54 protein-coding genes (2 of these 54 only partly in view) are annotated in these 56337 nt (G+C 60.7%); 18 read left to right on the forward strand and 36 right to left on the reverse strand.

The features are described from left to right. Positions 1-831, reverse strand: the 5' portion of a protein-coding gene (locus tag CAG46_RS02810; RefSeq protein ID WP_085615990.1) for a PLP-dependent aminotransferase family protein. 714 nt of this gene lie to the left of the window's left edge; the window shows 831 of its 1545 coding nt (coding positions 1-831); the start codon lies at positions 829-831; its stop codon lies off the left edge, out of view. A gap of 90 nt (positions 832-921) precedes the next feature. Between CAG46_RS02810 and CAG46_RS02815 the strand changes: the two genes are divergently transcribed. Genes CAG46_RS02815 through CAG46_RS02825 form a run of 3 tightly spaced genes read left to right on the forward strand, consistent with a single transcriptional unit; the run spans position 922 to position 2688 of the window. Further along, positions 922-1551 (forward strand): FMN-binding negative transcriptional regulator, encoded by a 630-nt coding sequence (locus CAG46_RS02815; RefSeq protein WP_085615992.1) that lies wholly within the window; start codon positions 922-924, stop codon positions 1549-1551. A gap of 11 nt (positions 1552-1562) precedes the next feature. Further along, positions 1563-2009 carry a GNAT family N-acetyltransferase gene (locus CAG46_RS02820; RefSeq protein ID WP_025341140.1) on the forward strand — a complete coding sequence of 149 codons (447 nt, stop codon included), beginning with the start codon at positions 1563-1565 and terminating at the stop codon, positions 2007-2009. A 7-nt stretch (positions 2010-2016) separates the two neighbouring features. Next, entirely contained in the window at positions 2017-2688 is a 672-nt protein-coding gene (locus tag CAG46_RS02825; protein ID WP_085615994.1) for a GNAT family N-acetyltransferase, read from the forward strand. Positions 2689-2872: 184 nt separating this feature from the next. Here the strand turns inward: CAG46_RS02825 and oadA are convergent, their stop codons facing one another. Both oadA and CAG46_RS02835 read right to left on the reverse strand, forming a co-directional pair. Then, on the reverse strand, positions 2873-4681 hold the full coding sequence (gene oadA, locus CAG46_RS02830) for a sodium-extruding oxaloacetate decarboxylase subunit alpha (protein ID WP_025341144.1): 1809 nt from the start codon (positions 4679-4681) through the stop codon (positions 2873-2875). 11 nt (positions 4682-4692) lie between these two features. Beyond that, positions 4693-6108: an acetyl-CoA carboxylase biotin carboxylase subunit gene (locus CAG46_RS02835; protein WP_013974837.1), complete on the reverse strand. Its 1416-nt coding sequence runs from the start codon at positions 6106-6108 to the stop codon at positions 4693-4695. Positions 6109-6297: 189 nt separating this feature from the next. On the opposite strand from CAG46_RS02835, the gene CAG46_RS02840 reads away from it, so the two are divergent. Further along, the gene (locus CAG46_RS02840; RefSeq protein WP_046615347.1) at positions 6298-7260 is read left to right on the forward strand and encodes a LysR family transcriptional regulator; all 963 of its coding nucleotides are present in this window, start codon (positions 6298-6300) and stop codon (positions 7258-7260) included. Here CAG46_RS02840 and CAG46_RS29015 read toward each other — a convergent pair. Beyond that, the gene (locus CAG46_RS29015) at positions 7202-7420 is read right to left on the reverse strand and encodes a PA3496 family putative envelope integrity protein (RefSeq protein ID WP_075046785.1); all 219 of its coding nucleotides are present in this window, start codon (positions 7418-7420) and stop codon (positions 7202-7204) included. The two genes, CAG46_RS02840 and CAG46_RS29015, sit on opposite strands and share 59 nt — an antisense overlap. A gap of 215 nt (positions 7421-7635) precedes the next feature. Beyond that, positions 7636-8502 (reverse strand): transcriptional regulator HexR, encoded by an 867-nt coding sequence (gene hexR / locus CAG46_RS02850; protein WP_011536461.1) that lies wholly within the window; start codon positions 8500-8502, stop codon positions 7636-7638. Between the two features lie 103 nt (positions 8503-8605). On the opposite strand from hexR, the gene zwf reads away from it, so the two are divergent. The 5 genes from zwf to CAG46_RS02875 all read left to right on the forward strand — a co-directional run bounded on the left by zwf (position 8606) and on the right by CAG46_RS02875 (position 14436). Continuing rightward, positions 8606-10048 (forward strand): glucose-6-phosphate dehydrogenase, encoded by a 1443-nt coding sequence (gene zwf / locus CAG46_RS02855; RefSeq protein WP_025341145.1) that lies wholly within the window; start codon positions 8606-8608, stop codon positions 10046-10048. 88 nt (positions 10049-10136) lie between these two features. Beyond that, positions 10137-10451, forward strand: a complete 315-nt coding sequence (locus CAG46_RS02860) for a hypothetical protein (RefSeq protein ID WP_085615996.1) — start codon at positions 10137-10139, stop codon at positions 10449-10451. A 130-nt stretch (positions 10452-10581) separates the two neighbouring features. Continuing rightward, entirely contained in the window at positions 10582-12768 is a 2187-nt protein-coding gene (gene uvrD, locus CAG46_RS02865) for a DNA helicase II (RefSeq protein ID WP_025341147.1), read from the forward strand. A 291-nt stretch (positions 12769-13059) separates the two neighbouring features. Then, entirely contained in the window at positions 13060-13914 is an 855-nt protein-coding gene (locus tag CAG46_RS02870) for a Tim44 domain-containing protein (RefSeq protein WP_013974842.1), read from the forward strand. Between the two features lie 114 nt (positions 13915-14028). Then, entirely contained in the window at positions 14029-14436 is a 408-nt protein-coding gene (locus tag CAG46_RS02875) for an SMI1/KNR4 family protein (RefSeq protein WP_025341149.1), read from the forward strand. A gap of 261 nt (positions 14437-14697) precedes the next feature. Here CAG46_RS02875 and CAG46_RS02880 read toward each other — a convergent pair whose 3' ends face one another. Further along, positions 14698-16458: a cation:proton antiporter gene (locus CAG46_RS02880; RefSeq protein ID WP_085615998.1), complete on the reverse strand. Its 1761-nt coding sequence runs from the start codon at positions 16456-16458 to the stop codon at positions 14698-14700. 343 nt (positions 16459-16801) lie between these two features. Between CAG46_RS02880 and CAG46_RS02885 the strand changes: the two genes are divergently transcribed. Then, positions 16802-17287, forward strand: a complete 486-nt coding sequence (locus CAG46_RS02885) for an acyl-CoA thioesterase (protein WP_003260046.1) — start codon at positions 16802-16804, stop codon at positions 17285-17287. Here CAG46_RS02885 and pdxY read toward each other — a convergent pair. Further along, positions 17284-18156, reverse strand: coding sequence for a pyridoxal kinase PdxY (gene pdxY, locus CAG46_RS02890; protein ID WP_085616000.1), 873 nt, complete (start codon positions 18154-18156; stop codon positions 17284-17286). The two genes, CAG46_RS02885 and pdxY, sit on opposite strands and share 4 nt — an antisense overlap. A 120-nt stretch (positions 18157-18276) precedes the next feature. Between pdxY and CAG46_RS02895 the strand changes: the two genes are divergently transcribed. After that, complete coding sequence (locus tag CAG46_RS02895; RefSeq protein ID WP_015272369.1) at positions 18277-18669, forward strand: DUF3301 domain-containing protein; 393 nt, start codon at positions 18277-18279, stop codon at positions 18667-18669. On the opposite strand, the gene CAG46_RS02900 is transcribed toward CAG46_RS02895, so the two are convergent. From CAG46_RS02900 to zigA, 3 genes are read right to left on the reverse strand one after another with little or no spacing between them, the layout of a single operon-like run. After that, positions 18670-19641 carry a GTP-binding protein gene (locus CAG46_RS02900; protein ID WP_085616002.1) on the reverse strand — a complete coding sequence of 324 codons (972 nt, stop codon included), beginning with the start codon at positions 19639-19641 and terminating at the stop codon, positions 18670-18672. A 40-nt stretch (positions 19642-19681) separates the two neighbouring features. Then, complete coding sequence (locus tag CAG46_RS02905) at positions 19682-20308, reverse strand: DUF1826 domain-containing protein (RefSeq protein ID WP_075046795.1); 627 nt, start codon at positions 20306-20308, stop codon at positions 19682-19684. Beyond that, a complete protein-coding gene (gene zigA / locus CAG46_RS02910) occupies positions 20305-21513 on the reverse strand; it encodes a zinc metallochaperone GTPase ZigA (RefSeq protein WP_085616004.1) in 1209 nt (402 codons plus the stop codon). Before zigA ends, CAG46_RS02905 begins: the two co-directional genes overlap by 4 nt. A 202-nt stretch (positions 21514-21715) precedes the next feature. Between zigA and folE2 the strand changes: the two genes are divergently transcribed. Further along, positions 21716-22621: a GTP cyclohydrolase FolE2 gene (gene folE2 / locus CAG46_RS02915; protein WP_085616006.1), complete on the forward strand. Its 906-nt coding sequence runs from the start codon at positions 21716-21718 to the stop codon at positions 22619-22621. Here folE2 and CAG46_RS02920 read toward each other — a convergent pair. Next, on the reverse strand, positions 22605-23132 hold the full coding sequence (locus CAG46_RS02920; RefSeq protein WP_015272374.1) for a DUF3617 domain-containing protein: 528 nt from the start codon (positions 23130-23132) through the stop codon (positions 22605-22607). The two genes, folE2 and CAG46_RS02920, sit on opposite strands and share 17 nt — an antisense overlap. A gap of 132 nt (positions 23133-23264) precedes the next feature. On the opposite strand from CAG46_RS02920, the gene cls reads away from it, so the two are divergent. After that, positions 23265-24704, forward strand: coding sequence for a cardiolipin synthase (gene cls / locus CAG46_RS02925; RefSeq protein WP_085616008.1), 1440 nt, complete (start codon positions 23265-23267; stop codon positions 24702-24704). A gap of 141 nt (positions 24705-24845) precedes the next feature. On the opposite strand, the gene cfaB is transcribed toward cls, so the two are convergent. Next, a complete protein-coding gene (gene cfaB / locus CAG46_RS02930) occupies positions 24846-26030 on the reverse strand; it encodes a C17 cyclopropane fatty acid synthase CfaB (protein WP_085616010.1) in 1185 nt (394 codons plus the stop codon). A 207-nt stretch (positions 26031-26237) separates the two neighbouring features. Here cfaB and lpdA point away from each other — a divergent pair, with 207 nt between their 5' ends. Next, entirely contained in the window at positions 26238-27638 is a 1401-nt protein-coding gene (lpdA, locus tag CAG46_RS02935; RefSeq protein WP_085616012.1) for a dihydrolipoyl dehydrogenase, read from the forward strand. Between the two features lie 126 nt (positions 27639-27764). On the opposite strand, the gene glmS is transcribed toward lpdA, so the two are convergent. From glmS to CAG46_RS27650, 22 genes are all read right to left on the reverse strand, one after another. After that, the gene (gene glmS / locus CAG46_RS02940; protein WP_039612377.1) at positions 27765-29600 is read right to left on the reverse strand and encodes a glutamine--fructose-6-phosphate transaminase (isomerizing); all 1836 of its coding nucleotides are present in this window, start codon (positions 29598-29600) and stop codon (positions 27765-27767) included. A gap of 3 nt (positions 29601-29603) precedes the next feature. Next, a complete protein-coding gene (locus tag CAG46_RS02945; protein WP_015268400.1) occupies positions 29604-30380 on the reverse strand; it encodes a DeoR/GlpR family DNA-binding transcription regulator in 777 nt (258 codons plus the stop codon). Between the two features lie 305 nt (positions 30381-30685). Next, positions 30686-32053 (reverse strand): bifunctional UDP-N-acetylglucosamine diphosphorylase/glucosamine-1-phosphate N-acetyltransferase GlmU, encoded by a 1368-nt coding sequence (gene glmU, locus CAG46_RS02950; protein WP_085616014.1) that lies wholly within the window; start codon positions 32051-32053, stop codon positions 30686-30688. 121 nt (positions 32054-32174) lie between these two features. Further along, entirely contained in the window at positions 32175-32594 is a 420-nt protein-coding gene (locus CAG46_RS02955) for a F0F1 ATP synthase subunit epsilon (RefSeq protein ID WP_003260039.1), read from the reverse strand. A 43-nt stretch (positions 32595-32637) separates the two neighbouring features. Then, a complete protein-coding gene (gene atpD / locus CAG46_RS02960) occupies positions 32638-34014 on the reverse strand; it encodes a F0F1 ATP synthase subunit beta (protein ID WP_013974904.1) in 1377 nt (458 codons plus the stop codon). Between the two features lie 27 nt (positions 34015-34041). Further along, positions 34042-34902, reverse strand: coding sequence for a F0F1 ATP synthase subunit gamma (atpG, locus tag CAG46_RS02965; RefSeq protein ID WP_013974905.1), 861 nt, complete (start codon positions 34900-34902; stop codon positions 34042-34044). A gap of 48 nt (positions 34903-34950) precedes the next feature. Then, entirely contained in the window at positions 34951-36495 is a 1545-nt protein-coding gene (gene atpA / locus CAG46_RS02970; protein WP_013974906.1) for a F0F1 ATP synthase subunit alpha, read from the reverse strand. Positions 36496-36516: 21 nt separating this feature from the next. Beyond that, positions 36517-37053, reverse strand: a complete 537-nt coding sequence (locus tag CAG46_RS02975; RefSeq protein WP_003253191.1) for a F0F1 ATP synthase subunit delta — start codon at positions 37051-37053, stop codon at positions 36517-36519. Between the two features lie 12 nt (positions 37054-37065). Continuing rightward, the gene (locus CAG46_RS02980; RefSeq protein WP_003260032.1) at positions 37066-37536 is read right to left on the reverse strand and encodes a F0F1 ATP synthase subunit B; all 471 of its coding nucleotides are present in this window, start codon (positions 37534-37536) and stop codon (positions 37066-37068) included. Between the two features lie 56 nt (positions 37537-37592). Further along, the gene (gene atpE / locus CAG46_RS02985; RefSeq protein ID WP_003097235.1) at positions 37593-37850 is read right to left on the reverse strand and encodes a F0F1 ATP synthase subunit C; all 258 of its coding nucleotides are present in this window, start codon (positions 37848-37850) and stop codon (positions 37593-37595) included. Positions 37851-37994: 144 nt separating this feature from the next. Then, the gene (gene atpB, locus CAG46_RS02990; RefSeq protein WP_003260030.1) at positions 37995-38864 is read right to left on the reverse strand and encodes a F0F1 ATP synthase subunit A; all 870 of its coding nucleotides are present in this window, start codon (positions 38862-38864) and stop codon (positions 37995-37997) included. Positions 38865-38880: 16 nt separating this feature from the next. Next, positions 38881-39288, reverse strand: coding sequence for a F0F1 ATP synthase subunit I (locus CAG46_RS02995; RefSeq protein WP_008092225.1), 408 nt, complete (start codon positions 39286-39288; stop codon positions 38881-38883). Positions 39289-39437: 149 nt separating this feature from the next. Beyond that, entirely contained in the window at positions 39438-40310 is an 873-nt protein-coding gene (locus CAG46_RS03000; RefSeq protein WP_075046821.1) for a ParB/RepB/Spo0J family partition protein, read from the reverse strand. A 9-nt stretch (positions 40311-40319) separates the two neighbouring features. Next, a complete protein-coding gene (locus CAG46_RS03005) occupies positions 40320-41111 on the reverse strand; it encodes a ParA family protein (RefSeq protein WP_012274913.1) in 792 nt (263 codons plus the stop codon). A gap of 18 nt (positions 41112-41129) precedes the next feature. Next, a complete protein-coding gene (rsmG, locus tag CAG46_RS03010) occupies positions 41130-41780 on the reverse strand; it encodes a 16S rRNA (guanine(527)-N(7))-methyltransferase RsmG (RefSeq protein WP_013970242.1) in 651 nt (216 codons plus the stop codon). Next, entirely contained in the window at positions 41777-43669 is a 1893-nt protein-coding gene (mnmG, locus tag CAG46_RS03015) for a tRNA uridine-5-carboxymethylaminomethyl(34) synthesis enzyme MnmG (protein ID WP_085616078.1), read from the reverse strand. Before mnmG ends, rsmG begins: the two co-directional genes overlap by 4 nt. 570 nt (positions 43670-44239) lie before the next feature. Beyond that, positions 44240-45610 (reverse strand): tRNA uridine-5-carboxymethylaminomethyl(34) synthesis GTPase MnmE, encoded by a 1371-nt coding sequence (gene mnmE, locus CAG46_RS03020; protein WP_013970244.1) that lies wholly within the window; start codon positions 45608-45610, stop codon positions 44240-44242. 88 nt (positions 45611-45698) lie between these two features. Beyond that, complete coding sequence (gene yidC / locus CAG46_RS03025) at positions 45699-47381, reverse strand: membrane protein insertase YidC (protein WP_025341164.1); 1683 nt, start codon at positions 47379-47381, stop codon at positions 45699-45701. Positions 47382-47383: 2 nt separating this feature from the next. Further along, positions 47384-47629 (reverse strand): membrane protein insertion efficiency factor YidD, encoded by a 246-nt coding sequence (yidD, locus tag CAG46_RS03030; protein ID WP_015268406.1) that lies wholly within the window; start codon positions 47627-47629, stop codon positions 47384-47386. Continuing rightward, on the reverse strand, positions 47622-48026 hold the full coding sequence (gene rnpA, locus CAG46_RS03035; protein ID WP_003253166.1) for a ribonuclease P protein component: 405 nt from the start codon (positions 48024-48026) through the stop codon (positions 47622-47624). Before rnpA ends, yidD begins: the two co-directional genes overlap by 8 nt. Positions 48027-48039: 13 nt before the next feature. After that, positions 48040-48174 carry a 50S ribosomal protein L34 gene (rpmH, locus tag CAG46_RS03040; RefSeq protein WP_003253163.1) on the reverse strand — a complete coding sequence of 45 codons (135 nt, stop codon included), beginning with the start codon at positions 48172-48174 and terminating at the stop codon, positions 48040-48042. Positions 48175-48259: 85 nt separating this feature from the next. Further along, a complete protein-coding gene (locus CAG46_RS27650) occupies positions 48260-48601 on the reverse strand; it encodes a hypothetical protein (protein WP_143493437.1) in 342 nt (113 codons plus the stop codon). Between the two features lie 168 nt (positions 48602-48769). On the opposite strand from CAG46_RS27650, the gene dnaA reads away from it, so the two are divergent. From dnaA to gyrB, 4 genes are read left to right on the forward strand one after another with little or no spacing between them, the layout of a single operon-like run. Then, complete coding sequence (gene dnaA, locus CAG46_RS03045; RefSeq protein ID WP_025337171.1) at positions 48770-50308, forward strand: chromosomal replication initiator protein DnaA; 1539 nt, start codon at positions 48770-48772, stop codon at positions 50306-50308. A gap of 40 nt (positions 50309-50348) precedes the next feature. Next, the gene (gene dnaN, locus CAG46_RS03050; RefSeq protein ID WP_003260019.1) at positions 50349-51452 is read left to right on the forward strand and encodes a DNA polymerase III subunit beta; all 1104 of its coding nucleotides are present in this window, start codon (positions 50349-50351) and stop codon (positions 51450-51452) included. 13 nt (positions 51453-51465) lie between these two features. After that, positions 51466-52569, forward strand: coding sequence for a DNA replication/repair protein RecF (gene recF, locus CAG46_RS03055; RefSeq protein ID WP_003260018.1), 1104 nt, complete (start codon positions 51466-51468; stop codon positions 52567-52569). Positions 52570-52573: 4 nt separating this feature from the next. Next, positions 52574-54994, forward strand: a complete 2421-nt coding sequence (gene gyrB / locus CAG46_RS03060; RefSeq protein ID WP_013970249.1) for a DNA topoisomerase (ATP-hydrolyzing) subunit B — start codon at positions 52574-52576, stop codon at positions 54992-54994. A gap of 63 nt (positions 54995-55057) precedes the next feature. Here gyrB and CAG46_RS03065 read toward each other — a convergent pair whose 3' ends face one another. Together CAG46_RS03065 and CAG46_RS03075 are read right to left on the reverse strand one after the other, a co-directional pair. Next, the gene (locus CAG46_RS03065) at positions 55058-55465 is read right to left on the reverse strand and encodes an RcnB family protein (protein WP_085616016.1); all 408 of its coding nucleotides are present in this window, start codon (positions 55463-55465) and stop codon (positions 55058-55060) included. Between the two features lie 278 nt (positions 55466-55743). Further along, positions 55744-56337: the 3' portion of a sigma-54-dependent Fis family transcriptional regulator gene (locus tag CAG46_RS03075; RefSeq protein ID WP_085616020.1), read on the reverse strand. 699 nt of this gene lie beyond the right edge of the window; only the last 594 of its 1293 coding nucleotides appear in the window; its start codon lies off the right edge, out of view; the stop codon is at positions 55744-55746.

Here is a 56337-nt window from a genome sequence, read left to right on the forward strand (position 1 = left end):
CCCGAGCCGGCGACAGTCCATGCCATCCTCGTCCACCGGCACGCCACACAACCTGCCACCGGCCAGCGCAAAGGCATGCCCGGCTGCGCGGTAACCCGGGTTTTCCACAGCCACACCGTCGCCGGGCTGCAACAGCAACTGTGCACAAAGGCTGATGGCCTGTTGCGCACCACTGGTGATCACAATTTGTTCAGCAGTGCAACTCAGCCCACGCGAGCGACGCAGGTAGGCTGCGATCAGTTCACGCAGCAGTGGCTCGCCTGCCGGGTCACCATAACCCAACTGCGCCGGAGCCGGGTTGCGCCAGAAACCCGCCTGCAGCTTGGCCCAGACGTCGAACGGGAACAGGTCGAACGCCGGAATACCGACGCGAAAAGCACGCGGTGCACCGCTTCTTGGGGGCGGCAGATGGTTACTTTTCAGGCGCTGCAAAGGCTCGCTGGAACAGCGCTTGCTGGATAAATCCTCAGTATTTTCTGAGGAAAATGTGGATAAGTCTGTTGATAACCCCCGGGATAACCCTGTGGATACTTGTGTGGATAGTTTTGCAGCGGAGAGTTTCGGTAACTGGCTGACATAGGTGCCGTCGCCTACCCGGCTTTCGATGTAGCCCTCGGCATATAGCTGGTCATAGGCCCGCACCACGCTGTTGCGTGACAGCGCCAGCATGGCGGCCAGATCACGAGTGGCCGGTAGCCGCGTGCCACTGCTCAGGCGCCCGTCCAGCACCCGCGCACGTAGCGCCTGATACAGCTGCTGGCTGAGCCCGCGGCGGCGATCGAGGGCGATTCCGGCAGGGTCGAAAGGCAATACTAGGGTGCGCTCGCTCACGGTATTGGACCTATAAAAACAGCTGTTAATGGCTCTTACTATGAACCAATAGCCTGCCTAGGATGGAGCCATCGCACAAGGAAACCGAGCATGTACAACAGCAAACCCCATCAGGAACACGACCTCGGGCGCCTGCACCAGCACATGCTCGACACCCGCCTGGCCATCCTGGTCAGCAAGGGCGAACAAGGCCTGCTGGCCACGCACCTGCCCGTGCTGGTCGATATCGCCGAAGGCGAATTCGGCACCGTCTATGCCCACCTGGCGCGGGCCAACCCCCAGTGGCACGACCTGAAGCAAGGTGGCGAAGCCCTGCTGGTGTTCCCCGGCGCCGATGCCTATGTCAGCCCCGGTTACTACCCGAGCAAGGCCGACAACCCCAAGGTGGTGCCAACCTGGAACTACCTGGCCGTGCACGCCTATGGCCCGGCCGAAGTGATTCACGAAGCCGAGCCATTGCTGGCCATTGTCAGTCGCCTGACCGAGCGCCACGAACAAGGCCGCGGCGAACCGTGGAACGTCACCGATGCCCCGCGTGACTACCTCGATGGCATGCTCCGCGCCATCGTCGGCATCCGCCTGCCCATCGCCCGCCTGCAAGGCGCGCGCAAGCTCAGCCAGAACCGCTCTGAGCAAGACATTGCCGGCGTGCGTGAAGGCCTGAGCGCCAGCCCCGATTACCTGGATAACCAACTCGCGGCGCACATGCGCCAACTCTGAAGGAATAGCCCATGTCCAGCGTTACCCTGCGTCCTGTTACCACCCAAGACCATGCTGCCTGGCTCGCCCTGTGGCAGGCCTACTTGCACTTCTATGAGTCCGAATTGACCGAAGAGGTCAGCCTCAGCACCTGGCAACGCCTGCTCGACCCGAACGAACCGACCCATTCGGCCCTTGCCTGGGTCGATGGCAAGGCAGTGGGCATGGTCAACTTCATCTACCATCGTTCCAACTGGAGCATCGGAAACGCCTGCTACCTGCAGGACCTGTACGTGGACAGCACACAGCGCGGCCTGGGCATCGGCCGCCAGCTGATCGAGCACGTCTACGCCAAAGCCAAGGCCGACAACTGCGCCAAGGTGCACTGGCTGACCCACGAGACCAACGCCACCGCCATCAGCCTGTACCAACAGGTTGCCGAGCGCTCGGGCTTCATCCAATTCCGCAAAGAGTTCTAAGCCGAACATGACCGACGCATTGAACTGGAAACCCGCCACAGCTCCCCAGGCCGAGCCCATCGACGGCCGCTTCATCCGCCTGGAAAAGCTCGACCCGGCGCGCCATGGCGACGACCTCTGGGAGGTGCTGCAAGGCCCGGCGGCCGACCCGGCGCTGTGGGACTACCTGCCCTATGGCCCGTTCACCGAACGTGCCGCCTTCGACCGTTGGCTGGAAGGCAACGCCGCTGGCCGCGACCCGCTGTTCTACATCGTCATCGACCGCGCCAGCGGCCAGGCCCAGGGCATCCTGAGCCTGATGTCGATCGTGCCCGACCACGGCCGCATCGAAATCGGCCACATCGCCTTCGGCGCTGCCATGCAGCGTACGCCCAAGGGCACCGAAGCGGTGTACCTGCTGGGCAAGCTGGGCTTCGAACTGGGCAACCGCCGGCTGGAGTGGAAGTGCAACAACGCCAACGCACGCTCCAAGCGTGCGGCGGAGCGGTTTGGCTTTGTCTATGAAGGCGTGTTCCGCAAGCACTTGGTGGTGAAGGACCACAATCGGGATACGGCGTGGTATTCGATTACCGATGATGAGTGGCCGGCGGTGGCTGCCGGGTTCGAACGTTGGTTGAGCGAGGAAAACCAGAAGCCCGAGGGGCAGGTGCAGACCTTGGAGGCATGCCGCCAAGGTTGAGAATTACACTGGGCCAACCGGCCTCTTCGCGGGCTTGCCCGCTCCCACAGGTTTTCCACAAGTCTCGAGACTGGTGGTGTACCTGTGGGAGCGGGCAAGCCCGCGAAGTGGCCGGCAGATTCAACGCAAAAAAAGGGGAGCATCCGCTCCCCAGAGGTAAACCGCTTGTAGATGAGGGCTTATCTCAGCCTTCGATCTCGATCAGGATCTCGCCCGGTGTCACGCGGTCGCCCTTGGCCACGTGGATGGCCACGACCTTGCCAGCGATACCCGCCTGCACTTCGGTCTCCATCTTCATGGCTTCGGTGATCAGCACGGCCTGGCCGGTCTTGACCATGTCGCCTTCCTTGACCAGCACATCGACGATGTTGCCTGGCATGGTGGTGCTGACATGGCCCGGGGCACTGGCCTGCTTGCGCTTGCTGCTGCCGCCGCCGACGAATTCGTTGAGTGGCTCGAACACCACTTCTTCCGGCATGCCGTCGATCGACAGGTAGAAGTGGCGCTTGCCTTCGGCCTTCACGCCCACACCGGTGATGTCGACGCGGTAGGTTTCGCCGTGCACGTCGATGACGAACTCGGTCGGTACGCCTTCACCGCTATGGGACGCCACTGCGCCCGCTTCAGGAATTGGCAGCAGGACTTCAGGGGTCAGGGTGCCGGCTTCGCGTTCTTCGAGGAACTTACGGCCAATGTCCGGGAACATGGCGAAGGTCAGCACGTCTTCTTCGCAACGGGCCAGGGCGCCGATATCGGCACGCAGCTTGGCCATTTCCGGCTTCAGCAGGTCGGCCGGGCGCACGTCGATCACTTCTTCACTGCCGATCGCCTGACGGCGCAGCTGCTCGTTGACCACGCCCGGAGCCTTGCCGTAACCACCTTGCAGGTACAGCTTCACCTCGTTGGTGATGGTCTTGTAGCGCTCGCCGGCCAGCACGTTGAAGAACGCCTGGGTACCGACGATCTGCGAGGTCGGGGTTACCAGCGGTGGGAAGCCGAGGTCTTCACGCACGCGCGGGATCTCAGCCAGCACTTCGTTCATGCGGTTGAGGGCGCCCTGCTCCTTGAGCTGGTTGGCCAGGTTGGAAATCATGCCGCCCGGTACCTGGTTGACCTGCACGCGAGTGTCCACGGCGGTGAACTCGCTTTCGAACTGGTGGTACTTCTTGCGCACGGCATAGAAGTACAGGCCGATTTCCTGCAGCAGCTCCAGGTCCAGGCCGGTATCGAATTCGCTGCCCTTGAGCGCGGCAACCATCGACTCGGTACCCGGGTGGCTGGTGCCCCAGGCGAAGCTGGAGATGGCGGTGTCGATGTGATCGGCGCCGTTTTCCACAGCCTTCAGCTGGCACATTGCGGCCAGGCCGGCAGTGTCGTGGGAGTGGATGAACACCGGCAGCGACTGCTCGGCCTTCAACGCCTTGACCAGTTCGCCGGTGGCGAACGGGGTCAGCAGGCCGGCCATGTCCTTGATCGCCACCGAGTCGCAACCCATGGCTTCCATCTGCTTGGCCTGCTTCACGAAGGCTTCGATGGTGTGTACCGGGCTGGTGGTGTAAGCGATGGTGCCCTGGGCGTGCTTGCCGGCAGCCTTGACCGCTTCAATGGCCACGCGCAGGTTACGCACGTCGTTCATGGCATCGAAGATGCGGAACACGTCGATACCGTTGACCGCTGCCTTGGCGACGAACGCCTTGACCACATCGTCGCTGTAGTGGCGGTAGCCCAGCAGGTTCTGGCCGCGCAGCAGCATTTGCAGGCGGGTGTTGGGCAGCGCCGCGCGCAGCTTGCGCAGGCGCTCCCACGGGTCTTCCTTGAGGAAGCGCACGCAGGCGTCGAAGGTGGCGCCACCCCAGACTTCCAGCGACCAGTAGCCGACCTTGTCGAGCTTGTCGCAGATCGGCAGCATGTCTTCGGTACGCATGCGGGTGGCCAGCAGGGACTGGTGGGCGTCGCGCAGGATCGTGTCGGTTACGTGAATTTTCTTGGACATTATGGGGTTCCTCACAGGCCTGCGTGGGCGGCGATGGCAGCGGCGATGGCCAGGGCCAGCTCTTCGGGTTTGCGCTTGATCGAGTAGTTGGTCAGTTCCGGGTGGCTTTCGACGAAGCTGGTGTTGAACTGGCCGCTACGGAATTCGGGATTGCGCAGGATTTCCTGGTAGTACGCGGCGGTGGTCTTCACCCCTTGCACGCGCATGTCGTCCAGGGCCCGCAGGCCGCGGTCCATGGCTTCTTCCCAGGTCAACGCCCACACCACCAGTTTCAGGCACATGGAGTCGTAGAACGGCGGAATGGTGTAGCCGGTGTAGATCGCCGTGTCGGTACGCACGCCCGGGCCGCCGGGGGCGTAGTAACGGGTGATCTTGCCGAAGCTGGGCAGGAAGTTGTTCTTCGGGTCTTCGGCGTTGATGCGGAACTGCAGCGCGTAACCGCGATGCTGGATGTCTTCCTGCTTGACCGACAGCGGCAGGCCCGAGGCAATGCGGATCTGCTCACGGACGATGTCGATACCGGTGATTTCCTCGGTGATGGTGTGTTCCACCTGCACCCGGGTGTTCATTTCCATGAAGTACACCTCGCCATCGGCGAGCAGGAACTCCACGGTACCGGCGTTCTCGTAGTTCACTGCCTTGGCCGCACGCACCGCCAGGTCGCCGATGTAGGCGCGCTGTTCGGGGGTGAGCTGTGGGCTCGGGGCGATTTCGATGAGCTTCTGGTTGCGGCGCTGGATCGAGCAGTCGCGCTCGAACAGGTGCACGACGTTGCCAAAGCTGTCACCGAGGATCTGCGCCTCGATGTGCTTGGGGTTGACGATGCACTTTTCCAGGAACACTTCCGCAGAACCAAAGGCCTTGGTAGCCTCGGAAATGACGCGGGGGAAGTTCTGTTCCAGTTCTTCACGGCTGTTGCAACGGCGAATACCACGGCCGCCACCACCAGAGGTGGCCTTGAGCATGACTGGGTAACCGATGCGGTCACCTTCACTCAGGGCTTCGTGAATATCGGCAACGTTGCCTTCGGTACCCGGGGTTACCGGTACACCGGCGGCGATCATGGTGCGGCGTGCTTCGGTCTTGTCGCCCATGCGGCGAATGACCTCGGCGGCCGGGCCGATGAACTTGATCCCGCGCTCGGCGCAAATCTCTGCCAGTTCAGCGTTTTCCGACAGGAAACCATAGCCGGGGTGCAAGGCATCACAGCCGGTTTCCACAGCCAGGTTCACCAGCTTGCGCGGGTTCAGGTAACCGGCCAGCGGCTCGGCACCAATGCTGTGGGCTTCGTCGGCGCGCTTGACGTGCAACGCGTGGCGGTCGGCGTCGGAATAGATTGCCACCGAGCGAATGCCCATCTCGGCGCAGGCACGCACGATCCGAACTGCAATTTCACCTCGGTTGGCGATCAGGATTTTTTTTATCACTGGAGTCTTCCCAAAGCCGTAGGAACAGTCGAGCCGGTTCTCCCGGTCGGCGCGTGACCAGACGTTGCTGGCCAGTCGCACATTCACCCTAGCGCTGTAGATTGATAAACAAAAATCAATATTTGTTAGGGGCTGTATTAGCAAAAGCTTATAGTGCGGTAACAGGGTGTTGCCGAAGGGCGGATAAAAATGCGTAAGTCCTTGATGCGTATGACTTTGCGTCAATTGCAGATCTTCAACGAGGTATGCGATTTGCGTTCGTACAGCCGTGCGGCGGAAGAGATGGCGCTGACGCAACCCGCCGTTAGTCTACAGATCCGCCAGCTGGAAGAACTGATCGGCCAGCCGCTGTTCGAGTACGTGGGCAAGAAGCTCTACCTGACCGAAGCTGCCGAGGCCCTGCAACGCGCCAGCCGCGATATCTTCGGGCGCCTGGAGAGCCTGGACATGCAGCTTTCGGACATGCAGGGCTCATTGCAGGGGCAGTTGAAACTGGCGATCGAGTCCAGTGCCAAGTACTTCGTGCCACACCTGTTCGCGGCCTTCAAGCAGCGTCACCCGGAGGTCAACCTGACCCTGACGGTGGTCAATCGCGCCCAGGCCATCCGCCGCCTGTCGGACAACCGCGACGACCTGATCATCATGTCCATGGTGCCGCAGGACATGGGCCTGGAGTTTCTGCCGTTCCTCAACAACCCGATCGTCGCGGTGGCGCCGCCCGAGCACCCGCTGTGCAAACTGGAGCAACTGCGCCTGCAGGACCTGGAGCCTCATACCCTGCTGGTCCGCGAACAGGGTTCGGGCACGCGCAAGGCTTGCGAGGAATACTTCAAGGACAAGCGCGTGCATTTCACCCAGACCCTGGAGGTGGCCTCGGCCGACGCCCAGCGCGAATGCGTGATCGCCGGCCTGGGCATTGCCATGCTTACCCGCCATGCGGTCAACCTGGAGCTGGCCACCGGTGTGCTGAGGGAGCTGCCCGTGGAGGAACTACCCCTGTACCGCAGCTGGTGCGTGGTGCAGTCCAAGGCCAAACGGCAGTCGCCGGTGGCCTTGGCCTTCCTGGCGTTCATCCGCAGCGAACGTGCGCTGATCAGCGCACTGGTTGAGCGTTTTTCGGGGAAGCTGCTGCCGACGCCTGCCAGACCGTGAGCTCTTGCAGCTCGGGGTAATCCACTAGTTCGCGGAGCAGTTGACGTTGGTCGCAATAGCTCTCGATCGCGCGGCGGTATTCCATGCGGCGCTGATCCTTTTCCTGCTGCTTGCGAGCCTTGGCGCTGGGTTGGTACGTACCGTCGAAGTCACGAGCCATTGCCTGTCTCCCAGATAGGATGCGGGAGTTTCAGACTGGCTTGAGTGGTTTACGGTTTGGCTGTGGAATGGTGACAAAACAGTGAATTTTTGCTGCCTGTGCTGGCCCTATCGCCGGCAAGCCAGCCCCCACAGGTACTCCACAGGACTCGAGGCCTGTGGTGACTGTGTGGGAGCCCGGCTTGCCGGCGATAGGGCCAGCACAGGCAATGCAGATCAGTCGTCGGTAGCCTTGATCGACTTGGGCGACAAGCGCAGGCTGCGCAAGCTGCGCTTCACACTCTTCAGGTGGTTGACCAGGCTCGGCCCGCGCGCCATGGCCACGCCCATGGCCAGCACGTCGATCACCACCAGGTGGGCGATACGCGAGGTCAGCGGGGTGTAGATTTCGGTGTCTTCATGCACGTCGATCGCCAGGTTTACCGTCGACAGCTCCGCCAGCGGTGTCTGGCTTGGGCACAGGGTAATCAGGTTGGCGCCGCTCTCACGGACCAGGTTGGCGGTGATCAGCAGGTCCTTGGAGCGGCCCGACTGGGAAATGCATACCGCCACATCACCCGGCTTCAGGGTCACCGCCGACATCGCCTGCATATGCGGGTCGGAATAGGCTGCCGCGCTGAGCAGCAGGCGGAAGAACTTGTGCTGGGCATCGGCCGCTACCGCACCGGAGGCGCCAAAGCCATAGAACTCCACACGCTGCGCCTGGGCCATGGCGGTCACCGCCTGCTGCAGCGCCTGCGGGTCGAGGTGCTCGCGCACTTCCATCAGGGTGTGCAGCGTGGTGTCGAAGATCTTCAGGCTGTAGTCGGCGACCGAGTCGTCTTCATGGATGGCGAACTGGCCGAAACTGGCCCCCGCAGCCAGGCTCTGCGCCAGCTTCAGCTTCAGGTCCTGGAAGCCCGAGCAACCGATCGCGCGGCAGAAACGCACGATGGTCGGTTCGCTGATACCCACGCTGTGCGCCAGGTCGGCCATGGAGCTGTGCATGACGGCAGCCGGGTCGAGTAGCACGTGGTCGGCTACTTTGAGTTCCGATTTGCGCAGCAGGTGGCGCGATTGGGCGATATGTTGCAACAGATTCACAGGCTGGACTCGGTTATGATCGGCTGGCCGGGTTGTAGCTATCTTGTAGTTATACTACATGGACGCCAACCCGCCCAGTTAAACGAACGTGGAGAGTGGTGGTTTGACTATTCCTTGCGACATTCTGGTCTTCGGCGGCACCGGCGATCTGGCCCTGCACAAACTGCTTCCGGCGCTCTACCACCTGTTTCGCGAGGCCCGTCTGAACAACGCCGTGCGCATCATCGCGCTGGCACGACGCAACTTGCCACGTAACGATTATCTCAAGCTCGCCGAGCGCCATTGCCGGGCACAAATTGCCCGCAACGACTTCGACGAAGAGGTCTGGCAGCGGTTTTCCGCGCGGGTCGACTATTTCGCCATGGATGCTTCGCAAAGCGCCGACTTCGGCCGCCTGGCGCGCTACCTGGGCGAACCCGGCGGCTTGACGCGCATCTTCTACCTGGCCACCGCCCCCAACCTGTTCGTGCCGATTGCCAAGCACCTGCGTAACGCCGGCCTGGCCGACGCCGAAGCGCGCATCGTGCTGGAAAAGCCGATCGGCCACTCGCTGGAATCGGCTACCGCCATCAACGAAGCGATTGGCGCAGTGCTGGAGGAAAACCAGGTATTTCGCATCGACCACTACCTGGGCAAGGAAACCGTGCAGAACCTGATGGCCCTGCGTTTTGCCAACGCCCTGCTGGAGCCGGTGTGGCGCAACAATCAGGTCGACCACGTGCAGATCAGTGTTTGCGAGACCCTGGGTGTAGAGAACCGCGGCGCCTACTACGACCGCGCCGGGGCGACCCGCGACATGTTGCAGAACCACCTGCTACAGCTGCTATGCCTGGTGGCCATGGAGCCGCCCGCGCAGTTCGAGGCCGAAGCGGTGCGTGACGAGAAGGTGAAGATCTTGCGGGCCCTCAAACCCATCACTGGCCAGGACGTGCAGGACAAGACCGTACGCGGCCAGTATGGCGCCGGGCGCATCGGCGGCCAGGAAGTGCCGGCCTATTACTTCGAAAAGGACGTCGACAACGACAGCGACACCGAAACCTTCATCGCCATCGAGGCGCACATCGACAATTGGCGCTGGGCGGGCGTGCCCTTCTACCTGCGGACCGGCAAGCGCATGGCACGGCGCTCATCGCAGATCGTCATCCAGTTCAAGCCGGTGCCCCACGAGCTTTTCAATGGCGGCCAGGTCAACCAGCTGCTGATCCAGCTGCAACCGGACGAACGCATCAGCCTGCGCATGATGACCAAGAGCCCGGGCAAGGGCATGCGCCTGGAACCTGTGGACCTGGACCTGAATCTGGCCCAGGTGTTCAGCCAGACCCGCCGCTGGGACGCCTACGAGCGCCTGCTGCTGGATGTGCTGGAGGGCGACTCGACGCTGTTCATGCGCCGCGATGAAGTGGAAGCGGCCTGGGCCTGGATCGACCCGATCATCAAGGGCTGTGAAGAGCACTTCCAGGCACCGCGACCGTACCCGGCAGGCAGTAACGGGCCGGAGCAAGCCAACAGCCTGCTGGCCAGGCACGGCAGGCACTGGCATAGCTGAAGCACTGCCCTGCTCCCGCGGCAGGCGAAAGGGCAGAAAGTAGCCCCAGCGCGCTGGCGCTACTTTCAACCCGAGACAGGAGCAGACAATGGCTACTATCACCAACCTCGTTGCAATCAACGACATCGCCCACGGCAAGCAGGTTTTCAGGGTTCATGGCACCGTTACGGTCGCCTCTCCGGCCATCGAACCGGTGCTGGTCGAGCCCAAGCTGCGCCACCGGGGTGGCTGGGAAGTGCTGGAGCTTCAGCTGCTGGATAGCGGCGCAATCACCCCGCAGGTGCTGACCGAAAAAGCCGTGGTTTTCGAACGTGCAGGCGGCACTGGCTGGAAAACCGTGGAGATCATCCATGCCGACGGTTCGCAGCGCTGCGAAATTCGCACCATCGAGGCGATTGACTGAGCCGCTGCCTGTCAGGCCGCCCGAGCGGTGGCCTGGCACCTGCCATCGGCTCGATGAACGGGCATGCGGCAGGTGAATATTTATACAGTAGAGGTTTGCCCCATTTCCTGCCGCGCCCTAGAATGGCCCGATGCGCACAGACGACCTCTCCCTCCTGCTGAATTCCCTCAACGATGCCCAACGCCAGGCCGTAGCGGCCACGCTCGGGCGTCAACTGGTGCTTGCTGGCGCCGGTTCCGGTAAAACCCGCGTGCTGGTGCACCGCATTGCCTGGCTGATCCAGGTGGAGCAGGCATCGCCGCACTCGATCCTGTCGGTGACCTTCACCAACAAGGCCGCGGCAGAAATGCGCCAGCGGATCGAGCAACTGCTGGGCATCAACCCAGCGGGCATGTGGGTCGGCACCTTCCACGGCCTGGCCCATCGCCTGCTGCGGGCCCACTGGCAGGAAGCACGGCTGGTGCAGAACTTCCAGATCCTCGACAGCGACGACCAGCAGCGCCTGATCAAGCGGGTGATGCGCGAGCTGGGCCTGGACGAGCAGAAATGGCCGGCACGCCAGGCCCAGTGGTTCATCAACGGGCAGAAGGACGAAGGCCTGCGACCACAGCATATCCAGGCCGGGGGCGACCTGTTCCTGTCGACCATGCGCGACGTCTATACCGCCTATGAGCAGGCCTGCGAGCGCGCCGGGGTCATCGACTTCTCCGAGCTGCTGCTGCGCGCCCTGGACCTGTGGCGCGACCACCCGGGCCTGCTGGAGCACTACCAGCGGCGCTTCCGCCACGTGCTGGTGGACGAGTTTCAGGATACCAACGCCGTGCAGTACGCCTGGCTGCGCCTGCTGGCGCGCGGCGGTGACAGCCTGATGGCGGTGGGCGATGACGACCAGTCGATCTACGGCTGGCGCGGTGCCAAGATCGAGAACATTCACCAGTACACTGCCGACTTCCCCGACGCCGAGATGATCCGCCTGGAGCAGAACTACCGCTCCACTGGCGGCATCCTCAAGGCAGCGAACGCGCTGATCGCCAACAACAGCGGGCGCCTGGGCAAGGAGCTGTGGACCGACATGGGCGAAGGCGAACCGCTGACCCTGTATGCGGCCTACAACGAGCACGACGAAGCCCGCTACGTGGTGGAAACCATCGAGAGCCTGGTCAAGCAGGGCAATGCGCGCAACGAGATCGCCATTCTGTACCGCTCCAACGCCCAGTCGCGGGTGCTGGAAGAAGCCCTGCTGCGCGAACGCATCCCCTACCGCATCTACGGTGGCCAGCGCTTCTTCGAGCGCGCCGAAATCAAGAACGCCATGGCTTACCTGCGGCTGATCGAAGGCCGTGGCAACGATGCAGCCCTGGAGCGGGTGATCAATGTGCCGCCACGTGGCATTGGCGAAAAAACCGTCGAAGCCATCCGCGAGCACGCCCGCCACAGCCAGGTGTCGATGTGGGAGGCCATGTGCCAGCTGCTCGCCGCCAAAGCCCTGAAAGGCCGCGCGGCCAGTGCCCTGGGTGCGTTCATCGAGCTGATCGAGGGGTTGGCGGCCAAGGTCGTGGACATGCCACTGCATACCATGACCCAGACCACCATCGAGCAGTCCGGGCTGATCATCTATCACCAGGAAGAAAAGGGTGAGAAGGGCCAGGCACGGGTAGAAAACCTTGAGGAACTGGTCAGCGCAGCGCGCAACTTCGAGTCCACCGAAGAAGACGCCGACCTCTCGCCACTCTCGGCGTTCCTCGGCCACGCTTCGCTCGAGGCAGGCGATGCCCAGGCCGACGAGCATGAAGACAGCGTCCAGCTGATGACCTTACACAGCGCCAAGGGCCTGGAGTTCCCGTATGTGTTCCTGGTGGGCATGGAAGAAGGCCTGTTCCCGCACAAGATGAGCCTGGAAGAGCCCGGCCGCCTGGAAGAGGAACGCCGCCTGGCTTATGTGGGCATCACCCGCGCCATGCGCCAGCTGGTCATGACCTACGCCGAAACGCGTCGCCTGTATGGCAGCGAGACCTACAACAAGGTGTCACGTTTCGTACGCGAAATTCCGGCAGGCCTGGTTCAGGAAGTGCGCCTGTCCAACAGCGTCAGCCGCCCGTTCGGCGGGGCCAAGACGGCCACGAACAGCAACCTGTTCGCCAATGCCAGCATTCCGCAGACCGCGTTCAACCTGGGCCAGCGTGTTCAGCATGCGGTGTTTGGCGAGGGTGTGATCCTCAACTTCGAAGGCTCCGGCGCCCAGGCGCGGGTGCAGGTGAATTTTGCCGAAGGCAGCAAGTGGCTGATGCTGGGGTATGCCAAGCTCGAGGCCATCTAAAAGCCTGCGCGGTCCCTTGTGGATCGGCCTTTGTGGGAGCGGCCTTGTGTCGCGAAAGGGCCGCAAAGCGGCCCCACGATTGTGGCTTTGACGCTGATATCTTGGGGCTGCTTCGCAGCCCTATCGCGACACAAGGCCGCTCCCACAGGTAATGCGCCAGCATTCCGAGGGCAGGTCGTGCCGGGTTTGTAACATTCAGGCAAAAGCTCGAAACATTATGTCGCTGGTCATGTGCCCGGGAACCTGTGCACCATGACGCGCGTGCAATCCACAACAGGGGATATCCCACTTATGCAACGTTTTCTTAGCATCGCTCTGGCGCTCTGCGTCGGCCTGACGCTGAGCCTGGACGCCAACGCCAAGCGTTTTGGCGGCGGCAAGAGCTCGGGCTCCGCGCCTATTCACCAGACCCGCCAGGCCACGCCAACCACGCCTGCCGCCGCGCCGACCGCACCTGGCCGTGCCGCTCCGGCCGCCAGCGGTGCTTCGCGCTGGTTGGGCCCTCTGGCCGGCCTCGCCGCTGGTGGCCTGCTGGCTTCCATGTTCATGGGCGACGGTTTCGAAGGCTTCCAGATCATGGACTTCCTGATCGTGGCGCTCATCGCCTTCCTGGTGTTCCGCTTCATCGCCGCGCGCCGTCGCCAGCAGCAGCCGCAAATGGCCATGCCGGGCCATGCGCCGATGCAGCGTGAAGCTCACGCGCAGCCTGCCCAGCCGTCGATCTTCGGTGGTTCGGCCGCACCTGCTGCCGCAGCCGCCCCGGTGATCAACGCCCCTGCCTGGTTCAACGAGCAGAACTTCCTGGCTGCTGCCCGTAACCACTTCCAGGCGCTGCAGCAGCACTGGGACGCCAACGAGATGGACAAGATCGCCGAGTTCGTCACCCCGCAGATGCTCGAGTTCCTCAAGCGCGAGCGCGCCGAACTGGGTGATGGCTTCCAGTCGACCTACATCGACAACCTCGAGGTACAGCTGGACGGTGTCGACGACCGCGCCGACCGTACCGACGCCACCCTGACCTTCCGTGGCGTCTCGAAGAACTCGCGCTTCGACCAGGGCGAAGTGTTCAGCGAAAGCTGGCACATGGTCCGCGCCCAGGGCGAAAACCAGCCTTGGCTGGTGGCCGGTATCCGTCAAAACGGCTAACCGCTGCGTGCTGCACAAAAACCCCCGGGCCTGTCCCGGGGTTTTTGCTTTTGCCAGAGTGGCCTACTAGGGTATAACGCGCAGCGTTGTCATCTAGGTCAGAGGAAGTGAACCGTGGAAGAAGTGATCGAACAACTCCGTGAAGCCAACGAGCCAGTGCCGGTGCCCCTTGAGCTTCCCGACGAGGACCAGCTGGTCGAGATCGAAGAAGAGCTGTTCATCAACATTCCGTTCGTGTTCAAAGAGTTCCTGCTGACCGTCAGTGATGTGGTGTATGGCTCACTGGAGCCAGTGACCGTTACCGACCCACAGTCGCATACCTACCTGCCAGAAGTCGCCGCCAACGCCTGGGATGCCGGCGTGCCACGTGACCTGATTCCGCTGTGCCAGGACGGCGACAACTACTACTGCGTCGAAGAGGATGGGACCGTGGTGCTGTGGGATGCCGAAGAGGAAATCGTCGGTGAAGACAGCTGGGAATCGGTGTGGCACTGGGCGCGGGATGTCTGGCTGGAGAGCTGATTTTAATCTCTGATCTGGTCCTGCTTGTGCCGAACTCTTCGCGGGTAAACCCGCTCCCACAGGTACTGCACAGGTGTTGAGCATTGTGCAGTACCTGTGGGAGCGGGTTTACCCGCGAAGAGGCCGGCACAGGAATAGGAAAAAATATGGCCTAGTGCCATCAATGTAGTCAAAATCGCCAGGCTTTCTGCGCCTGGCGACATCGCTACCGCTCCATCCCCTCGGACGACGGTGAAATCTTGCGCAGGGAGTATTGCCCCCTCAGTGCGTATTCTCGCGGCTGTTCTCCAGCGTCTCCAGCAAGGCAATCTGCATGCGCGTATGCACGCGGATAAACCAGCGCCACAGCAAGGCCACCACCACCGCAGCCACCACGGCAATCACCAGCAGCAGCTCGCTGGTGGGCAGAATGCTCGCCGACAGCGCCGAGAGCAGCAGGAAAATCACCAGCAGCGACAACAGCGGGATCACCTCGGCAATCACACGGCGCACGCGCTGGGTATGCCGCCCGGCCGTTTCCGGCTTGACGCCCATCTCTGCCAATAGCATCGACAGCGCCTTGAGCTTTCGATAGGCGGCAATCAGGAATGGCAGCGACAGCAATAGCGCTGCGCCCCAGATCAGCGCTTTCTGTTGGCTGGCATCGCTGACCCACTCGCTGAGCCAGTTGCCGATCCGCCCGGCGAAATAGCCACCACTGAAGAAGATGGCGATCACCAGCGCCAGGTTCACCCCAACCTGCAACAGGATGCGCCGGATCATCGCCGCGAGCATGGCGCCCTCGCCCTGCGGCTGGATGCTGCGCAACCATTCGCCATACAACGACAGCACCCGCGCCAGGCGGCTGGGCACCACCTTGCCCAGCTTGAGTGACAGCGGGTCGGCGGCACGGATCAGGTAGGGTGTCAGCAGCGTGGTGATTGCCGATACCGCCACAGCCACCGGGTAAAGGAAGTCGCTGGTCACCTGCAGGGTCATGCCCAGCGCGGCGATGATGAAGGAAAACTCGCCAATCTGCGAAAGCCCCATGCCCACCCGCAGCGATGTGCGCCCGTCATTTCCGGCAATGAACGCGCCCATGCCACACGACAACATCTTGCCCAACACCACCGCCAAGGTAATGACCACGATCGGCCAGGCGTAGTCGATCAGCACCTGGGGGTCGATCATCAGGCCGATGGCGACGAAGAAGATGGCGCTGAACAGGTCGCGTACCGGTTCGATCAGGCTCTCGATTTTCAGCAACTGGCGCGACTCGGCCATGATCGCACCAATCAGGAAGGCGCCAAGCACCATGCTGTACTCGAGCTTCACCACCAGCAGGCAGAAGCCGAAGCACAGGCCCAATACGGTTATCAGCAGCATCTCGTTGCTTTCGAACTTGGCCACGTAGGCCAGCAGGCGCGGCACCAGCAGGATGCCGATGACCAGCGCAACGATCATGAACAGCGACAGCTTGCCGACAGTGGAGAACACCTCGCCCGAGCTGACCGTGCCGCTGACGGCAATGCCCGACAGCAGGGCGATGATGCCGATACCGAGGATGTCCTCGACGATCAGCACGCCGAATATCAGCTGGGCGAAACGCTCGTTCTTCATCTTCAGGTCGTTGAGCGCCTTGACGATGATGGTGGTCGAGGAAATCGCCAGGATGGCGCCGAGGAACAGCGAATCCATGGTGTTCCAGCCGAACCAGCGGCCGATCTCGAAGCCGATCCAGATCATCAGCACGATTTCCAGGAACGCCGCGATGAACGCCGTGGCGCCTACCTTGAACAGCTTGCGCAGGCTGAATTCGAGCCCCAGGCAGAACATCAGGAAGATCACCCCCAGCTCGGCGAGGGTCTTGATGGTGTCTTCGTCGTGGATCAGGCCGAACGGTGGGGTGTGCGGGCCGATGATGAAGCCGGCGACGATGTAGCCCAGCACCACAGGCTGCTTGAGGCGGTGAAAGAGAATGGTGACCACGCCAGCAACCAGCATGATGACTGCCAGGTCCTGGATGAAGCTGATGGCATGCATGGCGTGATACTCCTTTTCTCGTCCGTTGCTGGATGCCTGGGCAGACCGCTCCTCTGCCAAGGCAAACCTGAGCGAGCAGCAAGTACATACTGTTTTGAATGCAGGAAAAGCCCATGTTGCATGGGTGTAGTCAGGTTAACATCGCACCCCGCCGCAAAAAGGCGGTGCAATATGCAGAAACAGATCGGCTGGAAAAGCGCCGCTGATGGCATGATCGGCGTGACGATGGAGCGTCAGCCAACGTCCCGTACCAGGAAGGCAAATTCAAAAGAGGGGAACACAAGTGTCTGCAGATAATGCCCCCCATTCGCCCGATTCAGCGCAACCTCACCGTGAGCACACTATGGAACCTGGAAACGCCCAGCTGAGCATGACCGTCCTGATGACCCCGGACATGGCCAACTTTTCTGGCAACGTACATGGCGGCACCCTGCTCAAGTACCTCGACGAAGTGGCCTATGCGTGCGCCAGCCGCTATGCCGGCAGCTATGTAGTCACCCTGTCGGTCGACCAGGTGATCTTCCGTGAGCCGGTGCACGTGGGTGAACTTGTGACCTTCCTGGCGTCGGTCAATTACACCGGCAACACCTCGATGGAGGTGGGCATCAAGGTGGTGACCGAGAACATCCGCGAGCGCTCGGTGCGCCATTCCAACAGCTGCTTCTTCACCATGGTCGCGGTCGACGACAACCGTCGCCCGGTGCAGGTGCCGCCGCGCCAGCCGCAAAGCAGTGAAGAAAAGCGCCGCTTCCTGCAGGGCCAGCAGCGCCGACAGATCCGTCAGGAGCTGGAGAAGCGCTACCAGGACCTGAAAACCGACGCGATTTAAAGCGCCAGCAGCTGTGCCTCGAAGCGTACCCTTGGGTGCGCAATGCGGTCCTGGGCCCGCACCAGCTGCAGTTCATAGCTGGAGCAGGCCTGGGTTTCGAGCAGCACTTCGTGTACGGCCGCAGCGGTGAATTCGAACGCCTGCACCCAGCTGTCGCCGAGCAGAACGCGGGCCAGGAACAGGCCTGAAGTCAGGTCACCCACCCCTACCGGCTGCCGCGGGAACGCCAGCAGCGGGCGGCGCAGGTGCCAGCTTTGCTCGGTGGTCACCAGCAGCATCTCGAACTGGTCTTCGGCGCGCCCGGGGTACGCCAGGTGCTTGACCAGCACCACCTGCGGCCCGCGCTGCAACAGGCTGCGCGCCATGTTCACGCAGTCCTCCAGCGACTGCGCTCGGCGGCCACAGAAGCTGTCCAGTTCCAGCTGGTTGGGGCACAGGATGTCAGCCCTGGCAGCCGCCTCGTCGAGCAGGAACTCGCTGACCTCCGCTGGCACGATGCAGCCCTTCTCAGGGTGCCCCATGACCGGGTCGCAAAGGTACAAAGCCTTTGGGTTGACTGCCTTGATGCGCTCGACGCCGGCCAGAATCGCCCGACCTTGTTCGGCGCTGCCCAGGTAACCGGACAGCACCGCGTCGCAATGGCCCAGCTCGCCGATGTTGGAAATGCCTTCCACCAACGCAGGAATTTGCGCGGGGGCAAGCACTTCACCCGCCCACTGGCCATACTGTGTGTGATTGGAGAACTGCACGGTATTGAGCGGCCACACATTGACCCCGATACGCTGCATGGGAAACACCGCGGCGCTGTTGCCGGCGTGGCCGAACACCACGTGGGACTGGATGGCGAGCAGGTGCGGGGTACGTTTCATGCGGGAGGTTTCCAAAGCTGTTTCAGGGATTGTGCGCAACGCAGTATGAACTCGATTGCCACCTGTACGACAGGCCAGGGACGCAGTTAAGCTGGATCGACCTGTTTGGAGCATACGCAAATGTTGACCCTGGAAAACCTCTTCGTCCTGATGCTGGTCGCCACGGCAGGCGCCTGGTTGTGGCACAACCACGGGTTGCGCGAGAAAGCCCTGGAACGGGTCAAACAGCATTGCGCCAAGCTCGACCTCGAACTGCTCGACGACGCGGTCGCACTCAAGCGTATCGCCTTTGTCCGTGACGCCAACGGCCGCAAGCGCCTGGCGCGCGTCTACGCCTTTGAGTTCACCGTCACGGGCGAGCAGCGCCACCCCGGTACCGTGACCCAGTTCGGCGCCCACAGCGTACAGATCGAACTGGCGCCCTACCCGTTCGAGATCAAGACCCCACCACGCACCGACAATGTCATCGAGATGCAGCAGTGGCGCCAGGAGCACAACCGCTGGCGCAACTGATCAGCTGACACGACATTCGCTCAACCCGGCCTGCAGCGCGGATTGCGATTGCGGCTGGTCGAAAATCAGCTCGATACGCGTATCCCTGCGCCAGTCGCTTGGCTGCCAGGCGGGCATGTCCCCATTCAGGCCATTGAATGATTGCCAGCCCTCCACGCTGTGGATAACCCCCTTCGCGCGCCGCCACGGCCAAGCCCGCAAGAACGCCTGCAGCCGCTGTGGATAAAACTGCTGGCCAGGGTGCCAGCGCCAGCCGATGCTCCAACCTCCCTCCCCCTGCTGGGCAAGACAGATAGGCTGTCTGGGGTCTGCCCATAGCGCTGCCGGTGGATTTACAAGATTGTCGACAATCCTGTTATCCACAACCGAGCTGTCGACAATGCCATTGGTTATAGCCGGAAGGTCCGACAAGGGCAACCTACCCTGGACGGTCCAGAAGATTTTCTTTCCATGAAATTTATTAGTTATCAACAACTTAGTGCTTCCATCCACAGCCTCTGATTTGTTCAAGACAACGCTTTCAGCAGCATCGAACGCCTGCTGTTGATCCTCCGGAAGCTGCTCGTTCCGGACCATCGACTGCGCGTCCACGACCATCAGCAATGGCTGTATTGTCAGCACTCCAGCCCAAGGGGCTTTTTGCAACTGAGCGAGCAACTGCAAGGGATGACCCAGCCCGGACGGCTCGATGAACAGCCGGTCAGGGCGGGATTTGCGCAGCAGTCGGCCCAGGCCCACCTGGAACGGCATGCCATTGACGCAGCACAGGCAGCCACCTGCGACCTCGCCGATGGCGATGCCGTCTTCGTCACGGCTGAGCAAGGCCGCATCCAGGCCTACCAGGCCGAATTCGTTGATCAACACCGCCCAGCGCTCGTTGGCCGGGCGCTGGGCCAGCAGGTGACGGATCAGGGTGGTCTTGCCGGCCCCCAGCGGGCCGGCAATCACGTGGGTGGGAATGTTCTGCAGCATGGGGCGGCTTCGGGCGATGGTGATGCCTCACTATGCGCTGTCAGGCCAGCCAGTCAAGGCTGAGCAGCAGGCGCCCCAGCTGCCCCGAGGGCGAGCGGTGCACCAGACCCGCGCCTTCGTTGCCCTGCCACTTCTCACCTTTGAGCACAGCCACATCGCCAGCTTGCAGGTGCTGAACGTTATCCACAGGCAGTATTGCTGTGTGTAAGTTGCCACGAGGGCTCGCGTCCTCTTTCAACCACTCGCTACCTGGGCCTGCGTAGGTAGTGAGCAGACGCAGCGGAACGTTATCCACATGGAAGCGCGGGCACATCGGGCCTGTCAGTACCCGCAGGCGCAAACCTACCCGCTGCGCACCCACCAGGCAGGTATAGGCCGCCACCAGCCAGGCCACATCCGCCACGAATGCCTCATAGCCGTGCAAGTCGGCCGCTTCGCGCAAGAGTTCGGTGAATACCGGCATGTGCTGCTCGTCCACATCGATGACGCGCTGGTCTGCCAAGGGCTGGCCGAGGCTGACCACCAGCGCGGCAAAGTCCTCCAGTTGTGGCGGCAAGCGTCGGCGCCATACCGCCAGGTTCACGCCATCCTGCAGCACATCGGTCAGCACCTGCGGTGTCTCGCCAAATACCTGGAAAATATCCACAGGCTTGCGTGCAGGGTTCATGCTGCCGCCTCCTCATGCCATGGACCGAACGGATCGGGCAGGCGCAACCAGCCCATGTGCCCCAATTCCATTTCCTGATCGGTCAAAAGGCATGCATCGAGTGCTGTGGATAATTTTTCGAAGTCGATATTCTGCCCGATGAACACCAGTTCCTGGCGGCAGTCACCGCTCTCGGCAACCCAGTTCCTCAAGATCGCGGCGGTGTTATCCACATCCTGTGGCCACTGCTCGCGCGGCACGAAACGCCACCAGCGGCCCGCCAGGCCATGGCGCATCATGCCGCCTGCCTGCGACCAGCTGCCGGCCTCCTGGTATTTGCTCGCCAGCCAGAAAAAACCTTTGGAACGCAGCAATCGGCCATTGCTCCAGGGCGTGTGGATAAAGTCGAAAAAGCGCTGTGGATGAAGGGGGCGCCGGGCCTGCCAGGTGGTGGCGGCAATGCCGTACTCTTCGGTTTCCGGCACATGCTCGCCGCGCAACTCTTGCAGCCAGCCCGGTGCCTGGGCGGCCTGGTCGAAGTCGAACAGGCCGGTGTCAAGGATGCGTTCCAGCGGTACCTGGCCCATGACCATGGGCACGATCTGCGCCCGGGCATTGAGGCTGCGCAGAATGGCCATGAGCTCTTCGCGCTCGTGCTGGCTGATCAGGTCGATCTTGCTCAGCAACAGTACATCGGCGAACTCGACCTGCTCGATCAGCAAGTCACTGATCGAGCGCTCGTCCTCCTCACCAAGGGTTTCGCCACGGCTGGCCAGGCTGTCTGCTGCCTGGTAATCACGCAGGAAGTTCAAGCCATCGACCACAGTGACCATGGTGTCCAGACGCGCCATGTCGGACAGGCTGCGGCCCTGTTCGTCGCGGAAGGTGAAGGTCTCGGCCACCGGCAGTGGCTCCGAGATCCCCGTGGACTCGATCAGCAAATAATCGAAACGCCCTTCTTCGGCCAGCCGCGCCACCTCCTCGAGCAGGTCTTCACGCAACGTGCAGCAGATGCAGCCATTGCTCATCTCCACCAGCTTCTCCTCGGCACGGTTGAGGCTTACATTGCGCTGCACCTCGCTGGCATCAATGTTGATTTCGCTCATGTCATTGACGATGACCGCAACCCGCAGGTTGTTGCGGTTACGCAGCACATGGTTGAGCAAGGTGCTTTTGCCGGCGCCAAGGAAGCCGGACAGCACGGTGACAGGGAGACGGTTGGACATGGCGAAACCTCTTCAGGCGAGCGCATTCGAAACGATGCATTGCACAATGTTATAAAGTAACAATACAATTTCGCCAAGCCGTTCGTGACGAACGAATGCCCACCGGGAGGACAAATGAACCCGCCACGTGCAAGGGTGCCCCTCCCGGCATTGCAGCTTGATCGGTGGTGGCCGCTGATCTCCCTTTTGTTTGGAATAGCAGATGACTCAGCTCAAGCTCCCCGACATAGCCGCACAAACCCATGAATACGCCTTGCCTTTGAACTGGGTGGGTATGTGCGGGATCGCCCAACCTGTGCAGTTCGAGGGGCGCACAGCAGCTGCCACTGTCGATGCCGGCGTTAGCCTGGTAGACGGCAGCTCACGCGGTATCCATATGTCACGGCTTTATCTCGCCCTGGAGTCGTTGGAGCACCAGCCCCTGACGCCGCTCACCATCCACCAGCTGCTGGCTGACTTCCTCAGCAGCCACGAAGGCCTTTCCGCCGCAGCCTATCTGCGTTTGCGCTTCGAGCATCTGCTAAAAAGGCCTGCATTGATCAGCCCGCTGGAGGGTTGGAAAAGCTATGCCGTCACAGTCGATGCAAGGATCGAAAATGAAATGTTCCACGTGGAACTATCCGTTTCCGTCCCTTACTCCTCGACCTGCCCATGCTCGGCTGCACTTGCACGGCAGCTGATTCAGCAGCAGTTCCAGGCGCATTTCAGCGCCGAGCAGGTCGACAAATCTGCAGTCCTACAGTGGCTTGGCAGCGCCGAAGGCATCGTAGCGACGCCCCATAGCCAACGTAGTAGCGCGCAAATCCAGGTAAGACTGCGCAGCAATCAGCAGGTTCTGCCAATCACCGAGTTGATCGACCGCATAGAAGCAAGCCTGGGGACAGCGGTGCAGACCGCAGTGAAGCGCGCAGACGAACAAGCCTTTGCCTTGGCCAACGGCCAGAACCTGATGTTCTGCGAAGACGCCGCACGACGCCTGCACAAGGCGCTACGGCAAATGGAATGGAGCACGGCCTTCAAGCTGCGCGTGGAACATGCAGAGAGCCTGCATGCCCACGATGCTGTCGCGACCAGCCAGTGGCAATGGGATGTCAGCTGCGCGGTTTGACCGAGCCGCAGTCATTACCCAACCACACGGCACGGGTGTTCATGCTGCCTTGCTGCTGTACACCCGAGGCGTTGAAGGTTCCATTGACCTGGGTGGTGAATTCCCGGTCACTGAGGAAAGTGGCCTGGCCGCTGCCCTGCGCTTTGGGGCAGCTGAACTGGAACTTCCACACATTGCCGGTGCGGTCGGTGATCTTCTGGGTACACCCTGACTTCGGGTCCTGCAGAGGGATATCGTTGGTTGCCACCTGTTCTGGCGTCAGGCAAGAGCGCACCCCCTTACCCCCAACAGTCACTCCCTGCTTGGCCAGCACCCCTTCCATCATCGCGCGCTGCTCTGGCGGCAGGTTCTTCAACTGGCCGAGCATGAACTCCATGTCGGGTAACGGCTTGCCATCGACCTGCATGTTGCTGGTGGTCAGCTCCCACAAACCTGGCTGTAGCATCTGAGCATGCACCAGCGGGCTGCTCACACCTAGGGCCAACGCCAACAGTGGCAGACGAATCTTCATGGACGAACGCTCCTGGAAAAAAGCCGGCCAAGCGGGCCGGGCTGAGCCTTAGACGCCAAATCCACCTGCAGGTTGCAAGGCGGACCGGGAACGTGTTCTGTTACTCAAGTGTACTCGGCAAGCAGGATGCATATGGACTACCACAGCCCCTACTTCTTCGGTTACCTACTCGGCCTGGTTCACCTGCTGGGTATCGTCGCCGCACTGCACGCACTGTTCACCGTGCGCACTGCCCAAGGCGCAATCGCCTGGGCCATGCCGTTGTTCTTCATCCCCTACCTCACCCTGATCCCTTACCTGATCTTCGGTGCGCGCTCGTTCTATGCCTACATCAAGGCCCGGCGCCAGGCCAACCAGGAAATGCATGTGGCCATGGCTAACCTCAATTGGCGGCCTTGGGTAGAAGAAGCCCTTACCGCCCGCGAGTCGGAAAGCTATGCGGCCTTGCGCGCCATGCCCAAGCTCGGGCGCATGCCCTGCCTTGCCAATAACGAGGTGAAGCTGCTGATCGATGGCAAGGCAACATTCGATGCAATATTCGCCGCCATCGAAAAAGCCCGCGACGTGGTGTTGGTGCAGTTCTTCATCATCCATGACGACAACCTTGGCAAAGCGCTGCAGCAACTGCTGCTGCGCAAAGCCGCCGAGGGTGTGCGGGTGTTCGTGCTGTATGACCGCGTCGGCAGCCATGCCTTGCCGGCAAGCTACAGCCAGTTGCTGCGCGACGGTGGTGTACAGATTCATGCCTTCGCAACCCGTCGTGGCTGGTTCAACCGCTTCCAGGTGAACTTCCGTAACCACCGCAAGATCGTGGTGGTGGATGGCTTGCTCGGTTTCATCGGCGGGCACAACGTGGGCGATGAGTACCTCGGTGGCCACCCGCAGCTCTCACCCTGGCGCGACACCCATGTGCAGATCAGCGGGCCGGTGCTGGCCTGCCTGCAGGAATCGTTCGCCGAAGACTGGTACTGGGCCACTCGCCAGCTACCACCGCTGATTCTGCCGGATGCCTACCCGGACAACGGCGTACTGTGCCAAGCCTTGGCCAGCGGCCCGGCCGACCCACAGGAAACCTGCTCGCTGTTCTTCCTTGAGGCGATCCATTCAGCCTCCCGGCGCGTGTGGATCACCAGCCCGTACTTCATCCCCGACGAGGCGGTGTTCGCCGCGTTGCGTTTGGCGGTACTGCGTGGGGTCGATGTGCGAGTGCTGATTCCGTCACGCCCAGACCATCGCATCGTCTATGCCGCCTCCAGCCTTTTCGCCTTCGAAGCGGTACGTGCGGGTGTGCGCATGTTCCGCTACCAACCGGGCTTCCTGCATCAGAAGGTGGTGCTGGTGGATGACGATGTCAGCGCGATCGGCAGTGCCAACCTGGACAACCGCTCGTTCCGCCTGAACTTCGAAATCACCCTGCTCACGGTCGACCGCGGCTTCGCTGACCAGGTCGAGAACATGCTGAACAATGACTTTGAACAGGCACGGGAAATTACTGCGGAGGACAGCCGCGATACTCATCGGCTGCAGCAACTGGGGATGCGGATTGCGCGGCTGATTTCGCCGATTCTCTGATGCGCTTGCGCCCGTTGCAGGGTATCGCGGACCTTGTGGGAGCGGGTTTACCCGCGAAGACGTCAGTGGCTGTACCGACGCATTCGCGGGTAAACCCGCTCCCACAGGGTATGGTGTCGCGCTTGCGTGCTTTGTAGCAATTCAGCGATACAGGTCTTCACGCGTCCAAGGCAGGTCATGGTGCCCATCGGCGTACGGCTTCACGGCCAGGATCTGATGCAGGTTGATCCAGCCTTTCTGGAAGGCATAGGCACACCCGGCCAGGTACAGGCGCCAGATGCGCAAAGTCTTCTCGGGCACCAGCGCCGCCGCCTTGTGCAGCTGGTTCTCCAGGTTCTCGCTCCAGTGGTGCAAGGTCTTGGCGTAGTGCAAACGCAGGCTTTCCACGTCTACCACCTCCAGCCCCGCTTCACAGATGCTGGCACTGATCATCGACAGGTGCGGCAGCTCGCCATGGGGGAAGACGTAGCGATCGATGAACTCGCCAGCGCCACGCCCGACCGGGCGGCCATCGACATGCTTGGCGGTGATACCGTGATTCATCACCAGCCCCCCTTCCCTCACGGCACCGAACAGCTTCTGGCTATACAGCGCCAGGTTGGCATGCCCGACATGCTCGAACATGCCAACGCTGACAACCTTGTCGAAGCGGCCATCCTGAGGCAGGTCGCGGTAGTCGAGAATCTGCAGGTCGACCTTGTCGGCCAACCCCTCTGCCTTCACCCGCTCGCGACCGAGCTTGAGTTGCTCCTTGCTCAAGGTGATACCAAACACCTTGGCGCCATATTCGCGAGCAGCGAAACGCGCCAGCCCGCCCCAGCCGCAGCCGACGTCGAGCAGGTACTCTCCTGCATCCAGGCGCAGCTTGCGGCACAGATGATCGAATTTGTCCTGCTGTGCCTGATCCAGCGTGTTGTCCGGCTCGCGGAAGTAGGCGCACGAGTAGGCCATGTCCTGATCCAGCCATAGCTGGTAGAACTCGTTGGAAACATCGTAATGGTAGGAAATGGCTTCGGCGTCGGTGCTCTTGTCATGGGCCCGGCGCTCCGGTGGAGCGTCATCCTCATCGGTCAGTAGCGCTTCGCTCAGCTCATCGCATACGCGGATGGCTTCACCAATATCGCCCTCCAGCTCCAGCTTGCCTTCGACGAATGCCGTGCCCAGCTGGTCCATGCTCGGGTGGCTCAACTGGCTGATCAGCTGTGGCTCCTTGACCAGGATGGTGACCTGCGGGCTAGGCCCCAGATCGAACTGGTTACCGTCCCACAGTTTCAGCCGCAGCGGCAGATGCAGGCTCTGCAGTGCCGGTGGAAGTTGCGCAAGCATGAACGACCCTCCTGTCCGTATTTGGCCACGACGCCTGATATTTCGAACGTCGCCGGATCAGAGTAGTTCATTCGTGGGATGTTTCCTCTAAACGAGACCATGGTCTAGAACCAACTGATCTTATCCACGCAGCAGATTGTATACAATTTTTGCGTCTCAGCTTAACCTTGTGCCCCTCTTGCGCTTCTTCATCCTGGAGTTGAACCCATGAAATCCTATGACGTGGTGATCATCGGCGGTGGCCCTGGCGGCTACAACGCAGCCATCCGCGCCGGCCAACTGGGCCTGAGCGTAGCCTGCGTGGAAGGCCGCTCGACCTTGGGCGGCACCTGCCTGAACGTGGGCTGCATGCCCTCCAAGGCGCTGCTGCATGCTTCCGAGCTGTATGAAGCCGCCAGTGGTGACGAGTTCGCCCACCTCGGTATCGAAGTCAAACCTACCCTCAACCTCGCCCAGATGATGAAACAGAAGGACGAGAGCGTGACCGGCCTGACCAAGGGCATCGAGTACCTTTTCCGCAAGAACAAGGTCGACTGGATCAAGGGCTGGGGCCGCCTGGACGGCGTCGGCAAGGTCGTGGTCAAGGCTGAGGACGGTAGCGAAACCGCACTGCAGGCCAAGGACATTGTCATTGCCACCGGCTCCGAACCTACGCCCCTGCCGGGCGTGACCATCGACAACCAGCGCATCATCGACTCGACCGGCGCGCTGTCGCTGCCACAGGTGCCCAAGCACCTGGTCGTCATCGGCGCCGGCGTGATCGGCCTTGAGCTGGGTTCGGTATGGCGCCGCCTGGGCAGCCAGGTCACGGTCATCGAATACCTCGACCGCATCTGCCCGGGCACCGACGAAGAAACCGCCAAGACCCTGCAGAAGGCCCTGGCCAAGCAAGGCATGGTGTTCAAGCTGGGCAGCAAGGTGACACAGGCCAGCGCCAGCGCCGATGCCGTGAGCCTGACCCTGGAGCCGGCCGTCGGTGGCACCGCAGAAACGCTGCAGGCCGACTACGTACTGGTCGCCATTGGCCGCCGCCCCTATACCAAAGGGCTGAACCTGGAAAGCGTGGGCCTGGAAACCGACAAGCGCGGCATGCTCGGCAACGACCACCACCGCACTTCCGTGCCGGGTATCTGGGTGATTGGCGACGTCACCTCCGGCCCGATGCTGGCGCACAAAGCCGAAGACGAAGCGGTGGCCTGCATCGAACGCATCGCCGGCAAGCCCCACGAGGTCAACTACAACCTTATCCCTGGCGTTATCTACACCCGCCCGGAGCTGGCCACCGTGGGCAAGACCGAAGAGCAGCTCAAGGCCGAAGGGCGTGCCTATAAAGTGGGCAAGTTCCCGTTCACGGCCAACAGCCGGGCCAAGATCAACCACGAGACCGAAGGCTTCGCCAAGGTCATCGCCGATGCCGAGACCGACGAAGTACTGGGTGTGCACCTGGTAGGCCCAAGTGTCAGCGAGATGATCGGTGAGTTCTGCGTGGCCATGGAGTTCTCGGCCTCGGCGGAAGACATCGCCCTCACCTGCCACCCCCACCCGACCCGCTCCGAGGCCTTGCGCCAGGCAGCGATGAATGTGGACGGGATGGCGATGCAGATTTGATGTGAGATAGCCGGGGGGCTGCTTTGCAGCCCATCGCGACACAAGGCCGCTCCTACAGGAAATTGCGTTCTCCTGTAGGAGCGGCCTTGTGTCGCGATGGGGCGCAAAGCGCCCCTGGCTTCTGGCTTACTCGACCGTAACCGACTTGGCCAGGTTACGCGGCTGGTCCACGTCGGTGCCCTTGAGCACGGCGACGTAGTACGACAGCAACTGCAGCGGGATGGTGTACAGGATCGGCGCCAGGGCGTCGGCGATGTGCGGCACCTTGATCACGTGGGTACCTTCGCCATTGGTCATGCCGGCCTGCTCGTCGGCAAACACTACCAGCTCGCCACCACGGGCGCGTACTTCCTGCAGGTTGGACTTCAGCTTCTCCAGCAGTTCGTTGTTCGGCGCAACGGTTACCACTGGCATGTCGCTGTCCACCAGAGCCAGCGGGCCGTGCTTCAACTCGCCTGCCGGGTAGGCTTCGGCGTGGATGTAGGAGATTTCCTTGAGCTTGAGCGCACCTTCCATCGCCACCGGGTACTGCGCACCACGGCCGAGGAACAGGGTGTGGTGCTTGTCGGCGAACAGTTCGGCGATCTTCTCGACGGTGGCGTCCATGGCCAGGGCTTCGCCCAGGCGGGCCGGCAGGCGGCGCAGTTCTTCAACCAGCTCGGCTTCGACGCCGGCTTCCAGGGTACCGCGCACCTGGCCCAGAGCCAGGGTCAGCAGCATCAGCGAAACCAGTTGGGTGGTGAAGGCTTTGGTCGAGGCCACGCCGATTTCCGGGCCAGCCAGAGTCAGCAGGGTCAGGTCCGACTCACGCACCAGCGAGCTGATACCGACGTTGCAGATCGCCAGGCTGCCGAGGAAGCCCAGCTCTTTGGCGTTGCGCAGTGCGGCCAGGGTGTCGGCGGTTTCGCCAGACTGCGAGATGGAGACGAACAGGGTGTCCGGCTGCACTACCACCTTGCGGTAACGGAACTCGCTGGCCACTTCGACCTGGCACGGGATCCCGGCCAGGCTTTCCAGCCAGTAACGGGCGACCATGCCGGCGTGGTAGCTGGTACCGCAGGCAACGATCTGCACGTTGCGCACCTTGGCGAACAGTTCGGCAGCCTGCGGGCCGAAGGCCTGGACCATCACGTTGTCCTTGCCCAGGCGACCTTCCAGGGTGCGCTGCACCACGCTTGGCTGCTCGTGGATTTCTTTGAGCATGAAGTGGCGGTAGGTGCCTTTGTCGGCAGCTTCGGCACCTTCGTGGTACTGCACGGTTTCGCGCTGGACCTTGTGGCCATCCTGGTCCCAGATGGAGACCTGGTCACGGCGGATTTCAGCAATGTCGCCTTCTTCCAGGTACATGAAGCGGTCGGTGACCTGGCGCAGGGCCAGTTGGTCGGACGCCAGGAAGTTCTCGCCCAGGCCCAGGCCGATGACCAGCGGGCTGCCACTGCGTGCGGCTACCAGGCGGTCAGGCTGCTTGGCACTGATCAGCGCCAGGCCGTAAGCACCATGCAAGCGCTTCACCGCAGCCTTCAGGGCATCGGTCAAGTCCGGAATGCTCTTCAGGGTGTGGTGGATCAGGTGGACGATGACTTCGGTATCGGTCTGCGAAGTGAAGACATAGCCAAGGCCCTTCAGCTCTTCGCGCAGTTCTTCGTGGTTCTCGATGATGCCGTTGTGCACCACGGCTACTTCATTGCCCGAGAAGTGCGGGTGGGCGTTGCCCTCGGTCGGCGCACCGTGGGTGGCCCAGCGAGTGTGGGCGATGCCCAGCTGGCCGGCCAGTGGCTCGGCGGCAACAGCGGCTTCCAGTTCACTGACCTTGCCGATACGGCGACGGCGCTGCAGTTCACCGTTCTGGGTGAGGACGGCCAGGCCGGCGCTGTCGTACCCGCGGTACTCAAGACGCTTGAGGCCTTCGATCAGGATGGCTGTGATGTTGCGTTCGGCGACGGCACCAACGATTCCACACATGGTTTATTGCTCCTGGCTGATCGCGGCGCAGATCAGGTTGATGCCGCGGGCTTGAATTTGTTCGCGTGCCGCTGCGGGCAGGCGTTCGTCAGTAATAAGGGTGTGCACGCTGCCCCAGGGCAGCTCGAGGTTGGGGATCTTGCGCCCTACCTTGTCCGATTCGACCATCACGATCACTTCACGGGCGACTTCGGCCATGACCCGGCTCAGCCCGAGAAGTTCGTTGAAGGTGGTGGTACCGCGGCCGAGGTCGATGCCGTCGGCGCCGATGAACAGTTGGTCGAAATCGTAGGAGCGCAACACCTGCTCGGCCACCTGGCCCTGGAATGACTCCGAATGCGGGTCCCAGGTGCCACCGGTCATCAGCAGCACCGGCTCGTGTTCGAGGTCGCAGATGGCGCGGGCCACGTTCATCGAATTGGTCATCACCACCAGGCCAGGATGGCGCCCCAGTTCGGGAATCATGGCTGCCGTGGTGCTGCCGCTGTCGATGATGATGCGCGCATGTTCGCGGATACGTGCCACGGCGGCGCGGGCGATGGCCTTTTTATAGGAAGACACCGGCTGGGCAGGTTCACCGAGCAGCTCTTGTGGCACCGGGACCGCGCCACCGTAGCGCCGTAGCAACAGGCCGTTGGTTTCGAGGGCAGCGAGGTCCTTGCGGATGGTGACTTCCGAGGTAGCGAAACGCTTGGCCAACGCGTCCACACTCACCTCGCCCTGCTCGCTGAGCAAAGCCAGGATGTTGTGCCGCCGCTGCGGGGTGTTTCGTTTCGACATGAGCGCTTAAGTTTCGATTCGAAAGATAATGGTGGCAATCAAAACCTAAGATGAGCGATTCGTCAAGTTATCGCTGCCCTGTGGATAGATTCTCTCTGCACTGGCGCGGCTTTTGTAGGAGCGGCCTTGTGTCGCGATGGGCCGCAGCGCGGCCCCAGGTTTTCGAGGCAAAACAGAAATTGCCGGGGCTGCTTTGCAGCCCATCGCGACACAAGGCCGCTCCTACAGAGGGTGCGATATGCCGCAAAATAAAAAGCCGACTTATTCACATAAGTCGGCTTTCGATCGAAACAGCTGTGTATAACTCAGCTCTTCTTGATCTTCTCCGGCCGCTTCCAACCCGAGATGTTGCGCTGACGCGCACGAGCCACCGCCAGGTCGCCTTCCTCCACGGTCTGGGTGATGGTCGAACCGGCAGCAGTGGTCGCACCAGCCTTGATTTCCACAGGCGCTACCAACGAGTTGTTCGAGCCGATGAACACGTCCTCGCCCATCACGGTCTTGAACTTGTTGGCGCCATCGTAGTTGCAGGTAATGGTGCCGGCGCCGATGTTACTGCGTGCACCGATTTCGGCATCGCCCAGGTAGGTGAGGTGACCCGCCTTGGCGCCTTCCCCGAGGTGGGCGTTTTTCAGTTCGACGAAGTTACCCACATGGGCCTTGGCATCCAGCACACTGCCCGGGCGCAGGCGGGCGAACGGGCCGGCATCGCTGCCCTCGCCCATCACGGCGCCTTCGAGGTGGCTGTTGGCCTTGACCACTGCGCCTTTGCGCAGGGTGGTGTTCTTGATCACGCAGTTAGGGCCTATCTGCACATCGTCCTCGATGACCACCTTGCCTTCGAGAATCACGTTGATGTCGATCAGCACATCACGGCCAACGGTCACTTCACCGCGGACATCGAAGCGCGCCGGGTCGCGCAGGGTCACACCCTGGGCCATCAGGCGACGGCCTTCGCGCAACTGGTAGTGGCGCTCCAGCTCGGACAGCTGGCGACGGTCGTTGGCGCCCTGCACTTCCATCGGGTCGTGCGGCTGTTCGGTAGCCACCACCAGGCCATCGGCCACAGCCATGGCGATGACGTCGGTCAGGTAATACTCGCCCTGAGCGTTGTTGTTCGACAGGCGGCCCATCCAGTCGGCCAGGCGCGCGGCTGGCAGGGCCAGAATACCGGTGTTGCCTTCCTTGATCGCTTTCTGCGCATCGTTGGCGTCCTTGTGCTCAACGATGGCGGTCACCTTGCCCTGCTCGTCACGCACGATGCGGCCATAGCCGGTCGGGTCGTCGAGGGTCACCGTGAGCAGGCCCAGTTGCTGCTCGTTGGCCTTGGCCAGCAGACGCTGCAGGGTTTCCACTTCGATCAACGGCACATCACCGTACAGCACCAGCACGGTTTCGGCGGTCAAGGCCGGTAGTGCCTGAGCAACCGCATGGCCGGTACCCAGCTGCTTGTCCTGCATGACGAAGTTCAGGTCGTCGGCGGCCAGGCGCTCGCGAACCAGCTCGGCACCATGGCCAATGACCACATGAATACCTTGCGGCTGCAGCTGGCGCGCGCTGTGGATAACATGGCCGAGCATGGAGTTGCCGGCTACCGGGTGCAGCACCTTTGGCAGCGCCGAGCGCATGCGGGTGCCTTGGCCGGCGGCGAGAATAACGATATCGAGTGACATTACTGGCTACCAATCCTGGGTGGTCAGTGAAATGACCGGGGGGAGAAATCAGAAAAAGAAAAAGGGTAGCCGAGGCTACCCTTTTACTCAATCGCTACAGAAGTTATCAGCCGAGGGCCGATTACTTGCCTCTGCGCATTTGCTGGACGGTACGCAGCTGAGCTGCGGCCTCGGCCAGACGTGCGGCGGCGGCGCCGTAGTCGAAGTCCGCGCCTTTCAGATTCAGGGCGTTCTCGGCAGCCTTGAGGGCTTCCTGAGCCTGAGCTTCATCCAGGTCTGCAGCACGTTGCACGGTATCGGCAAGCACCTTGACCATGTTCGGCTGAACCTCGAGGAAACCACCAGAGATGTAGAACACCTCTTGGGCGCCACCCTGCTTGGTCAGCGTGATCGGACCAGGCTTGAGATTGGTGATCAGCGGCGCGTGACCCGGAGCGATACCAAGATCACCTAGGTTACCGTGCGCAACTACCATCTCGACCAGGCCGGAGAAGATCTCTCCTTCCGCGCTGACGATATCGCAATGGACTGTCATAGCCATCTGCTTGCCTCAACCTGATAGCGCCCCTTGCGGGGCGCAGGAATTACAGTTTCTTGGCTTTCTCGATCGCTTCGTCGATGCTGCCGACCATGTAGAACGCTTGTTCTGGCAGGTGGTCGTAGTCACCTTTGAGGATGCCGCTGAAGCCAGCGATGGTGTCTTTCAGGGAAACGTACTTGCCTGGCGAACCGGTGAAGACTTCGGCCACGAAGAACGGCTGCGACAGGAAGCGCTGGATCTTACGAGCGCGGGCTACCAGTTGCTTGTCGGCTTCGGACAGTTCGTCCATACCCAGGATCGCGATGATGTCCTTCAGCTCTTTGTAGCGCTGCAGAACATACTGAACGCCACGAGCGGTCTCGTAGTGCTCGTTGCCGATCACGTTCGGGTCCAGCTGGCGCGAAGTCGAGTCCAGTGGGTCGACGGCTGGGTAGATACCCAGGGAGGCGATGTCACGGGACAGAACGACGGTGGCGTCCAAGTGGGCGAAGGTGGTCGCTGGCGACGGGTCGGTCAAGTCGTCCGCAGGTACGTATACGGCCTGAACGGAGGTGATCGAACCTTCCTTGGTGGAGGTGATACGCTCTTGCAGAACGCCCATCTCTTCAGCCAGGGTCGGCTGGTAACCTACTGCCGAAGGCATACGGCCCAGCAGTGCGGATACTTCGGTACCGGCCAGGGTGTAACGATAGATGTTGTCGACGAACAGCAGAACGTCGTTACCTTCGTCACGGAATTTCTCGGCCATGGTCAGGCCGGTCAGCGCTACGCGCAGACGGTTTCCTGGTGGCTCGTTCATCTGACCGTAGACCAGCGCTACCTTGTCGAGAACGTTGGAGTCCTTCATCTCGTGGTAGAAGTCGTTACCCTCACGAGTACGCTCACCCACACCAGCGAACACGGAGTAACCGCTGTGTTCCATGGCGATGTTACGGATCAGTTCCATCATGTTTACGGTCTTGCCGACACCGGCACCACCGAACAGACCAACCTTACCACCCTTGGCGAACGGGCAAACCAGGTCGATAACCTTGATGCCGGTTTCCAGCAGGTCGTTGCCGCCTGCCTGGTCAGCGAACGAAGGCGCTGGCTGGTGGATACCGCGACGCTCTTCTTCGCCGATCGGGCCGGCCTCGTCGATCGGGTTGCCCAGTACGTCCATGATACGGCCCAGGGTGGCCTTACCAACAGGAACGGAAATGGCAGCGCCGGAGTCAACGACTTCCAGACCGCGCTTCAGGCCTTCGGTCGAGCCCATCGCAATGGTACGAACCACGCCGTCGCCCAGCTGCTGCTGAACTTCCAGGGTGGTTTCCGCGCCTTGTACTTTCAGCGCGTTGTAAACACTCGGCACGACGTCACGTGGGAATTCCACGTCGATGACGGCGCCGATGATTTGAACGATACGTCCGCTACTCATAGCTGGATCCTCTGAATATTTGAACCGTTAAACCGCGGCAGCGCCGCCGACGATTTCCGAGATCTCCTGGGTGATCGCAGCCTGACGCGCCTTGTTGTAGATCAACTGAAGCTCTTTGATCAAATCACCGGCGTTGTCTGTGGCGTTCTTCATGGCGATCATCCGGGCCGCTTGTTCAGCAGCGTTGTTCTCGACCACCGCCTGGTACACCTGCGACTCCACGTAACGCACCATCAAGCCGTCCAGCAGCTCTTTTGCGTCGGGTTCGTACAGGTAGTCCCAGTGATGCTTGAGATCCTGATCCGGGGTTGCCACCAACGGTACCAATTGCTCGACCGTTGGCTTCTGGGTCATGGTGTTGATGAACTTGTTCGAAACCACCGAGAGGCGATCGATACGGCCGTCCAGGTAGGCGTCCAGCATTACTTTGACGGAGCCGATCAGATCGTTGATCGATGGCTCTTCGCCCAAGTGGCTGATCGCGGCTACGACGTTACCGCCAAAGATGCGGAAGAAAGTCGCACCCTTGCTGCCGATCACGCACAGGTCGATTTCCACGCCCTGTTCGCGGTTTTCGTTCATGTCCTTGACCAGGGCCTTGAACAGGTTGGTGTTCAAGCCACCGCACAGACCACGGTCACTGCTCACCACGATATAACCGGCGCGCTTTACAGGGCGCTCGATCATGAACGGGTGGCGGTATTCCGGGTTGGCGTTGGCCAGATGACCGATCACCTGGCGGATACGCTCCGCGTAAGGACGGCTAGCAGCCATGCGCATTTGTGCCTTGCGCATCTTGCTGACCGCCACTTTCTCCATGGCGCTGGTAATTTTTTGCGTGCTTTTGATGCTCGCAATCTTACTGCGAATCTCTTTTGCGCCTGCCATGTATCACCTATCAGGTTAGCAAGCGGGGGCCTGAGCCCCCGCTGCGGCTTACCAGGTCTGGGTGGCCTTGAACTTCTCGATACCGGCTTTCAGGCCTGCGTCGATTTCGTCGTTGAAGTCACCCTTCACGTTGATCTTCGCCATCAGTTCAGCGTGATCACGGTTGAAGAAGGCGATCAGTGCTTGCTCGAAGCTACCGATCTTGGAGACTTCTACGTCAGTCAGGAAGCCACGCTCAGCGGCGTACAGCGACAGGGCCATGTCCGCGATGGACATCGGCGCGTACTGCTTCTGCTTCATCAGCTCGGTAACGCGCTGACCATGCTCCAGCTGCTTGCGGGTCGCTTCGTCCAGATCGGAAGCGAACTGGGCGAATGCAGCCAGTTCACGGTACTGAGCCAGAGCGGTACGGATACCACCGGACAGCTTCTTGATGATCTTGGTCTGAGCGGCACCACCTACGCGGGATACCGAAACACCGGCGTTCACTGCAGGGCGGATGCCCGAGTTGAACATGGCCGATTCCAGGAAGATCTGACCGTCGGTGATGGAAATCACGTTGGTCGGAACGAACGCGGAAACGTCGCCAGCCTGGGTTTCGATGATCGGCAGGGCGGTCAGGGAACCGGTTTTGCCAGTCACAGCACCGTTGGTGAACTTCTCGACGTACTCTTCCGAAACGCGCGATGCACGCTCCAGCAGACGGGAGTGGAGATAGAACACGTCACCTGGGTACGCTTCACGTCCTGGTGGACGGCGCAGCAGCAGGGAGATCTGACGGTAGGCAACGGCCTGCTTGGACAGGTCATCGTAAACGATCAGGGCGTCTTCACCGCGGTCACGGAAGAACTCGCCCATGGTGCAGCCGGCGTATGGCGCCAGGAACTGCAGTGCGGCGGATTCCGAAGCACTGGCAACGACCACGATGGTGTTGGCCAGGGCGCCGGCTTCTTCCAGCTTGCGAACGATGTTGGCAACGGTGGAACGCTTCTGGCCGACAGCAACATAAACACAGAAAATACCGGAGTCTTTCTGGTTGATGATGGCGTCGATGGCCATGGCGGTCTTGCCGATCTGACGGTCACCGATGATCAGCTCGCGCTGGCCACGGCCGACAGGGATCATGGCGTCGACGGACTTGTAGCCAGTCTGTACAGGCTGGTCTACCGACTTACGCCAGATCACGCCTGGAGCGACCTTTTCGACCGCGTCGGTTTCGGTGGTGGTCAGAGGACCTTTGCCATCGATCGGGTTACCCAGAGCGTCGACGACGCGGCCCAGCAGGCCTTTGCCGACCGGAACTTCCAGGATGCGACCGGTGCACTTGGCGCTCATGCCTTCGGCGAGGGTGTCATAGGCACCCAGGATCACTGCACCTACGGAGTCTTGCTCCAGGTTCAGGGCCATGCCGAATACGCTGCCAGGGAACTCGATCATTTCGCCGTACATGACGTCGGCCAGACCGTGGATCCGCACGATACCGTCGGATACCGAAACAACGGTACCTTCGTTACGGGCTTGGGAGCTCACATCGAGGTTGTCGATGCGGCCCTTGATGATTTCACTAATTTCGGAAGGATTGAGTTGCTGCATTGCTCTGCTGCCCCTTCAAACTCAAGATTTCAATGCTTCGGCCAGTTTCGCGATTTTGCCGCGAACAGAGCCATCGATTACCAGGTCACCAGCGCGGATGACGACGCCGCCAATCAGGCTGGCATCCTCCGACGCGTGCAGGCGCACTTCCTGGCCTAACCGTGCACTGAGAACCTTGGCGAGTTTGTCTTGCTGTTCTTGGTTCAACGCGAAGGCACTGGTGACTTCCACGTCCACGGATTTCTCTTGCTCGGCCTTGTACAGGTCGAACAGGGCGGCAATCTCCGGCAGAAGCAGGAGACGGTCGTTTTCCGCGGCAACATGAATGAAATTCTGTGCCTGTGCATTGAACTTGTCACCGCACACGTCAATGAACGTGGCGGCCTTTTCTGCGCTCGTCAGTCGCGGGGCCTTGAGCAGGCGCTGCATGGTGTCGTCTTGCGACACCGCAGCAGCCAGGCCGAGCATGGCTGACCAATTGGCCAGTTGCTGATGGGCCTGGGCATGCTCAAAGGCAGCCTTAGCGTAAGGTCGGGCCAACGTGGTCAGTTCTGCCATGATCGCCCTCGCTTAAATTTCAGCGGCCAGTTTGTTAACCAGCTCCGCATGCGCGTTTTGATCGATTGTGGCGCCAAGGATCTTTTCAGCACCACCAACGGCCAGGGCACCCACTTGGGCACGCAGGGCGTCTTTAGCGCTGTTCAGTTCCTGTTCGATCTCGGCCAGAGCCTGAGCCTTCACACGGTCAGCTTCGACGCGGGCCTGATCACGGGCTTCCTCGACAAGCTGAGCAGCGCGTTTCTTGCTTTGCTCGATGATTTCGGCTGCCTGTGCTTTAGCTTCACGCAGTTGCTGACCCGCTTTCTCTTGGGCCAGCTCCAGGTCGCGAGCTGCGCGGTTGGCAGCGTCCAAGCCGTCGGCAATCTTCTTTTGGCGCTCTTGCAGGGCAGTGATGACCGGAGGCCATACATACTTCATGCAGAAGAGTACAAAAATCAGAAAAGCAACGGATTGGCCAATCAGGGTTGCATTAATGTTCACGCCAACACCTCGCTCGGTCTTAATTCATACAGCCATCAACTCGTGGTGACGAGTGATTAGCCGGCGATCTGACCAACGAACGGATTCGCGAAGGTGAAGAACAGAGCGATACCAACACCGATCATGGTTACGGCGTCGAGCAGACCGGCAACGATGAACATTTTAACCTGCAGCATCGGAACCATTTCTGGTTGACGAGCAGCGCCTTCCAGGAACTTGCCGCCCAGCAGGCCGAAACCAATGGCGGTACCCAGAGCACCCAGGCCGATCAGCAGAGCAACAGCGATAGCGGTCAGACCAACTACAGTTTCCATCTTTCCTCCCGACTTTTACGTCGTATTGGTTAGGTTTTTAGTTTGAAGCGGTAAAACAAATCGTTTGGTACAGCATGCCCTTGCGGACTTTTTAAGCCCTCCCCCCGAACAGGCGGGGAAGGCTATCAGACACGCCAGGCGGTCTTAATGGTTATCTTCGTGAGCCATCGACAGGTAGACGATGGTCAGCATCATGAAGATGAAAGCTTGCAGGGTGATGATCAGGATGTGGAACACAGCCCACGCCCATTGCAGCACCACACCCAGGCCGCTGAGCCACAGCAGGCCGGAGCCGAACATTACAGCGATCAGGATGAACACCAGTTCGCCGGCATACATGTTGCCGAACAGACGCAGTGCCAGCGAGATCGGCTTGGCGATCAGGGTGACGAATTCCAGCAGGAAGTTGACCGGAATCAGCAGGATCTGAACGAAGATGTTCTTGCTGCCGAACGGGTGCAGGGTCAGCTCACCGATGAAGCCGCCCAGGCCCTTGACCTTGATGCTGTAGAAGATGATCAGGGCGAACACGCAGAAGGCCATGGCCAGGGTCGCGTTCGGGTCGGTGGTCGACACGGCGCGGAACGGAATGTGCGGGTCACCGGAGATCAGGATGGCCAGCTGAGGAATCCAGTCGACCGGTACCAGGTCGACGGCGTTCATCAGGAATACCCAGACGAAAATGGTCAGCGCCAGCGGAGCGATTACCGGGCTACGGCCGTGGAAGGAGTCCTTCACGCTGCCGTTGACGAAGTCCACCATCACTTCTACGAAGTTCTGCAGGCCGCCAGGTTGGCCGGAAGTCGCCTTCTTGGCCGCCATGCGGAAGATGAACAGGAAGATCAGACCCAGCGCGACGGACCAACCCAGGGTGTCCAGGTGGAACGCCCAGAAGCCCATTGCCTTGGCTTCTGCAGCCGAATGGGCGAAGCCCCAGCTGCCGTCTGGTAGTTGACCGTAGGTCAGGTTCTGCAAGTGGTGCTGGATATAGCCCGAAGCGGTTTCTGCTGCCATGGTTGCCTCAAACGCCCTAAGGTCTCGAAAGTCTTTTATTCATCAGCAGGGGCGCGAACCAGCTGACCAAAAGGGTCAACACGAAGACGCCGAATACTGCTAACGGCGCCAGTGGCTTCACTCCTGCGAAGGTCAGTGCAAAAAGCACTGCCGTCAAAATCATCTTGCCTGCCTCGCCAGCGTAGAACGACTTGACGATGGCTTGTGCCGCCCGGGCCCCGCTGAAGCGAAAAGCCTTCCAGGCGAAATACACATTGGGTAGCCAGGCAATCAAACCTCCGCAAAGGCCTGAATATCCACTGACCGCCCCTTTCCACTGCCACAACACCAACGTTGCCAGCAGCAGTACGACGAATTGAGCCAGCAGTACCGGGAAAACCGCCCAGCGATGGAAAGGCAGGCGGTTTGGCGTGCGGATTTCCATCACAACTGCTCCTCGGAAGTCGACCAGCAAGTCAGTTATGACTTGGCATAATTTGTGCCGACAAAATGCGCGCAGAGTATAGGGGTGGATTAACCCCTATTCAACTATTCGGTAGTGATTTCCGACTGCGCGCTACAACGGGAATTGTTTCAGCGGATGTGAGCAAGCACGCCTTGCAACTCGTCAAGCGAGTTGTAGCGAATAACCAATTGGCCTTTGCCCTTGTTGCCATGGCGGATCTGCACGGCCGAGCCCAGGCGCTCTGCGAGCCGCTGTTCAAGGCGTGCGATATCCGGATCAGGTTTGCTCGGTTCGACCGGATCAGGTTTGTCGCTGAGCCACTGACGAACCAGTGCCTCGGTTTGGCGCACGGTGAGGCCACGTGCGACAACATGACGCGCCCCCTCTTCCTGGCGGTGTTCTTCCAGGCCGAGTAATGCACGGGCGTGGCCCATCTCCAGGTCGCCATGGGCGAGCATGGTCTTGATCGCGTCAGGCAGGGTGATCAGGCGCAGCAGGTTGGCCACGGTCACCCGCGACTTGCCCACGGCATCGGCCACCTGTTGCTGGGTGAGCTCGAACTCCTGCTGCAGCCGCTGCAGGGCCAGGGCCTCTTCCAGCGGGTTGAGGTCTTCGCGCTGGATGTTCTCGATCAGCGCCATGGCGATGGCGGCTTCGTCGGGCACTTCGCGGACCATCGCCGGGATCTTGTCCAGGCCAGCTTGCTGGGTGGCGCGCCAGCGGCGCTCACCGGCAATGATCTCGAAGCGGTTGCCATCGATCGGGCGCACCACGATCGGTTGCATCACGCCATGGTTGCGAATCGAGTGCGCGAGCTCTTCCAGCGCCTCCGGGTCCATGTCCCGGCGCGGCTGGTACTTGCCACGCTGGATCAGCTCGACCGGCAGGTGTTGCAGTTCTTTCTGGTCGATCTTCACAGCCTGCTCTTCGAGCGCGCTGACGGAAGGACCACTGAGCAGTGCATCCAACCCACGTCCGAGACCCCGTTTCTTGACGGCCATACGGATTCCTTAAGTTGTTTGTGCAGTGCGTGATTGACGGCGTTGACGGCGTACCAGTTCCCCGGCCAGGGCCAGATAAGCCAGCGCGCCTCGCGATTGCTTGTCGTAGGCCAGGGCCGGCATGCCGAAGCTCGGGGCCTCGGCCAGGCGAATGTTGCGCGGAATGACCGTGTCGTACAGCTGCGGGCCAAAGTGCTCCTTCAGCTGCGCCGAGACATCGTTGTTCAGGCTCAGGCGCGGATCGTACATGGTCCGCAGCAGGCCCTCGATCTTCAGCTCCGGGTTCAGCCGGGCGGCGATGCGCTTGATGTTATCCACAAGGTCGCTGAGACCTTCCAGTGCGTAGTACTCGCACTGCATCGGGATGATCACGCCATCGGAGGCGACCAGGGCGTTGAGCGTGAGCATCGACAGCGACGGAGGGCAGTCGATGAGAATGTAGTCGTAGTTCTCGCGAATCGGCGCCAGGGCGTTGCGCAGGCGGCTCTCCTTGACCTGCATTTCCAGCAGCACCACTTCGGCGGCGGTCAGGTCACGGTTGGCCGGCAGCAACTGGAAACCACCGTGCTCGGAGTAATGCATGGCCTGGGCCAGGTCGCATTCCCCGATCAACAGGTCGTAGACCGAGTGCTCGAGCTCGTGCTTGTCCACACCGCTGCCCATGGTGGCGTTGCCCTGCGGATCGAGGTCGATCAGCAGCACACGACGCTTGGTCGCGGCCAGCGAGGCGGCGAGATTGATACAGGTGGTTGTCTTGCCCACACCACCTTTCTGGTTCGCGATTGCGAATACCTTAGCCATTGTTGCGTGTGTTCCCAGTCATGCCTTGCGGCGCAGTATCAGCAGATGGCGCTGGCCCTGGCAACCTGGAACGGTCAGGGCCTGCTCGCTTTCCACTGTGAAGTCTGCGGGCAATGCTACCAGTTCATCGGCAGGATGCAGCCCCTTCATTGCAAGCCATTGCGTCCCGGTGTCGCCCAGGTGGCGGGTCCAGTTGGTGAAGTTCTCCATGCTGCTGAAGGCGCGGGAGATAATTCCGCTGAACGGTTGTGTCGGCTGGAAGGCTTCGACCCGACTGTGGATAACCGTGAGGTTGTCCAGCTTGAGCTCCATTTTCACCTGGGTCAGGAAGCGGGTCTTCTTGCCATTGGCGTCCAGCACCGTCACGCGCTTGTGCGGATGCAGGATAGCCAATGGGATACCGGGCATGCCACCGCCACTACCGACATCCAGCCAGTTGTCACGCTCGCTGTGGATAAACGGCATGACACTGAGGCTGTCGAGCAGGTGACGCGACACCATCTCGTCGGGGTCGCGCACGGCGGTGAGGTTGTAGGCTTTGTTCCATTTGATCAACAGGGCCAGGTAGCCGAGCAGCTTTTCGTGATGCTCGGCGCTCAGCTCGACACCGAGCTGGCGCGCACCTGTGGACAACTCTTCAGCGTGTTGCGGGGTGACCAGGGAACTCAAGCGCTTTGCTCCAATTCGCGGCCAGCGCCGCGTTTTTTCAAGTGAATCAGCAACAGGGAAATCGCCGCCGGGGTCACGCCCGGGATACGCGAAGCCTGACCCAGGGTTTCCGGTCGGGTCTGGCCCAGCTTGCCCTGGATTTCCTTGGACAGGCCGGAAATCGTCGAATAATCGATATCCACAGGCAGGCGGGTGTCTTCGCTGGCACGCAAACGTGCGATTTCATCCTGCTGGCGATCGATGTAGCCGGCGTACTTGGTGCGGATTTCGACTTGCTCGGCGACCTGTGGATCGATCGCTTCGCCGCCGGTTGCCTCGATCAGCCCGATGTAGTCGATTTCCGGGCGCGCCAGCAGGTTGAGCAGGCTGTATTCGTGGCTGAGCGGGGTACCGAACTTATCCACAATGGCCTGGCCTTGCTCGGTGTTCGGGCGTACCCAGGTCGACTTCAGGCGCTGCTCCTCGCGCTCGATGCCGTCGCGCTTGGCGCAGAAGGCGGCCCAACGCTGGTCGTCGATCAGGCCGAGTTCGCGGCCCTTTTCGGTCAGGCGCAGGTCGGCGTTGTCTTCGCGCAGGATCAGGCGGTACTCGGCACGCGAAGTGAACATGCGGTACGGCTCCTGGGTACCCAGGGTAATCAGGTCGTCGACCAGTACGCCAATGTACGCCTCGTCGCGGCGCGGGCACCAGCTGTCTCGGCCCTGCGCCCGCAGGGCGGCGTTGGTCCCGGCCAGCAAACCCTGGGCGCCGGCTTCTTCGTAACCGGTGGTGCCGTTGATCTGGCCGGCGAAGAACAGGCCGCCGATGACTTTGGTCTCGAGGCTGTACTTGAGGTCGCGCGGGTCGAAGTAGTCGTATTCGATGGCATAGCCCGGGCGAACGATGTGGGCGTTCTCCATGCCGCGGATCGACCGCACCAGCTCCAGCTGCACGTCGAACGGCAGCGAAGTGGAAATACCGTTGGGGTACAGCTCATGGGTGGTCAGGCCTTCCGGCTCGATGAACACCTGGTGGCTTTCCTTGTCGGCGAAGCGGTGGATCTTGTCTTCGATCGACGGGCAGTAGCGCGGGCCGACACCTTCGATGACACCCGAGTACATCGGCGAACGGTCGAGGTTCGAGGCGATGATCTCGTGGGTGCGCGCATTGGTGTGGGTGATCCAGCAGCTCACCTGGCGCGGGTGCATCTGGGCATTGCCCATGAACGACATCACCGGAATCGGCGTATCGCCTGGCTGCTCGGTCATCACCGAGAAGTCCACCGAGCGGCCGTCGATGCGTGGCGGGGTACCGGTTTTCAGGCGGCCGACGCGCAGCGGCAGTTCACGCATGCGGTGGGCCAGGGCAATCGAAGGTGGATCGCCGGCGCGACCACCGGAATGGTTTTGCAAACCAATGTGGATAAGCCCGCCGAGGAAGGTACCGGTGGTCAGTACCACCGATTCGGCGAAGAAACGCAGGCCCATCTGGGTCACCACGCCTTTGACCTGGTCCTGCTCGACGATCAGGTCGTCGCAGGACTGCTGGAATATCCACAGGTTCGGCTGGTTTTCCAGGATTTCACGCACCACTGCCTTGTAGATGGCGCGGTCGGCCTGTGCACGGGTGGCGCGTACGGCCGGGCCCTTGCGGTTGTTCAAAACGCGGAACTGGATGCCGCTCTTGTCGGTGGCCAGCGCCATGGCGCCGCCGAGGGCATCGATCTCTTTGACCAGATGGCTTTTGCCAATACCGCCAATGGCGGGGTTGCAGCTCATGTGACCGAGGGTTTCCACGTTATGGGTCAGCAGCAGGGTTTTCACACCCATGCGTGCAGACGCAAGCGCAGCCTCGGTACCGGCATGGCCGCCGCCGATGACGATCACTTCAAAACGGGAAGGGAAATCCACCACGCACCTCGTGCCTGTTTTTGCGAATAGAGAAGGTAAGCGGACAAGTATAGGGACTTCACCCCCTTTAAAGAAACCGTCTGAGCAAATTTTGACCAGTCTGTGGATGAATGGCAGCCAACAGAAATCAAAGAGGAAGAATTTAAAAAAGCTTTGTTTTTATGTTTATTCATATGCACAAGCTTTGCTGTGGATAAGGTTATGCAGGCCTTTATTCATGCCGTGTAGAGAAAAATTAAACCCTGTGGCTGGAGTACCATGAGGGCTATGGATAACACGATTTAGCCTGTGGATTAAATGGATGTTTACCCACAAGCGGGTTTGTCCTCAGAAAAAAAGCCTGCTTATCAACGGAGCTGAAGGCGAGTTTTCCACAGGGCTCCTGAGAGCAGATTGGGGTAGGTGAATGAAAAAAATGTGAACCTGCACCGGCCTCTTCGCGGGTGAACCCGCTCCCACAGGGTTCTGCACAGCCTTCAGGTGCGGCGCGATTTCCGTAGAAGCTGCGAAATTTGAGGCAAAAAAAAGCCGCTCCCGAAGGAGCGGCTCTTGGTTTTGCCTGGCTGTGAGTTACTTGCCGATGCAGAAGCTGGAGAAAATCCGCCCCAGCAGGTCATCAGAGCTGAATGCCCCGGTAATCTCCCCCAGGGCCTGCTGCGCCTGCCGCAGGTCTTCCGCCAACAGCTCACCCGCGCCAGCCAGGGTCAGTTGTGCACGGCCATGTTCCAGGTGCTCACTGGCCTGGCGCAGGGCATCCAGATGGCGCCGGCGAGCGCTGAAACCACTCTCGGCCGTCTGTTCATAACCCATGCAGGCCTTCAGGTGGTCACGCAGCAACTGCAGCCCTGCATCGTCCCCTTTGGCACTGAGGGTGATCGTTACATGGCCGTCATCGCACTGTTCCAGCGCTACCCGCTCACCACTAAGATCGGCCTTGTTCCGAATCAGCGTCACCTTGGCCGGGTCTGGCCGCTGGTCGAGAAATTCTGGCCACAGGGCGAACGGGTCGCTGGCCTCGGGCGCGGTGGAATCCACCACCAACAACACACGGTCTGCCTCGCCAATGGCCTTCAGCGCACGTTCCACGCCGATCTTTTCCACATGGTCATCGGTGTCGCGCAGGCCCGCAGTATCGACCACGTGCAGCGGCATGCCGTCGATGTGGATATGTTCGCGCAGGATGTCCCGCGTGGTGCCGGCAATATCGGTGACGATGGCCGCTTCCCGCCCGGCCAGCTGGTTCAGCAGGCTCGACTTGCCGGCATTCGGCCGACCGGCGATGACCACGGTCATGCCGTCACGCAGCAAGGCGCCCTGCCCGGCTTCACGCTGTACTTTGGACAACTCGCCCCGCACCGTATCGAGCATCGCCAGCACGTGGCCGTCGGCGAGGAAGTCGATTTCCTCTTCAGGGAAGTCGATCGCCGCCTCGACGTAGATACGCAGCGCAATCAACGCCTCGGTCAGGAAGTGCACGCGCTTGGAGAACTCCCCCTGTAGCGAACGCAGGGCATTGCGTGCGGCCTGGCTGGAACTGGCCTCGATCAGGTCGGCAATGGCTTCGGCCTGGGCCAGGTCGAGCTTGTCATTGAGGAATGCACGTTCGCTGAACTCACCCGGACGAGCCAGCCGGCAACCAACCTGTACACAGCGCTGCAGCAGCATATCCAGCACCACCGGGCCACCATGGCCCTGCAGTTCCAGCACGTCCTCGCCGGTGAACGAATTCGGCCCGGGGAAGAACAGCGCGATCCCTTCGTCCAGCACCAGGCCTTCCTCGTCGCGGAACGGGCCGTAATGGGCGTGGCGCGGGGTAAGCGTACGGCCGGTGATCAACTGGCCGGCCTTGGCAGCCAGAGGGCCGGACAACCTGACAATACCCACACCGCCGCGGCCTTGGGCGGTGGCGATGGCGGCGATGGTTTCACGCACAGTGTTCATGCTCGAAAGCCTCTACGACAAAAACGACAGATAGCAAAAACGCCCCACTAGGGGGCGTTTTTTATTCACAGGCTAGCGCAGTAGCCTGTCAAGCAGCAGCTTTTTTGCTGGCTGCTTCGATGCTGCGGGTGATGTACCACTGCTGTGCGATCGACAGGCAGTTGTTCACAACCCAGTACAGCACCAGACCAGCCGGGAACCACAGGAAGAAGAAGGTGAAGATGATCGGCATCATTTTCATCACCTTGGCCTGCATCGGATCCGGCGGCGTCGGGTTCAGGCGCTGCTGGATGAACATGGTGGCGCCCATGATGATCGGCAGGATGAAGAACGGATCCTTGATCGACAGGTCGGTAATCCACAGCATCCATGGAGCCTGGCGCATTTCCACGCTTTCCAGCAGTACCCAGTACAGGGCCAGGAACACTGGCATCTGCACCAGGATCGGCAGGCAGCCGCCCAGCGGGTTGATCTTCTCTTTCTTGTACAGCTCCATCATCGCCTGGGACATCTTCTGGCGATCGTCACCGAAGCGTTCCTTCAGTGCAGCGAGCTTCGGCGCAACGGCACGCATGCGCGCCATCGAACGATAGCTGGCAGCGGACAGCGGGAAGAACAGGCCTTTGATCAGCATGGTCAGCACGATGATCGACCAGCCCCAGTTACCCAGCAGGCTGTGGATATGTTGCAGCAGCCAGAAGATCGGCTGGGCGATGAACCACAGGAAGCCGTAGTCGACGGTCAGTTCCAGGCCTGGGGACAACTCTTTCAGCTTGGACTGGATTTTCGGGCCGGCGTACAGCATGGCGCTGGTTTCGACCTTGCCGCCAGCAGGCACGCTGATGGCCGGGCCGGTGTAGCCGATGATGTAGTTGCCCTGGCTGTCCTTGCGGGTCTGGACAACGTTGTTGTCCGACTTGGCCGGAATCCAGGCGGTCACGAAGTAGTGCTGCAGCCAGGCAACCCAGCCGCCGGACACATTTTCTTTCAAACTACCTTTGTCGATGTCCTTCATCGAGACCTTTTTGTAAGGCTCGGAAGCTGTCCACAGGGCTGCGCCCAGGTAGGTGGCGGTGCCGGTGGCAGTGCTCGACGACGGATCGGAGCTGGCGTCACGCTTGAGCTGGGCAAACATGTTGCCGCTCCAGGCCTGACCGCTCTGGTTGTCGATCAGGTAGCTGACGGTCAGGTCGTACTCGCCGCGCTTGAAGCTGAAGCGCTTGATGTAGTTGACGCCGTTGTCGCTGAACTTCAGGTCGACCACCAGTTGTTCCTGGCCATCGGCCAGCTGGTAACCCTTCTTGTCGGTAGCGTACAGAGGGCGACCGGCAGGGCGGGCATCCGGACCGTTGACGCCGGTCAGGCCGCTTTGTGCCAGGTAGACACGCTCGCCACCGTTGTCGAACAGCTGGAACGGAATGTCCGGGTGGTCCTGGCGACGTGGGTACTGCGGCAGGTTCAGCTGGACGATGTCACCACCGACCGGATCGATAGCCAGCTCCAGGACATCGGTCTTGACCCGGATCAGGTCCTTGCTGACCGCAACCGGTGCCAGTTCGGCTGCGCTGGTTTCGGCGTTGGCGCTTGGCACATCGGCGCTGGCGCCGGCGTTACCGGCCGGTACGCCATCCGGCAAACCCGGGGCAACGGTGCTGGCAGCAGTATTCTGAGTCGGCAGGGCAGCCTGGCCGTAGTCCTGGTTCCACTTGAGGACCATGACGTAGGACACGATTGCCAGGGCGACGATCAGGATCGTGCGTTTAATATCCATGATTACTCGGCTATCGAAGAAGTTCGGGAGGAAGGAGCGGGAGGAACGGGATCGAAACCGCCGTCGTTCCACGGATGACAACGCCCCAGGCGACGAACGGCTAGCCACCCACCACGCCAGAGGCCGTGGTTTTCGATGGCTTCATAAGCGTAACAGGAGCAACTGGGGAAGAAACGACAGTGGTTGGCCATCAGAGGACTAATGGCGTAACGGTAAAACTGGATCGGAACGAGCGCCAGTTTACGCATCTTGGCTGTCTACCCCTGCGGAATTGGCGGTCACTGCTGGAGTGGGCCGGCTGCGCGCCAGGCGTTTCCAGAGTTTGCCAAAGTGTTGGTGCAATTCCGGGTTTTCTATCTCACCCAATCCCTTGCGCGCGACGATCACAATGTCCAACCCGGCAAGCAATTGCTGGTTCAGGCGAAAGGAATCGCGCATCAAGCGCTTGAGGCGGTTGCGTTGAACGGCGAGCTTGACGCTCTTCTTGCCGATCACCAGGCCAAGGCGTGGGTGATCGAGGCCGTTCTCGCGAGCAAGGATCAGCAGGTTTTTCCCTGGAACCTTGCCGGTTGGGGAGTCGAAGACCGCTTTGAAATGTCGGGGTGTAAGCAGTCGCTTTTCCCGACTGAAGTCCTGACTCACCACCTGTGCCGAAAAATCAAATGGCCAGACGCTTACGGCCTTTGGCACGACGACGCGACAGAACAGCGCGGCCGTTCTTGGTAGCCATACGGGCACGGAAGCCGTGGGTGCGCGCGCGCTTGATGGTGCTTGGTTGGAAAGTACGTTTCATGGCGTGTTACCTGGTTTGTCGACGACGGGCCGGGATGGCCCCCTTTTTAAGAGACCGGCGATTCTAGAGAAAGCAAGCCCGTAGGTCAATTTCCAACCAGTCTTTCCATATAGAGCACGTGATGGACGGTGCGTCCTTGTCCATCCCCCAAGGGTGCTTGATCGGACACACGAATTGGGGACAACATGAAAAAAAAGAAGAGACATATAAAAAGCTTTTCTGAAGAATCTATAAATCTTAAGTGGATAACCTTCTGTGGATAACCTGCTTGAGGCCATAAAATACGGGCTGTACAGAGTTTTACAACTGTGTTCTCAACCGGTGCTGCGCTTGTTTTCTTCGTGGTCAAAAGCTGTGGATTAAATAGCCGTTTATCCACAGCAGAGTTATCAACAGGCTTGGCCTCAGGGTTGTGCATAGCGCTCATGGCTGCTTATCCACAGGGCTTATTCACAGTGCGAAGAAGCCGTTTTGGTCGATAAATGGCTGTTTTGTCATGGTTCCTAACGTGTCCACATGTGGATAACTGAACGCTCGACCGGTACAATGGCGGTTTGTTTTTGCCTCATCCGGCTTTCAAACTCAGGGGATATCCGTGTCAGTGGAACTTTGGCAGCAGTGCGTGGAGCTTCTGCGCGATGAACTGCCTGCCCAGCAATTCAACACCTGGATCCGTCCGCTACAGGTCGAAGCCGAAGGCGACGAGTTGCGCGTCTATGCGCCTAACCGTTTCGTTCTCGATTGGGTCAATGAAAAGTACCTGGGTCGTTTGCTCGAGCTGTTGGGCGAAAACGGCAGCGGCATTGCGCCTGCCCTTTCCTTGTTGATCGGCAGCCGTCGCAGCTCTGCGCCACGTGCCGCACCCAACGCGCCAGTGAGTGCTGCGGTGGCCGCCTCGCTGGCCCAGACCCAGGCCCAGAGCCAGACACAGAAGGCAGTGCCGGCAGCGGTCGAACCCGTCGCCGTGGCGGCTGCCGAGCCTGTGCTGGTCGATGAACTGGCCGAGCCATCCTCGCGTGACAGCTTCGATGCCATGGCCGAGCCGGCTTCTGCGTCGGCCGGCAGTGCCCGGACTGAACAGCGCACCGTGCAGGTTGAAGGTGCGCTCAAACACACCAGTTACTTGAACCGCACCTTCACGTTCGACACCTTCGTCGAAGGTAAGTCGAACCAGTTGGCGCGCGCGGCTGCCTGGCAGGTGGCAGACAACCCCAAGCATGGTTACAACCCGCTCTTCCTTTATGGTGGTGTGGGCCTGGGTAAAACCCACCTCATGCATGCTGTGGGTAACCATCTGCTGAAGAAAAACCCGAACGCCAAGGTCGTGTACCTGCATTCGGAGCGCTTCGTCGCGGACATGGTCAAGGCACTGCAGCTGAACGCCATCAACGAATTCAAGCGTTTCTACCGCTCGGTGGATGCGTTGCTGATCGACGATATCCAGTTCTTTGCCCGTAAAGAGCGCTCGCAGGAAGAGTTTTTCCACACCTTCAACGCCCTGCTCGAGGGTGGTCAGCAGGTAATCCTTACTTCTGACCGCTACCCCAAGGAGATCGAAGGCCTGGAGGAGCGTCTGAAGTCGCGCTTTGGTTGGGGCCTGACGGTTGCCGTCGAGCCACCAGAGCTGGAAACCCGCGTGGCGATCCTGATGAAGAAGGCCGACCAGGCCAAGGTCGAACTACCGCATGACGCGGCCTTCTTCATTGCCCAGCGCATCCGTTCCAACGTCCGTGAACTGGAAGGCGCATTGAAGCGGGTGATCGCTCACTCGCACTTTATGGGCCGCGACATCACCATCGAACTGATTCGTGAGTCGCTCAAGGACCTGCTGGCGCTCCAGGACAAGCTGGTCAGTGTGGATAACATTCAGCGTACCGTCGCCGAGTACTACAAGATCAAGATCTCCGATCTGTTGTCCAAGCGTCGTTCGCGTTCCGTGGCGCGTCCACGCCAGGTGGCCATGGCCCTGTCCAAGGAACTGACCAACCACAGTCTGCCGGAAATCGGCGACATGTTCGGTGGTCGCGACCATACGACCGTGCTGCACGCCTGCCGCAAGATCAACGAACTGAAGGAATCCGACGCGGACATCCGCGAGGACTACAAGAACCTGCTGCGGACGCTGACGACCTGATGGCCGTCTGCGCAGCTAATTGAAGGCAAGGGACTAGACCATGCATTTCACCATTCAACGCGAAGCCCTGTTGAAACCCCTGCAACTGGTCGCCGGTGTCGTCGAGCGCCGCCAGACCTTGCCGGTCCTGTCCAACGTATTGCTGGTCGTGCAAGGCCAGCAACTGTCGTTGACTGGTACCGACCTGGAAGTCGAACTGGTAGGCCGCGTGCAACTGGAAGAGCCGGCCGAGCCTGGCGAAATCACTGTCCCGGCACGCAAGCTGATGGACATTTGCAAAAGCCTGCCGAACGACGCCCTGATCGATATCAAGGTCGACGAGCAGAAACTGTTGGTCAAGGCCGGCCGCAGCCGCTTTACCCTGTCGACCCTGCCAGCCAATGACTTCCCGACCGTGGAAGAAGGCCCGGGCTCGCTGACCTGCAACCTGGAACAGAGCAAGCTGCGCCGCCTTATCGAGCGCACCAGTTTCGCCATGGCCCAGCAGGATGTGCGCTACTACCTCAACGGTATGCTGCTGGAGGTTTCCCGCAACACCCTGCGAGCTGTGTCCACTGACGGTCACCGCCTGGCGCTGTGCTCCATGAGCGCACCGATCGAGCAGGATGATCGCCACCAGGTCATCGTGCCACGCAAAGGTATCCTCGAACTGGCACGCCTGCTGACCGACCCGGAAGGCATGGTCAGCATCGTCCTGGGCCAGCACCACATTCGCGCCACCACTGGTGAATTCACCTTCACTTCCAAACTGGTGGACGGCAAGTTCCCGGACTACGAGCGCGTACTGCCCAAGGGCGGTGACAAGCTGGTTGTCGGCGACCGTCAGGCGCTGCGTGAAGCCTTTAGCCGTACTGCGATTCTTTCCAACGAAAAGTACCGCGGTATCCGCCTGCAACTGGCTGCTGGCCAACTGAAGATCCAGGCCAACAACCCCGAGCAGGAAGAAGCTGAAGAAGAAATCAGCGTGGACTACGAAGGTAGCTCGCTGGAAATCGGCTTCAACGTCAGCTACCTGCTGGACGTGCTGGGCGTAATGACTACCGAGCAAGTTCGTCTGATCCTGTCCGATTCCAACAGCAGTGCCCTGCTGCAGGAAGCTGGCAATGACGATTCTTCCTACGTTGTCATGCCGATGCGTCTGTAACGTAGCAGGCGAAATGTCTCTTCGACGTATCATGGTCACCGCGGTGCGCAACTTGCACCCGGTGACACTCTCACCGTCCCCCCGCATCAACATCCTTTACGGCGCCAACGGCAGCGGCAAAACGAGCGTGCTTGAGGCCGTGCATCTGCTCGGGCTGGCGCGCTCGTTCCGCAGCACCCGCCTGAACCCGGTTATCCAGTACGAACAACCGGCCTGTACCGTGTTCGGCGAAGTGCAATTGGCCGAGGGTGGCAGCAGTAACCTGGGTGTATCCCGGGAGCGGCAGGGAGAGTTCACTATTCGCATCGATGGGCAGAATGCGCGGAGTGCGGCGCAACTGGCTGAATTGCTACCGCTTCAGCTCATCAATCCGGACAGTTTCCGCTTGTTGGAAGGCGCTCCGAAAATACGCCGCCAGTTCCTGGATTGGGGGGTGTTCCACGTGGAACCTCGTTTTCTGCCAGCCTGGCAACGGCTGCAGAAGGCACTGCGGCAGCGGAACTCATGGTTGCGGCATGGTACACTTGACCCAGCTTCGCAAGCCGCCTGGGACCGGGAATTGTGCCTGGCCAGTGCGGAAATAGATGAATACCGTCGCAACTACATCAAGGCCTTGAAGCCCGTCTTCGAGCGAACCCTGAGCGAACTGGTCGAGCTGGACGGGTTGACCCTTAGCTACTACCGAGGCTGGGACAAGGACCGGGAACTGCAAGAAGTACTCGCTTCCTCTCTCCTTCGCGATCAGCAGATGGGCCACACCCAGGCCGGTCCGCAGCGTGCTGATCTGCGTCTTCGTCTGGCTGCCAACAATGCAGCCGACATCCTGTCGCGTGGTCAGCAAAAGCTGGTGGTGTGCGCATTGCGCATTGCCCAAGGCCACCTCGTTAGTCAGGCTCGCCGCGGTCACTGTATTTATCTCGTGGATGACTTGCCGTCCGAACTGGACGACCAGCATCGCCGCGCGCTGTGTCGCTTGCTTGAAGAATTACGCTGCCAGGTGTTCATCACCTGTGTAGATCACGAATTACTGAGGGAAGGCTGGCAGACGGAAACGCCAGTTGCTTTGTTCCACGTGGAACAAGGCCGTATCACCCAGACCCACGACCATCGGGAGTGAATGCATGAGCGAAAATCAAACGTACGACTCCTCCAGCATCAAGGTGCTGAAAGGTTTGGATGCCGTGCGCAAGCGCCCCGGCATGTACATTGGCGACACCGATGATGGTAGCGGCCTGCACCACATGGTCTTCGAGGTGGTCGACAACTCGATCGACGAAGCCCTCGCCGGTCACTGCGATGACATCACCGTCATCATCCACCCGGACGAATCCATCAGTGTGCGCGACAACGGTCGCGGCATTCCGGTCGACGTGCATAAAGAAGAAGGCGTTTCCGCAGCCGAGGTCATCATGACCGTGCTGCACGCTGGCGGTAAGTTCGACGACAACTCCTACAAGGTATCCGGCGGTCTGCACGGCGTAGGTGTTTCTGTTGTGAACGCCCTGTCCGAGAAACTGGTACTGACCGTTCGCCGTAGCGGCAAAATTTGGGAACAGACCTACGTTCACGGTGTTCCACAGGCGCCGATGGCGGTTGTCGGTGACAGCGAAACCACCGGTACCCACATCCACTTCAAGCCTTCGGCTGAAACCTTCAAGAACATTCACTTCAGCTGGGACATCCTGGCCAAGCGTATCCGCGAGCTGTCGTTCCTCAACTCGGGCGTTGGCATCCTGCTGAAGGATGAACGTAGCGGCAAGGAAGAGTTCTTCAAGTACGAAGGCGGCCTGCGTGCGTTCGTTGAATACCTGAACACCAACAAGACCCCGGTCAACTCCCAGGTATTCCACTTCAACGTCCAGCGTGACGATGGCGTGGGTGTTGAAGTCGCCCTGCAGTGGAACGACAGCTTCAACGAAAACCTGCTGTGCTTCACCAACAACATTCCGCAGCGTGATGGCGGTACTCACCTGGTGGGCTTCCGTTCCTCGCTGACCCGTAGCCTGAACAGCTACATCGAACAGGAAGGCCTGGCCAAGAAGAACAAGGTGGCGACCACTGGCGACGACGCCCGTGAAGGCCTGACCGCGATCATCTCGGTGAAGGTGCCGGACCCTAAGTTCAGCTCGCAGACCAAGGACAAGCTGGTCTCCTCGGAGGTGAAAACCGCCGTGGAACAGGAGATGAACAAGTACTTCGCCGACTTCCTGCTGGAAAACCCCAACGAGGCCAAGGCCGTCGTTGGCAAGATGATCGATGCTGCCCGTGCCCGTGAAGCGGCACGTAAAGCCCGTGAAATGACTCGCCGTAAAGGCGCGCTGGATATTGCCGGCCTGCCAGGCAAACTGGCGGACTGCCAGGAAAAGGACCCTGCCCTTTCCGAACTGTACCTGGTGGAGGGTGACTCCGCGGGTGGCTCGGCGAAGCAAGGCCGCAACCGTCGTACCCAGGCAATCCTGCCGTTGAAGGGTAAAATCCTCAACGTCGAGAAAGCGCGCTTCGACAAGATGATCTCGTCCCAGGAAGTGGGCACACTGATCACTGCATTGGGCTGCGGTATCGGCCGCGAAGAGTACAACATCGACAAGCTGCGTTATCACAACATCATCATCATGACCGATGCTGACGTTGACGGTTCGCACATCCGTACCCTGCTGCTGACCTTCTTCTTCCGTCAGCTGCCGGAGCTGGTCGAGCGCGGCTACATCTACATTGCCCAGCCACCGCTGTACAAGGTGAAGAAAGGCAAGCAGGAGCAGTACATCAAGGACGACGAGGCCATGGAAGAGTACATGACCCAGTCGGCCCTGGAAGATGCCAGCCTGCACCTGGACGAGTCGGCACCAGCGGTTTCCGGTGTGCAGTTGGAAGCACTGGTGAATGAATTCCGTAGTGTCATGAAGACACTCAAGCGTCTGTCTCGCTTGTACCCGGAAGAGCTGACCGAGCACTTCATCTACCTGCCGGAGGTCAGCCTGGAACAGCTGGGTGACCACGCGGTGATGCAAGCCTGGCTGGCCCAGTTCCAGGAACGTCTGAACAACAGCCAGAAGTCCGGACTGGTTTACAAAGCCAGCCTGCGCGAAGACAAAGAGCGCAACGTATGGTTGCCAGAAGTGGAAGTTACCTCCCACGGCCTGGCCAGCTACGTCACCTTCAACCGTGACTTCTTTGGCAGTAATGACTACCGTACCGTAGTCAACATTGGCGCCAAGCTGTCCAGCTTGTTGGGCGAAGGTGCTTACGTGCAGCGCGGTGAGCGCCGCAAGGCAATTGTCGAGTTCAAGGAAGGCCTGGATTGGCTGATGAACGAAACCACCAAGCGCCACACCATCCAGCGATACAAAGGGCTGGGCGAGATGAACCCTGAGCAGCTGTGGGAAACCACCATGGACCCAACCGTCCGCCGTATGCTCAAGGTCACCATCGAGGATGCGATCGCAGCCGACCAGATCTTCAACACCCTGATGGGTGATGCGGTCGAGCCACGTCGTGACTTCATCGAAAGCAACGCGCTGTCGGTATCGAACCTGGACTTCTGATCCGGTGTAGATCGCCAGGCACCAAAAAGCCCGCGAAAGCGGGCTTTTTAGTGCCTGGCGAAATCAGTAACCGCTGAGGACGTTGACGATCACACCACTGGCAATAGCCACCAGCACATAGTCCCCGTTCACATACAACCAACGGTGATCACGCGGTGGCGCATACAGGTGGCGTGCTTTCCAGTCGGTCACCCAGTAACGGTCGCCACGATAATGCGGGTCAACCACATGGCCACGCTGCCACTGCTGATGCGGAACCGGCATGCCCTGTTGTGGGCGGAAGTTCGGGTCGCGGTAGGCGGGACCGCGGCCATTGTCATGTCGGCCTTGGTACTGTGGCTGACCATGCGGTGGGTTGCCCTGGTGCGATGGGCCGCCATCATGCCGGTCAGGTGGGTCTGGCTGCGCGAAACTGGCCAAGGGGGCGCTGAGCATGAGCGCGGCGCAGATCACGGTCAGGGTTTTCTTCATTTTGCGGTCCTCTGCATGTTGACGCCTGGCGGGAGCTGACTGGTTGCCAGGTTCGGTTAACTGATCAGACCACAATCATTCCCGCTTAATGTCAGGACAGAGGTAAAGGTCCGGTAAAGGTCCGTGAAGCGCCATCACTGTGGGAGCGGGTTTACCCGCGAACACCGGCGAAGCCGGTGCCATCCACCGCGTCAAATTCTTCGCGGGTAAACCCGCTCCCACAGGTATTGCGCCGTATTAAGGGCCTGTACAGCGATACGGCCAGCACAGCCAACGCGTCAATTCAGGCCTAGCTCCTTCAACCGGCGATACAGGGTGCGCTCGCTCAGGCCAAGGTGACGGGCCAGTTCACTGCGCGAGCCCTTGAACTGTTCCAGTGCCTGCGCCAGCTCACCCAGGTGATTGCGCCGGCCACCTGTCTTGATCGCCCCCGCTGGGCCGATATCCTCCGGCAAATGCTCGGGCCGGATCAGCCCGTCATCGGCAAACAAGCGCGCCCTTTCCAGAATGTTGCGCAGTTCGCGAATGTTGCCCGGGAATGGATGCAGCCCAAGCTGCTGCAAAGCTTCGTCGCTCAGCCTGGGCGTCGGCTTGCCTGCCATGCGCTGCAGCAGGCTCTGGGCGAGCAAGGGCAGGTCTTCTACCCGTTCGCGCAACGCCGGCAGACGGATCGGGAAGCCGCTGATGCGGTAGTACAGGTCTTCACGGAAGGTGCCGTCCGCGACCATTTGCCTGAGCGGTTTATGGGTTGCCGACACCAGGCGAAAATCCGAATGCACCGTGCGCAGGCTACCCACCGGGCGGAAGCTGCCGGACTCGATCAGGCGCAGCAGCTTCACCTGCATCGCCAGCGGTACCTCGCCAATTTCATC

This window comes from Pseudomonas sp. B23(2017) (genome assembly GCF_002113725.1).
In the GTDB taxonomy this organism is placed as follows: domain Bacteria; phylum Pseudomonadota; class Gammaproteobacteria; order Pseudomonadales; family Pseudomonadaceae; genus Aquipseudomonas; species Aquipseudomonas putida_Z.

What these genes read in the sequence shown, in the direction of transcription:
- CAG46_RS03005 (WP_012274913.1), bottom strand. Translation starts at nt 41,111, where the DNA reads ATGGCTAAGGTATTCGCAATCGCGAACCAGAAAGGTGGTGTGGGCAAG.
- atpA (WP_013974906.1), bottom strand. Translation starts at nt 36,495, where the DNA reads ATGCAGCAACTCAATCCTTCCGAAATTAGTGAAATCATCAAGGGCCGC.
- CAG46_RS02860 (WP_085615996.1), top strand. Translation starts at nt 10,137, where the DNA reads ATGGCTACTATCACCAACCTCGTTGCAATCAACGACATCGCCCACGGC.
- CAG46_RS27650 (WP_143493437.1), bottom strand. Translation starts at nt 48,601, where the DNA reads ATGAGCGCTATGCACAACCCTGAGGCCAAGCCTGTTGATAACTCTGCT.
- CAG46_RS02885 (WP_003260046.1), top strand. Translation starts at nt 16,802, where the DNA reads ATGGAACCTGGAAACGCCCAGCTGAGCATGACCGTCCTGATGACCCCG.
- zigA (WP_085616004.1), bottom strand. Translation starts at nt 21,513, where the DNA reads ATGTCCAACCGTCTCCCTGTCACCGTGCTGTCCGGCTTCCTTGGCGCC.
- CAG46_RS02905 (WP_075046795.1), bottom strand. Translation starts at nt 20,308, where the DNA reads ATGAACCCTGCACGCAAGCCTGTGGATATTTTCCAGGTATTTGGCGAG.
- glmS (WP_039612377.1), bottom strand. Translation starts at nt 29,600, where the DNA reads ATGTGTGGAATCGTTGGTGCCGTCGCCGAACGCAACATCACAGCCATC.
- CAG46_RS02975 (WP_003253191.1), bottom strand. Translation starts at nt 37,053, where the DNA reads ATGGCAGAACTGACCACGTTGGCCCGACCTTACGCTAAGGCTGCCTTT.
- folE2 (WP_085616006.1), top strand. Translation starts at nt 21,716, where the DNA reads ATGACTCAGCTCAAGCTCCCCGACATAGCCGCACAAACCCATGAATAC.
- CAG46_RS02840 (WP_046615347.1), top strand. Translation starts at nt 6,298, where the DNA reads ATGCGTAAGTCCTTGATGCGTATGACTTTGCGTCAATTGCAGATCTTC.
- mnmE (WP_013970244.1), bottom strand. Translation starts at nt 45,610, where the DNA reads ATGAACACTGTGCGTGAAACCATCGCCGCCATCGCCACCGCCCAAGGC.
- CAG46_RS02870 (WP_013974842.1), top strand. Translation starts at nt 13,060, where the DNA reads ATGCAACGTTTTCTTAGCATCGCTCTGGCGCTCTGCGTCGGCCTGACG.
- glmU (WP_085616014.1), bottom strand. Translation starts at nt 32,053, where the DNA reads ATGTCACTCGATATCGTTATTCTCGCCGCCGGCCAAGGCACCCGCATG.
- gyrB (WP_013970249.1), top strand. Translation starts at nt 52,574, where the DNA reads ATGAGCGAAAATCAAACGTACGACTCCTCCAGCATCAAGGTGCTGAAA.
- cls (WP_085616008.1), top strand. Translation starts at nt 23,265, where the DNA reads ATGGACTACCACAGCCCCTACTTCTTCGGTTACCTACTCGGCCTGGTT.
- uvrD (WP_025341147.1), top strand. Translation starts at nt 10,582, where the DNA reads ATGCGCACAGACGACCTCTCCCTCCTGCTGAATTCCCTCAACGATGCC.
- CAG46_RS02825 (WP_085615994.1), top strand. Translation starts at nt 2,017, where the DNA reads ATGACCGACGCATTGAACTGGAAACCCGCCACAGCTCCCCAGGCCGAG.
- pdxY (WP_085616000.1), bottom strand. Translation starts at nt 18,156, where the DNA reads ATGAAACGTACCCCGCACCTGCTCGCCATCCAGTCCCACGTGGTGTTC.
- atpD (WP_013974904.1), bottom strand. Translation starts at nt 34,014, where the DNA reads ATGAGTAGCGGACGTATCGTTCAAATCATCGGCGCCGTCATCGACGTG.
- atpG (WP_013974905.1), bottom strand. Translation starts at nt 34,902, where the DNA reads ATGGCAGGCGCAAAAGAGATTCGCAGTAAGATTGCGAGCATCAAAAGC.
- CAG46_RS02945 (WP_015268400.1), bottom strand. Translation starts at nt 30,380, where the DNA reads ATGTCGAAACGAAACACCCCGCAGCGGCGGCACAACATCCTGGCTTTG.
- CAG46_RS02880 (WP_085615998.1), bottom strand. Translation starts at nt 16,458, where the DNA reads ATGCATGCCATCAGCTTCATCCAGGACCTGGCAGTCATCATGCTGGTT.
- yidC (WP_025341164.1), bottom strand. Translation starts at nt 47,381, where the DNA reads ATGGATATTAAACGCACGATCCTGATCGTCGCCCTGGCAATCGTGTCC.
- atpE (WP_003097235.1), bottom strand. Translation starts at nt 37,850, where the DNA reads ATGGAAACTGTAGTTGGTCTGACCGCTATCGCTGTTGCTCTGCTGATC.
- atpB (WP_003260030.1), bottom strand. Translation starts at nt 38,864, where the DNA reads ATGGCAGCAGAAACCGCTTCGGGCTATATCCAGCACCACTTGCAGAAC.
- dnaN (WP_003260019.1), top strand. Translation starts at nt 50,349, where the DNA reads ATGCATTTCACCATTCAACGCGAAGCCCTGTTGAAACCCCTGCAACTG.
- CAG46_RS02820 (WP_025341140.1), top strand. Translation starts at nt 1,563, where the DNA reads ATGTCCAGCGTTACCCTGCGTCCTGTTACCACCCAAGACCATGCTGCC.
- oadA (WP_025341144.1), bottom strand. Translation starts at nt 4,681, where the DNA reads ATGTCCAAGAAAATTCACGTAACCGACACGATCCTGCGCGACGCCCAC.
- CAG46_RS02900 (WP_085616002.1), bottom strand. Translation starts at nt 19,641, where the DNA reads ATGCTGCAGAACATTCCCACCCACGTGATTGCCGGCCCGCTGGGGGCC.
- CAG46_RS03000 (WP_075046821.1), bottom strand. Translation starts at nt 40,310, where the DNA reads ATGGCCGTCAAGAAACGGGGTCTCGGACGTGGGTTGGATGCACTGCTC.
- CAG46_RS02895 (WP_015272369.1), top strand. Translation starts at nt 18,277, where the DNA reads ATGTTGACCCTGGAAAACCTCTTCGTCCTGATGCTGGTCGCCACGGCA.
- CAG46_RS29015 (WP_075046785.1), bottom strand. Translation starts at nt 7,420, where the DNA reads ATGGCTCGTGACTTCGACGGTACGTACCAACCCAGCGCCAAGGCTCGC.
- CAG46_RS02995 (WP_008092225.1), bottom strand. Translation starts at nt 39,288, where the DNA reads ATGGAAATCCGCACGCCAAACCGCCTGCCTTTCCATCGCTGGGCGGTT.
- CAG46_RS03065 (WP_085616016.1), bottom strand. Translation starts at nt 55,465, where the DNA reads ATGAAGAAAACCCTGACCGTGATCTGCGCCGCGCTCATGCTCAGCGCC.
- lpdA (WP_085616012.1), top strand. Translation starts at nt 26,238, where the DNA reads ATGAAATCCTATGACGTGGTGATCATCGGCGGTGGCCCTGGCGGCTAC.
- yidD (WP_015268406.1), bottom strand. Translation starts at nt 47,629, where the DNA reads ATGCGTAAACTGGCGCTCGTTCCGATCCAGTTTTACCGTTACGCCATT.
- cfaB (WP_085616010.1), bottom strand. Translation starts at nt 26,030, where the DNA reads ATGCTTGCGCAACTTCCACCGGCACTGCAGAGCCTGCATCTGCCGCTG.
- recF (WP_003260018.1), top strand. Translation starts at nt 51,466, where the DNA reads ATGTCTCTTCGACGTATCATGGTCACCGCGGTGCGCAACTTGCACCCG.
- CAG46_RS02815 (WP_085615992.1), top strand. Translation starts at nt 922, where the DNA reads ATGTACAACAGCAAACCCCATCAGGAACACGACCTCGGGCGCCTGCAC.
- CAG46_RS02920 (WP_015272374.1), bottom strand. Translation starts at nt 23,132, where the DNA reads ATGAAGATTCGTCTGCCACTGTTGGCGTTGGCCCTAGGTGTGAGCAGC.
- rpmH (WP_003253163.1), bottom strand. Translation starts at nt 48,174, where the DNA reads ATGAAACGTACTTTCCAACCAAGCACCATCAAGCGCGCGCGCACCCAC.
- CAG46_RS02955 (WP_003260039.1), bottom strand. Translation starts at nt 32,594, where the DNA reads ATGGCTATGACAGTCCATTGCGATATCGTCAGCGCGGAAGGAGAGATC.